Raw genomic sequence first — 57,671 nt, 5'->3', positions numbered from 1 at the left:
CAAGCGTTGCTGAGCAAGTTCGGCTTGGTAGAGATCCCGGTCAGCATTAAGCACCACTGAGGATGCTTTAAAATAACGTTCCGTTTGCACCGTTAAGGCCGCTTCATTCTTATCAAGCACATACAGCAAGGAAGATAAAGCGATGATAAACGTAACCGTGGTAACCAAAACAGGCAGCGAACTTTTCACTCTAATGGAATTGAACCGCATCATAAGCCCCTCTAAAAAACGACTCAGTGAGTAGATGAATTTTACCTTATCTCTTGTAAGATTATTCCTACATACTGATCGATGAGGGTCGACACTTCAATCACCCGAAACAATAAGACACATATCTACCTAGCACGACAACATTTACTCACTAAAGCACGCTATGAATCACGCTTTATCGATCTTTTTGGACATAAAAACGCTTGGTTAACTACTTGATATAAATGTCGTATGACCACCTAAGGGAACCGTTACACCGAAGTGGATCAGCGAGAGCGCTTAACGATGCCACTGGCAATAATGACACCAATACTGACCAGCACCAGACCAACGACGGAGTAGCCTTCTAGGTGTTCACCCAGCACAGGGATGGCAATCAGTGCCGCGAGGACAGGGGTAAAAGCGCCGATGGCCGCCATGTTTTCCGCCCCCAATTTATGGATGGCGTAACCATAGGTGAAGCCAGTTAATAACCCCACCAATAGACTTTGCACAACCAGTTGACCCGCCAACATATCCCACGACGCATCCGCCAAATGGCAGGAAACCAACCCTGTTCCCCATATAAAGAGCAGAATAACGGTTGAAGATAGCCCCATCAGAGCCGTAGACACTAGCGGTGGCAAGCCAGCAATACGCAGACTAACGGTATAAATGGCCCAAAAAACACTGGCGCCCAATAGAAGTAAATCCCCTTTCCACGTGCCCGCAGGGGCGGTTAATAACGACAAAACGAGCAAAAGAACCACACCCGTACACACAAAGCTCAAACCGATTTTTCGGGCTCGGCTCACGGTTTCTTGATAGAACAGCACCGCCAATAAGGTCACAAAAAAGGGATAAGCCCCCAAGATTAACAAGCCCGCATGGGAGGCGGGGGCATAGCGCAGACCGGTTGCACTTAAGTAGAAAAATGGCAGACCCGCACCGCAGATAATGCCCAAAAGCAAAATAGGCGGTACGGCTTTGACTTGTGCCCGAGCGCGCCAGAGAAAAGGGAACAATAATAATGCAGGCGGCGAGAAACGCAGAATGCCCAAATCAAATACTGTTAATGAATTGGTCATGCCTGCGCGCATACTGACAAGCCACGATGCCCAAATCATGATGCACACCAAGGCGGCGACCAACCCAAAGCGAAAACCCCACCCTGTGGCGTATTGTTTGTATTTGGGTGGCTCTTGAGCCACATTTGATGACGTGCTGTGTGTGACGACCTGAGACATATCCACCTCGCTAAACAATATTTAGCCTATTATCAAGCTAGATGGGGGAGCATGTCCTTGCTATTCACACTCCAAAAAGTAATATTTTTAGCATAAGATGCCTATATCTAATAGATAAAATACTAAGTGTGCCAAAATGGATAAAACTGACTTAGAAATACTCTCTCATCTGCAATCCGATGGACGGCTAACCAACGTGGCGTTGGCTGAGGAAATTCATCTTTCCCCCTCCCCTTGTTTGCGCCGTGTAAAGCAACTAGAAGACGCCGGTGTCATCAAGGGCTACCATGCTCGCATTGATCGGCAGAAAGCGGGCTTTTCCATGACGGTATTTGTCGAAGTACGCTTAAAAAGCCATGCGGACGACAAACACATTGCCTTTGAAAACGCGATTTTAGCAATGGACGACATTATCAGCGCACATTTAGTGTCTGGTATAGCAGATTATCGTTTGGAAGTGGTGGCGGTGGATTTACAAGATTACGAGCGCATTTTAAAAGCATTGCAATCGTTACCCCATGTAAAAGACATTCAAAGTCATTTTGCCATTCGCTCAGTAAAAACAGCCGCCCCTTTGCCTTTAGCAAAAGCATCAGGTAAAACAAAAGCCTAGGCGACTAGGGTTACTAATAGAACAACGCAGTAGGAGAGTGGAAAGTGAAGATCATCAACGCACGCTTAAGACAGCAAACAGCACTTTATACCATCACAGTTGAAAACGGTCTGTTTGCTTCAATTCAACAACAAGACCAGCCCGTCGTTTTAGACGCCTCCACTGCTGGCGATGATATTGATGCCCAAGGTAAGCTGTTTTGTGCGCCTTTTGTTGAGCCCCATATCCATCTCGATGCCGCTCTGACGGCGGGGGAACCAGAATGGAACCGCAGCGGCACCTTGTTCGAGGGCATCGAACGTTGGTCGCAACGTAAACCCATGCTAAGCCCTGACGACATCCGTCGCCGCGTGAAAGACACCTTAGCCATGCTGATTGACAATGGTGTGCAGCATATTCGCACTCATATCGACACCACGGATCCCTCTTTGGTTGCCATGGGCACCCTATGCGAACTGCGTGACGAGCTAAAAGACGTGCTCGATATTCAGGTGGTCGCGTTTCCGCAGGAAGGCATTCACTCCTACCCCAATGGTGAAGCCTTGATGACAGAAGCCATGGAAATCGGTGCGGATGTGGTTGGTGGCATTCCGCATTTTGAATACACCCGCGAACTGGGCGAAAAATCCGTAAAAACCCTGATTCAACTCGCGCTCAAATACGACCGCTTGGTGGATGTGCATTGTGATGAAATCGATGATCCAAACTCGCGTTTCCTAGAATTTTTAGCCCATGAAGCCATGCAAGCAGGCATAGGCGACCGCGTGACGGCCAGCCACACTACCGCCATGCATTCTTATGATAATGCCTACTGCTCCAAACTGTTCCGCTTGTTAAAACATTCCGGTATTCACTTTGTTTCCTGTCCAACGGAAAGCATCCACTTGCAAGGCCGCTTTGATTCCTACCCGAAACGCCGTGGTTTAACCCGTGTCAAAGAACTTACCGCCGCTGGCATGAATGTGGGCTTCGCACAGGATTCCATCTTCGACCCTTGGTATTCTCTGGGTAACGGCAAGTTATTACGCTCCTTGGATTTTGGACTGCATATCTGCCAAATGATGGGCTATGACGATTTCGTTCATGCATTAGATTTTATTACTGACAACAGTGCTAAACTGATGCAGTTGAAAAATTACGGTGTGAAAGAAGGTCATCCTGCCAACGGCATTTTACTCAGTGGGGAAGACGATTACAGCGTCCTACGCAATCAAGGAGAGGTATTATTCAATATGCGTCACGGTAAGATTTTGATGCAACGACAACCGTCAACTGTGATCCAACGAGTATCTTTGTAAATGGCTTTGTCTACACGTGGAAAACTGTCTATCGCGGCTTGGTTAGAAAGTCACACCGACTTTCGCTTACCCAGTCGTGCAGCCAATCTTGAGGGTGCCTTAAGCAAACTGGATGATCCGCAAACGAAAAGCGCTCGTCCCTTTGGCAAGAACGCACAAGCAGAGACGAAGCCGACCAAAAGCTACTTAGCACAATGCGAACAACTACAACGCTATTTCAAACTGGGTCTTTATTTCCTGTTCGCTGTGACGTTTCTTTTGGGATTATTGGCCGTCCCCCCAGCCTTCGCAGTGTCATCCTCTGGAAAGGTGAATATCTTTTGGTTATTGATCGTGATGCTGGGGTTTCATGGTCTTAACCTAATCATTTGGCTAATTGGTATGTTAGCGCTGGGCAATAACACCAGACAGTCAAAAGGTGTGTTACTGACCAGCTTAATCTTCATTAATAATAAGATCAGCAAGCACTCCAATATCAACACAGATGCCAGTTCGGCTTTTTGGCATTGGCAGTGCCCTGCTCATTCTAATAAATGGCTATTGAGTGCCATTTCACACACCGCTTGGTTCAGCTATTTACTGGCTGGTTTTTTAATGACCTTGCTGCTCCTGCTCACTAACCAAGTCAATTTTGTTTGGGAGACGACCTTATTAGGCGACCAGCAATTTCTCTGGATCACCCAGCAACTGAGTGCACTACCTCATTGGCTTGGCATTAGCGTTCCCAACCAACTGGACATACTGGCCAGCCGTGTGGACATGGTGTCGCAAACCGCCAGCACTCGTCAGCATTGGGCGACATTGTTGCTTGCCAGTATCATGCTTTATGGTGTTCTACCTCGCCTTTTATTGAGTATTTTAAGTGTTGTTATGTATCGAATAAAACGCTTAACGCTCCCTAAGAATACCCAAGAACAAGCCATTGAACGACGCTATAAAGAACAAAGCGAAGCACGTGTGGTCGATAAAGAGAGAGTGGTTCCATCTCCTGCTTCAGTAAACAAGGCAACCCACTCTGAAAATCCGGTCATTCAGCCATTAGACGCCCATGCCCTTGGGCAAATTTGGGGCCTTTTTGAATGGAGCCAAGCCATCCCAGAAAGCCTCTATGGGGCGGAAGAACAGATGGTATTGAACGATGCCACGCAGCAACAGGCCTTTTTACAGGCCACATACCACAAGCCGCTTTATCTTTTGGTTGATGGTACACACAGCCCAGACCGAGGCTCACGACGCTTTCTTTCTCAAGCGGTCAGTGCACACCCTAACGTGTCTCTGGTGATTCGCGAACACGCAGATGAAGGGGACGAAGGGAAAAGTACGTCACTGTTTGTCGACGCTTGGTTACGCACCGGATTAGAAGCGGGCATTCACCCTGACTCTATCTTTCGTTTCGCTGAGGAGGAATAGCCATGTCGATTTCACTGTTAGTCGTTGGTCATGCGAATACCGGCAAAACCTCGCTGATTCGAACCTTGTTACGCCAACAGAACTTTGGCGAAATCAGTAATCAAGCTGGCACCACTCGCCATGTGGAAAGCGTCGCCATTAAGGTGAATAACAAAACCTTATTGACCTTAATTGATACGCCCGGCTTTGAAGACTCGATTGGCTTATGGGACGCCCGCCAACACCCTCCCTTTGATCAATACCCAGGGAACCGTTGGATCGCCCCCTTCTGCCAAAGTCATTTAGCAGAAGACCACTTCGAACAAGAAGCTAAGATTCTTAAACAGCTCAACCAATGCGATATCATCCTCTACGTGATCGACATTCGCCAAGCACCGCTGGGGAAATATCTTGACGAACTCACCCTACTCGCCAGCGCCAGTAAACCCATTGTGCCCATTTTAAACTTTAGCGCCTCCGACAGTGTGCACTTAGCGTCATGGCGACAGGTATTAGCGGAGCGCCATCTTCATGCGGTCGTGCGTTACGATTCTGTCGCCTTTTATTTTGAAGACGAAAAACGCCTTTATCAGAGTTTGCAAAGCTTGATGCCAGACCACTATGATGACATAGAAACACTGCTCATCAGCCGAGAAGAGGCCGCACGTTCACGTAAAGCCTTCGCCATCGATAATCTTGCCGACTTACTGATTCAGGCCGCCAGTAGCCGCAGAATATGCGACCGATACCCGCCCGCGCCAGACGATGCAGCGGCCTTTGAACAACAGATTCGCCAACTAGAAAGTCAATTTATCCATTCATTATTAACTCTCTATGAGTTTCGTGAAGAGGATGTCATGCCAGCAGCATTTTCTGTACAAAGTGGGCAGTGGCAGCAGGATATCTTTGCGCTCGATACACTCAAAGCATGGGGCGTGAGCACGGGGGCTAGCGCCATGACAGGCGCCGCCATTGGCGCAGGGGTGGATGTGATGACTGGCGGATTATCTCTTGGTGCCGCCACTTCCTTAGGGGCGATCCTTGGTGCCTCATGGCAAACGGGACGACACTATAAAGACACACTGAAAAGCAAGTTTACCAAGCGCCATTATTTGTGTGCGGACAGTGCCACATTGAACCTATTGTGTTTACGCGGCCTAGCCTTGATTGCTCATTTAGACCAACGGGGCCATGCCTCACAGCACGCCTTTACGCTCAATAAACAAGACGATAACGACACCAACAAAACCATTATTAACACAATAAAACCGCTGTGGAAAAAAGCGCGTCAACATCCAGAATGGGCGACACAAAGCTTACCAGCGAATCACGCTCTCAAAGCCGCCATGACGGAACAGCTTCTAGAGATAGCAAAAAACCACTAACGCTTGGCGAGCTCCTCGTCCAATCGCGCTTTGGTTTCATGCATTTGTGACTCACATTGCTTCATGAGTTTCACCACGTCGGTTTCCTTTAACCCCGCCGTGCTGATAGGTGGCAGCATCTCAACAATCACTTTCCCATTATGCCAGCGGTTTAGTTTCACTTGCTCATGGGTATTACTGCACACCACGGGAATAATAGGAACCCCCGCTTGAACCGCCGCATGAAAAGCGCCGCGTTTAAAAGGCAACCAGCCTCGGCCTCGGCTACGGGAACCTTCCGGAAACATCCAGATAGACAGTCCAGTCGATTTCATACTGGCCACCACTTGATCAATTGTTTTGATGGCTTTTTTGCTGTTATTACGGTTGATAAGAATATTGCCACTCGCCCAATACAAGGCTCCAAAGAAAGGAATCCAACGCAGGCTAGTTTTCCCTACCGTTACCGTTCCTCTAGGAAAAACTACTGCGGCAGTAAACAGGTCGAAGTTATTCTGGTGATTAGCGACATACACAGCTTGTGGAACCACTTCAGCTTCTGGTGCCACTCGCCCTTCTACGGATAAGCCAAACAAGGCCGCCACTTTAGAGAATACCTTACCTAAACGGTACACCCTATCTTTTGACGTTAAGGTACACAGGCACATAATAATACCGCCCAGCGTCACCCCAATAATTAGCCAGCATAATAAAAATATCCGTATTAGAAACAACATAATAACGTTTACCTTACCCTAAAATAATAATGCACCTGATTTTATCCTGTAAGCGTTTGAAAGCAACCCAAGTCAATGGATAACTCGGACAGGTTTCTATCCGCTATGGACACCTTTCAGCCACAACAAAACCCCTTCCGCTATCATAAAACGGGTTATTTTTTATTCTTTTTGCTTGACCTAAAGAGAATAATTAACTTATGTTTATTTGTATAACATAAGTTATTGGTACCTCTATGACCGAAATAGAATCTCGTGTTTTTGATGCCGTAAAGCGCCACCCCATGGCGTCCCAGCAACAACTCGCTGATATGCTTGGCATGAGCCGAGAGTCCATTGCTGGCCACATTATGCGTCTGACTCGACAAGGACTCATTTTGGGGAAAGGCTACATAGTGCCTGAGCAAGACAACATCGTGGTTGTCGGCGGCAGTAATTTGGACATTCATGGCAAAAGCTCGGCAACACTCCTACCACACGACTCCAACCCAGGAAATGTGGCGCAAAGTCCTGGTGGTGTGGGTCGCAATATTGCAGAAAACTTGGCAAGGCTTGGACTCAATGCCTCCCTCGTGTCCATCGCTGGCTTAGATGCCTCTGGAGATTGGATGCTGGAACAAACACGGCTTGCTGGCGTCAATACTCAACATGTGATTCGTCACCCCGATTATCCCACCAGCACCTATTTGGCCGTGAATGATCACCAAGGACAATTGGTTGCCGCCATCGCCGATATGCATATTATCGATGCCCTCGACGAACCGTTACTCAGCAGCAAATCCCCGCTTTTTCACGCTTCCCAATACATTCTGATCGAAGCTAATTTAAGCTGTAATGCCATAGACTGGTTCAGTAAACAAGACTTTCAAGCCTTTTGGGTTGCCGATGCGGTATCCGCTACCAAAGCGCCACGGCTCCGATCTGTGCTACCAAAACTCGACTTGCTCAAGGTCAATCAAGACGAAGCCCGTGCCCTTTTGGGCAGCACAGAAGACAATCCTCAACGACTTGCGCAAGCGCTGCAAGCCAAAGGAGTCAGCGCGGTGTTACTGAGCTTAGGCAGCCAGGGACTGCTCTATCAAGATGACGAGCAGAGTCTTTTGGTACCTTGCTACAGCGCGTCACCTATTAGCGATACAGGCGCCGGTGATGCCTTGCTAGCGGGTTTTATGTACGCCCAAAGCCAGAGTTGGCCACGCCAACAGCAGCTGGAATTCAGCCTTGCCTGTGCGGGCATGACACTGGAATCCCAACACGCCAACCACCCCAACTTTACCCCACATAACATACAAGAATGGATTAAAGCACGATGAATACGTATTTAGACATCAGCCCTGAAGTGGCTCACGCACTCGCCAATAATCTGCCTGTCGTGGCTTTGGAAAGTACCATTATCTCCCATGGCATGCCATGGCCTGAGAACGCCCAAACGGCGAAACAAGTGGAGCAAATCATTCGCGACAACGGCGCCGTTCCCGCCACCATTGCGATTATTGATGGCCGTTTAAAGGCGGGGTTAAGCGAAGCAGAAATTGATGTATTAGGCCAAGCGGGGTTATCGGTGACCAAATGCTCGCGCCGCGATCTGCCTTATGTGGTCGCCACGAAACAACATGGCGCCACCACCGTCGCTGCCACCATGATTATCGCCGCCATGGCGGGCATTAAGGTGTTTGCAACGGGTGGCATTGGGGGGGTGCATCGCGGTGCCCAGCAAACTTTCGATATTTCCGCTGACTTGCAAGAACTGGCGCAAACCAATGTAGCTGTAGTATGCGCGGGCGCCAAATCCATTTTGGATCTGGCGTTAACGCGGGAATATTTGGAAACGCACGGGGTGCCCGTATTGGGTTATCAAACCAAGTCCTTACCTGCGTTTTACACGCGCGAAAGCGATCAAACCGTCGACTTTACGATGCCTACACCGGAAAGCATTGGGGAATTCCTACAGGCAAAATGGAGCATGAATCTACATGGTGGGGCGGTGATTGCCAACCCGATTCCAGAAGAATTCGCCATGGACAAAGCCACCATAGACAAGGCCGTTAATCAGGCTCTGAGCGAGCTCGACGAACAAGGGATTTCTGGCAAGGATTCCACACCTTTTTTATTAGCGCGGGTGGCGGAGTTAACCGGTGGCAACAGTTTAGCAAGTAATATTCGCCTTGTGTTTAATAACGCGCAACTGGCCACTCAGATTGCCAAACACCTTTGCGCTTGTCACTAAACACTCCCATTTATCGACTCGGCAAGACCATTAGCTTTTCCAGTAATTGTCTTGCCAATACGCCATTTGACTCCCATCCAAAAAGCTCCAGGCGACAAACCGACTGACTTTTTGACCCTGTGCCATTTTAATGGTGCGCACTTGGGTCGCGCCAACGTCTTTTAATACTCGATAAATTGACTCTAGATGACTCTGCCGTGCTACCAAGGAGGTAAACCAAAAACAGCGATCAGCGTATTGCACACTTTCTTTGACCATGCGCGAGACAAAACCCGCCTCACCGCCTTCACACCATAATTCAGCCGCCGTGCCACCAAAATTCAACACAGGCTTTTCTGTTTTGGGTGCTTCACCTTTCACACCACGCCATTTGCGTTTAGTTTCCCCAGCCATAGCCGACTCGCTGGTATGAAATGGCGGATTACAAAGCACAAGATCAAAGCGCTCTTCGTCGTGCCAAATACCATCAAATAATTTACTTGGCTGGGATTGCTGACGGATGCTGACCACGCCTTTTAGACAAGAGTTGGATTTTACGATGGTTTCCGAGGTGGCAACGGCCACAGGGTTCACATCGGAGCCGACAAATTGCCAGCCGTATTCTTGGTGACCAATAATGGGGTACACACAATTGGCGCCCACCCCCACATCCAATACCTTAACGCCTTTGCCTCGTGGTACCACACCGTTATTGCTTGCTGCCAGTAAATCCGCCAGATAATGAATATAATCTGCCCGCCCGGGAATTGGCGGACAAAGATACCCTGGTGGGATATCCCAGAACGACACTCCATAAAAGTGATTCAACAAGGCGCGATTAAGCATTTTTACTGCTTCGGGATTGGCAAAATCGATGGACTCATTGCCGTATTGATTCAGTCGAACAAAGGGAGCTAACTCAGGGCACGAGTCAGCAAGTAACGCAAAGTTATAACGCGCCTGATGAGGATTGCGAGGGTGCAGTTCTAACTTATTCGAACGTTTACCCGATAAAGATTTGTTTTTCGAAAACGCCATAATACCGTCAATACTGGAACAAAGAATCAGTATACCCGAAATTGCCCCGTACAGGGAAAGGCGGCCTTAAATCCCTCTCACCTCTTACAATTCAGGGTAAGGAATCAAGCTGGTTGCCACCTCCCTCACCAGCTGGCGAAACCAAGTGGCCGCAGGATCTTGAGAGACAAATTTTGACCAACCAATAAAATAGCGAATATCGGGAAACGCAACGGGCAAAGGCTTCATAACCAAGCCAAACTGTTCTCGAAAACGCTCGGGCAACAGACCACTGGTACTCATCAGAAGCTGCGTCCTACCAACGGCTTCTAATGCGGCAAGAAAATAAGGCGTACGCAAAGCAAAACGTCGTTCTTGAGCACGCTCCCCTAACACACTGTCACTGATTACCCATCCAGAACCTCCCATGGTGACCAGTACATGTGAATAGGCCAAATAATCGTCCATGCTAATGCAGTCCTGTATCGCCAATGGATGATCTTTCGCCATCAAACAACGAAACGTTTCATAACCCAGTAGCTTGGTTTCAAAGTAAGTCGGCACTTGCACATATTCACTGCACAACACCACGTCCACGCGAGTTTGTGCTTGGCTTAATAAACTCGCCTCTGTGAGAGTGCTGGTTTCTAATATGGCATGAGGCGCAGCTTGATAAAAGCGCTCAGCAATCGCGGGAACATAAGCTTGCGCTTGATAATGGGTGGTTTGCAGACGAAACACTCGTTCACTAGTATGGGGGGAAAACGCACCGCTTTCGTCTAAGCTGGCTATTTTTTGTAGCATTTGCCTGATCGGCGCTTCCAAGGTCATCGCTTTAGCGGTGGGCACCATGGCTTGAGCGGTACGAATAAACAAAGGATCATCAAACGCCTCCCGTAAACGGTTCAATAAGCGACTCATCGCCGATTGACTCAAATTAAGTCGTGTGGCGGCTCGACCAACATGCCGCTCCTCCAACAAATACAACAGCCCTGTCAGTGTTTTTAAGTCCAGTTGTTGTAAGGCGTTCGAGAGCATTGAGTAAAACCCGATTTATGCATAATAGTTAGCCCAATTATGCATTGGATTTCATCGATAAACAAAGCCATGATGGCGATAAAAGAACATTGCTGACACTTCGCCAACCAGGAATCCCCAATGCAAACGCCAAAACAGCTTTTTTTATATGGACTTTTTTTCAGCGTTATTACCGTTCTATTTTGGGGCATGCTGGCGATTGCACTTAAGCTCACCTCGGGATTTGCTGATCCCATTACCTTGACTTGGCTACGTTTTTGCGTGGCGGGCGTTGTTCTTGGCTTGTGGCAATGGCAACGAGGTAAACTGTCTGAGTTTCGCCACTTAACACGCCGCGATTACGGCAGACTCATCGCCACTGGCAGTTTTTTGATTGTCAATTACACCAGCTTTGCTTGGAGCTTACGGTATTTACTGCCAGGTTCGGCACAATTGAGTTTTCAGTTTGCTCCCTTGTTTCTCGCACTGGGCGGTCTTTTCTTTCTCAAAGAAAAAGTCAGTGGGTTACAGTGGTTGTGTTTTCTTACCTTGGGCATCGGCATGCTGACCTTCTTCCATCCTGTTTTTGGTACACAGCAGGCCGATACCATTTGGATAGGCTTTGCCATCATACAGGTCTCCGCCATGGCTTGGTCCATCTACGCCTTGCTCCAAAAATCGTTATTTAACCGCTTATCGCCTTCCAATATTCTATTGGGGGTCTATGTCTATGCTGCCATTGTGATGTTGCCCTTTACTTCCCCAAGCCAGTTCTCTGGCATTTCGCTAAGCGATTGGCTGGTAACAGGATTTTGCTGTCTCAACACCTTGATTGCCTATGGCGCATTCGCCCAGGCATTACGCTACTGGCAAACGGTACAGGTAAGCGCCGCCATCGCCCTCACCCCTGTTACGGCGTTTGTATTAACCGAATTGTGTGTGTTATTCGGCTGGTGGCCTTCACTTATCACCTCATCTCATGCAGATGCACTGAGCTTATTTGGGATGTTGATGGTCGTGGCCAGCGCCATCAGTGTACAGTTTTTAAGCGTGTCCATGGCACGACGCAAACGCACACTCATCACCAGTTAACAAAGACAACAAAATGTTAAAGAAAAACAACAATTTTTATCACGATGAACAGAGCGGGATAAAGCATTCACCACTAGACTGAAAGGAGCAACAAAATCGTTTTGTGCTGAGTCGCAAGGAGAATCGTATGAAGGAGAAAACGCTGCTAGTCAAAGATGTGATGTCGCGAGGTGCGTTTTTTGTGCATCCAGAAACCAGCATCACGCAGTGTGTATTAGGATTGGCTCAACATAAGTTATCTGGGGCTCCTGTGGCCGATAACTATGGGCAATTGATCGGTTTCGTCTCGGAGCAGGACATGCTTCCTTCCCTAGTGCAAAGCGCCTACTATTGCGACGAACCAAGGCGAGTGGGCGATGTCATGCAAAGTGAGGTACTGACGGTCAACCCGAACGATCATGTATTACAAGTGGCAAAATTGATGGTTGAAGCCAAACCAAAAATTTACCCAGTAATAGAAGATAATCGCTTAATCGGCATCATAACCCGTCGACAAGTCACCAAAGCACTGATACACAGTCAGGAAAAATGTGTGCCTGTCTAAATGGCTCAGATAAGTCGCACACTCACAACACATGAAAGGGCGATAAAGGCTCTTAAACGATTATTTGAGTAACGCCCAAAAAGGTAAGATCGTCAACGCAAGCACCAAAATCACACTAATAAAGGTAAAGATACTTTCCGCAGGGTTTTGTCGAGCATGCTGACAATAACCCAGAATCCAATCCCACATAGTTGGTGGTGGTCGATTACTCATGCGCTTGATCTGATCTTCTCGTATCAGCACCAAGGCTTTCTGTGCTTGTTCCTTATCTCTCACCCATATTCCTGCTAAAGAGATCTGCCAGCGTCCTGCAGAGGTTTCATAAAATGGAATGTCGTGCTCTGCTAGCAGTTGACGGATATCATCCGCCTCCTCTTCAGGCACAAATTTAAGTCGAAACACAAGAGTGGCCATTACACGCCTTTCATCAGAAAAAAGAGAAACATAGGATACAACGCAGCAAGGATAAGAGAAGGCGGAGGCAAATACAATTTTAAGCAGTAGCGTGCCAATAAAAAGCCACCTAAAGGGAGTAATACTTTCTTTAAGAGAGCATTATAACCCTAGAGGTGGCCTTTTATTATACATTGCAAGGCTTTCCAATAACTAACGTCAAAACAAACCATCGTGCCACTTTGTTTTGACGACATCCATTTTCTTAGATTGTGCGAATGAAGCTGAATGCAAAATTAGCTATCATCAAACCGCCAGTGATAATTGTTGGTAATCACTTACACTCTTCCTTGAGTGCTAAGTTAACTATAGCGCCCGCACAATAAAAGAAAAAATAGATTAATATTATAAAACCAATAGTAAATTTTTAATAAATCAGTTATTCACTCTAGGATTCCGGTGACGCTCTTTTCTCAATCACTAGGGTAAGATAACCAACATCAAAGCCAAACTTACTCAACACGGATTCGTTGATCACCACGTTTGGATTCACCATATACATGCGATCATCCACATTGACATTGATCACATCACCATCATAGGGCACTTGCAGAACGTATTTCATAAAGAGCGCATTGCCAGCCATGTTTAACGACCCTTTCCCAACAACATCACCGGCCGACGATTCATATTTACCATTTTTTGTGGGAGTGAGCGTCCAAGTGCGTTGCTGTTTTTCCCCATCATTAAAAAGGAAATGCTCCTTTAACGTCCCCACGCCATTGTTCCATGAGCCAACAAGATCCGCATTAAAGTAACGGATCACCTCACCACTGCGATTTTTTACAATGCCATGGGCCGTTAAGGGCCCATTAAAGAACTGTTGTAATTTGAATTCTGGTTTATTTTTCGCATAAAGCGCTACATTTGGGCTTGAGCAAGCATTCAACATCCCTAAAGCCAATAGCCAAAAGCAAACTCGCCATTTTTTGTTTATTAACGTTCTGGCAATAACTTGCACCATGTCTCTCTCCTTGCTGGGTAAGTTGAATGTTCACCTTCGACTCCTACTTCGACTCCTACCTAATAGGTGACGTTTTGATCACTGTCTTTAACAGGGGTTTTTAGGTACTGATATTGGATATCCACATCTGGGTAGTCACCATTTCTGTTTGCCACGTTGCCACGCCCTGTGTAACGCAATAAACGTTTATCGCTGGGGTCATAGGCAACGACAATGGGGTCGACTAACAGTTTTACCCACCAAGCCCGAGGCGTCATAGAAAAGCACTCGGCGCCTTTTTGCGTCCCAGGTTTACACTGGCTGCGAGCAATGACGAAGCCAATTTCCGTCTGCCGGCTTGGCACAACGAATTTCACATCCATCTTGGTGCCGTTATTTAGTGCCTGCCAGTATTCTTTGATGAAATTATTAAAGCCAGCGTCGACTAGCACACCCTGTTCAAATTGTAAGGTAGCCACTTCAGGTTGTGACTCACGGTTCTTTTTATATGAAATGGTGATCGTTTGTGGAGTAGAGACCACTTTTACAACCTCGCCATTACGCTCATTCACTTGAGTATAACTAGGCGCCGTTTTCGACTGACTATAGTCAATCTTTTTATGGCCGAATACTTGACCATCCGGCTCGGAATATTCCACATTCTGAATTTCATTGTTCAGGGTATGGGTTTCACGATACAACAATGCTCCTGTTTTGAGGTCATAGGCTTTACCTACCACTCGATCCACAGATGCATCCGCCAATACCCACTGACTACCTGCCAACCCTAACAAAAGGGCAATAACAAACCGAAAACGACCAGCGTATAACCTAATCATGAATACGACCTTCATTAGAATATAATCCCCATTGATCACACAAAAAGACACCCAACGGCAAAATAAGCGACCACACAGCACCTATGCTGACCAGCGTTATCCACAAAGGCTTTGCTAATTCAATATCAGACATATTCGATCCTGTTAGGTAGCTCAATACCGGCCCAACAAAGCCCAAGCCAGCGCTCAACCAATATCGCCCCTGTAAAAAAGACAAGCTATGAGCAAACAAGGTCGCCACACAAATCCACAAACATAATAGCCATAGCGGTGGAAGCACCGCTAACTCGGTCTCTTTATGAGCGGATAAAAAGACATGGAAGTGGAAAAACAAGCCGTCGACAATGACACCCAGGGTGAAAAACAATAGCATCAATTGCCATTCTTTACGTTTCTTTAAAAAGTAATGATCATGTAAAAATAAATACAATAAAGTCGCTAATCCCCCATAAACACTGCCACCAAGCACACAAGCGAACCAAGTCGCTTGAAACAAAATGGCTTGCAATAGGGTTTTCATCATGCCCTCTATTGGCCGGTATTTGCCAACGCAAAACGGTAGTTTGGTTTGGCAAAAACAAACTGCCCCGTACTAATGGCCCTTTCTTTAAACCCGCCTTCACAATAGGCAAAGTAAAAGTCCCACATACGGAAAAAAACGTCATCAAACCCCATATCCATTACCTCTCTTCGAGCGGCGTGGAAGCGCTCACGCCAATCGGCCAAGGTTTTCGCGTAATGCTCTGTAATGTCCTCTAGAGCGATAATTTGCATATCGGTCTTTTGCGCAATTTTATGAGCAATAACTTGATTAGAAGGCAAACAACCACCGGGGAAAATATACCGCTGAATGAAATCCACAGAACGGCGCGCGTAGTCATAGCGCTGATCAGCAATAGTAATTGCCTGAATCACCATCACACCGTTCGGCTTTAATAAATCACTGCACTTGGTGAAATAGCTGTCGTAATATTCGTGACCAACGGCTTCAATCATTTCAATGGAAACCAGCTTATCGTATTGACCAGTGAGTTCACGGTAGTCTTTTAGCAATAAGGTAATCTGACCGCTTAAACCTTCCGCTTCGACTCGTGCTTTAGCAAAATCATACTGTTCTTGGGAAATAGTTGTGGTGGTCACGTTACAGCCATAATATTTGGCAGCATGAATCGCCATGCCTCCCCAGCCAGTACCAATTTCTAACAGATGGTCTTGCTCACTCAAATGCAGTTTCTGACAAATCCGATCCAGCTTGTGCGTGGCAGCGTCCTCCAACGAGGCGTTACGATCTGGATAAACAGCAGCCGAATACATCATGGTAGGATCTAAAAATAAGGAGAAAAAATCATTGCCAAGGTCATAATGGGCAGAAATATTTTTCTTCGAGCCGCGTCGGGTATTGGCATTAAGTTTATGGGCGATTTTAGCGGCAAGTCGGCTCCAAATAGGTCTCTTAGCGTCCATTTTATTGATCAAGCTTAAGTTCGCGACCATCAAGCGAATCACGCTCACAATATCAGGGCTGCTCCACCAGCCTTTCATATAGGCTTCACCTGAGCCAATGCTACTGTTTAAGCAAATATCACGATATGCACCGTTATCATGTACTTTTATATGGGCAATGTAATCGGCGTTGTCCTTTGTTTGCCCAAATTCATACACCTCGCCTTCATCTTCAAGCGTTAAATGGCCGACCTCCAATTTATTTAACATGGCAAACACCATGCGTTTTGCAATACCGTCAAACCAAGTAGGACGACGCTTTACTTTTTGGTTACTCATACTCACTGTACTCATTCACCATGCCTCTTGTTAAATGCCATTTCTTTGCTGGGCGTTTCTATTTCGGAGCCTTCTCCGACGGAGCGTCTGGATGGGAGTAAAAAGGCACCCGTTTCCACCATAGTTTAGCGGCTTGCCAATAAATGCCCGCCGCAACCTTCATCGTCATCATGGGGTAGTGAAACAACACTCGAGCCAATGATGAGCTTGTCACAGGGATGCGTTTTAACGATAAAGTCGCATCAAACACACAGCGCTGATTTTCGTTTTGTTCTTTATTTTGCATGTGGATCGCCAATTTTTTATCGGGGGTCGAGCTACGCCAATCATAGAAATGATTCATCGGATGAAATGGCGACACATGCATCTGCTTGTTAAATTGGATACGTTGCGTATTGCGACTCGGATCACAAGATAAGACATACGCGATACGTTCTCCCCAAGGCGTATTCGTCACTTCTACCAACATGGCATTTAATTGCTCATATTCATCAAAGCAGTAGTAGATAGTGATGGGGTTAATAATGAACCCGAAATAGCGGCAGTTGGTGAGCATGCGCACCGCGCCCTGTAAGCTCGTCCCTAGCGTCTCATTCACTTTCTCTAACACACAGGTTTTCAGTGGTCTTTGCGCATCACCAAAATAATCGGCACGGTTAAAACGCGCCAAATGCCAAGGTTTCGCAGACCACCAAGGGCTTAATGACAGCACACTGTCTAACTCATCCAGATCTAGGTACATCATGAACACTTGATAACGAAATTCATGATGGCGGGGAGCGAAGCGACGATGACGCACCATCCCTTGATAAATGCCACTGTGTTGAATAAGTGAGGTTACGTCCATTCAACCCCCAAGCCTTGCGCAACGCGAACCCCACTCCAACATCCGTCTTCGTGGAAACCATTGCGCCAATAGGCACCACAAAACCAAGTGCGATTGACACCGTTGATTTCTTGCCAGCGGTTTTGAGCTTTAATACCTTCTAAGGTGAAAGTGGGATGCGCGTAATGAAAGCGTCCTAAAATTTTACTGGCATCGATCAGGTCGGTTTGATTTAAACTCACAATGTAAGTGGTATCACTGGTAAAGCGCTGCAATATATTCATGTTGTAGCTTAATGTTGCAGGTTTGCCTTGCTCGTGACCTAAGTAGTAGTTCCAACTGGACCATGCCAGCTTTTTCTTAGGCAATAACGTCGTATCAGAGTGCAATATCACTTCATTATTTCGATATGGGATGGCCGATAAGATGGCCGCTTCATCTTGGCTTGGGTCCACCAATAAAGCCAAGGCCTCATCACTGTGACAAGCGAAAATCATTTGATCAAAGGTTTGCGCCTCGCCCTGTTCAAAGTGCACAACCACTCTGTCTGCAAAGCGTTCAACTTGGCGAACCCCAGCATTGAGAACAATCTTATCGTTAAAGGCCGCCACTAAGGGGGTTAGATAAGCCGAAGAGCCCCCCTTGATCACTCGCCATTGAGGGCGATGATTGACACTCAATAATCCATGATTTTTAAAAAAACGAACAAAGAATAACAGCGGGAAATCCATCATTTCCTCTAAGGTAGACGACCAAATCGCACTCCCCATGGGAATCAAATAATGGCTGGCAAACAGGTCGCCATAGCCCTTTTCCTTCAGATACTCCCCTAACGTCACACTTTCTGCTAAACGATGACTTTCCAGATCGGCAATGGCTTCCTTATTAAAACGCATGATGTCTTTTAGCATCCCCAAATAGGGCAAATTAAAAAGATTACGACGCTGAGCAAACAGAGTATTGAGGTTATTTCCGCCGTATTCCAATCCGGTTCTTTGACAACTCACGCTAAAGCTCATTTCAGTGGGAATGGACTCGACCCCTAACTCATCCATCAAACGAATAAAATTTGGATAGGTCCAGTCATTAAAGACGATAAAGCCCGTGTCGATATTCCGTGTTGTATTGCCCTCTTTCACCTGAACGGTTGCGGTATGGCCACCAATACGCTCTGCCGACTCAAATACGGTCACCTCGTGCTCTTGCTGTAGTAAGTAAGCACTGGTTAAACCCGATATCCCCGAACCAATTATGGCAATTTTCACTCATTCACTCCTCATACACTTTCCCGTCAGTGGAAATGCAATCAATCATTATTCTTTTGGGGCCGTTAACGCCGACCAAAGTTTGGGGAAGTGTCGTGCAAGCCAAAGCATGACACTTAAACGTTTAGGAAACGCATATTCGTATGGACGTCGTTCTATGGCACGTTCAATGCGAGCGGCCGCTTGCTCTGCTGGCATCAAAAACGGCATTGGAAAGGTGTTTTTTTGCGTTAAAGGGGTATCGACGAAGCCGGGTAAAATGCAAGTTACGTCGATATTTTCTTTTTTCAAATCGATACGTAACGACGATAAAAAATAGCGAATAGCCGCTTTGCTGGCACCATAGGCCTGAGTTTTAGTAAACGCCGCTTGTACCGCTTGGGAACTGACTCCCACAAGATGAGGCTTTGCTGCCTTGCGTAATAATGGCAAACAGGCTTCAACACAATGCACCAAACCCAGATAGTTCACTGACATAATCCGCTGCATCATGTCCCAGTCTGGCGAATCAATTTCAAAATATTCGCAGGTGCCTGCGTTAAGAATGGCACAATCTAGGTGATCAGTATGAGACAACAGTGTTTCACGAACAGACTCGATCTGTGTGTTATCAGACACATCAAACGGGACAAAAATTAACGCATCATTTTGTTCAATTAAGGGGGCAAGCTCGCCTTGATGGCGAGCGCTAACAATCACTCGAAAGCCATTATAGAGATAGCGCTTTGCCAAGGATAAACCAATACCGGAACTCGCCCCGGTAATCCAAACCACACCTTTGCTACTCATCCTATCCTCCTTATTCTCCGAGTTAACGTTTAGGATGGCATCGCTAAGCGTTTTTTAAGTCCTTTTACCGCACGCCCTAATAAGGGAATGTGCTCGTACAACATAGAGCCTAGGTCATAAACGTCTTCATGGTAATAAATACGGTCATTGAACTCGATCTGACTCATACCTCGTACCGTGAGCGTCTGATTCCCAAGTTTAGGATGCTTAAAGTGCATATTCCATTTTATGTAGGCCTTATTTTCACTAACTTGTTGATCTAGATACTCAAAACGACCACTTTTAACACTCAAGCATAAATCAGACATGTAGGCATACAACTTCTCGATACCACGAACCTCTTGTACCGGATCTTTAAAAATCACATCATTGGCGTACAACTCGCCGATATCCGCCAAAGGAACCTGTTTAATATCCACATAAAATGCCTTAAATCGATTCATTAACGCCTGTTGAGATTCCATTGGAGCATCCGCCCTTGTTTGTTAATCGGTCTGTACAGTTAGCCGTATCATTACGGTGTTCTCTATAAACGTAGCGGATAAAAGGCTGGATCACTTTATTTAGATGGGACAACACAGAGAAAAAGTCTCAACAATGTGATCCCTTTTTAAAAGGAGTGCGTACAATGATAATAAGAGGTTCGATGCATGGTCTGCCATCGGCATCAACCGGAATTTCAATAGAGTGGGAGTAATAAATGAACACTGTCAAGCAGATTGACTCTGATGACCACTTGGTTCAAGACATGCTCGCTATTGCGCAAAGTCGCGATCAAGACGCGCTGAATCGACTGTTCGATCATTATGTTCCCAAAATCAGGGCATTTTGTTTAGCCGCTCAACCCGGTGCCAACCTGATGGCTGATGACATAGCACAGGAAGTGATGATTCGGATTTGGCGAAAAGCACATACTTATAAGTCAGAAACGGCATCACTCAATACATGGGTTTTCACTTTGGCACGTAATGCCCGTATTGACTATTTACGTAAAAACAGCCGCCACCAATCGGATATTGACCCGGAATATCTGTGGCGCGATGTAGTCGATGAGAATGCAGACCCATTCAAAGACGCCCAACAAAAACGCGATCAAGAACGCATCCAGGTTGGACTAGCAAAATTGCCACAGGATCAACAACAGGTACTCGCTAAAGTGTATTTAGAAGGTAAAACGCACAAAGAAGCGGCGGAAGAACTTTCCCTGCCTCTAGGCACCATTAAATCTCGTGTACGCTTAGCGCTTCACAAACTGACGATTTATATTAAGAGGTAGTTATGACGATTCACTACCACCCAAGCATTGAAATGCTGACGGATTATGCCGCTGGCTCGTTGAGCCTGACACACTCTATGTCCATTGCAACGCATATCGAGCAATGCCAAGAGTGCCAACAACAAATACGCAAGCTGACCACGCTTGGTGCGCAATTATTTACTCAAACGGCCACAGAAGACGCCAATATCGTCGATCTGAAAGCGTCATTTTTTGACAAACTGCGTGAACTAGACCGTTCTGAGGGCATAAGCTCACCAGTAAAAGAGCAAGGGGCGACAGACCAAACGCCGAGCGAAGCAACACTCCCCTCATGGGAGCAAGATTATCAAGTCCCGAAAAGCCTTCGCCAGTTTGTTCCCTTTGGCTATGACAAACTCAAGTGGATGTCGTTATCTCCTTCGGTCAAAATCGCTACCTTATGCCAAGAAGAAGGTGGTGCACAGGTCGCGTTAACTCGAATCAAAGCTGGCGCTAGCATTCCAACTCATACTCACACTGGTGATGAAATCACGCTGGTATTGGAAGGAGCCTTTTCTGATAAAAGTGGCATCTATCGTCGGGGGGACTTTATTACCCGAGATGCCAGTCACAAACACAAACCCATGGTCACTAAAGATGCCGAATGCATTTGTCTCACGGTATTGGATTCTCCCATTGAGTTTACTGGCTGGCTGACACGCTTATTCAATCCGATTATGCGGCGCTATCATCCTCATTCAAACCACTGACTGAAGTAGGCAAAAACCGAAGCCATAAAATGACGACACGTTTTCCGACGTTAGACCATAGCAAGATTTCGTTTTTTAAATATGGTATACTCTTTGCTCAACTCATATAAGGATTAGCACTATGGCGACGAAAAAGAAGCAACCCGCTGCATCGGAAACCTCGGAATCCATTGAAAAGCAAATGCAAGAATTTCTTGCTCGTGGTGGACAAATTAACAAAATTGACTCTGGTGTCAGTGGTCAATCTCAACTAACGGGCCCTCGCCATATCTCCCTTGGTAACAGCAAAGCGAAAAGCCAATAAGCTTTTCGTTTTTCTTTGTTTTACCAGCGTTTTTTCAAGATTATCTTCCCATGTTGTTTCTCCCTAGAATCGGCTACTATTCGTTGCTAGGCACGACTGTCCTTTCATCTACAGTCCGTTGAAATAAACGCCTTTCTGTGTCGATAGATAAAGGAGTCTCGATAGTGAACACATCTGAATACAATTTTATGCGCCCACTATGGCGCCGTATCGCAGCAACCCTAGTAGCTCTGGGCTGGACATACATGGAATGGTCTAGCGGCAATTCATTTTGGGGCGTGATCGCGTTAGGCTTTACTGGCTACTGTCTATGGAACTATTTCTACCGTTTCAAGCCGGATACAACGCCAGAGTAGCCCTTCGTTAACGGGCTAATAGCTCTTCTTCCATCACCTTTTTAGCCTCGCGACACCCTTTGGTTCAGCCACAGGCTTCCCCTTTCTAGACTGATACCTTAAAAGAACGACTCAATACTCGTTAACGATCTGTCGATAGCGGCCTATCGATTGTTTTGTCATATTACTGTCACCTGACTAATCTATGCTCAATAGTATCCTCCAAAAATCCTGTTTGAACGGAGCAACACTGTGATAGAAGTCGAGCAATTGATTGCCAATAAATCGCCACAATTTTTTGATAAAAGCCCACTAATCACTCGTCCTACTTTGAGCTTTTTAAAACGCTTATTCCATGAAAATGAAGTGAATCAGTTTTTAGAAAAAAATAAAGACTCTGTTGGTTTCGAATTTATTGATCGCGTCTTGGATCACTTCAATTTTAGCTATCAAGTCAGCCAGGTGGATCGTCGTAATATTCCCGCTATTGGGCGCGTCATGATCATCGCCAATCACCCTCTTGGCGCCTTGGATGGTCTGGCTTTATTACGTTTGATTGGGGAAATTCGCCCTGATGTGAAAATCGTCGCCAATGATTTATTGATGAGTCTAGACGGTTTAAAAAGTTTAGTGTTACCGGTGGATAATATGGGCGGTAAAACAGGACGTCAGCAACTAAAAGCCATCATGAACAGTCTACATAATGATGAAGCTGTGATTATTTTTCCAGCAGGTGAAGTCTCTCGTATCTCCCCCAGTGGCGTAAAAGACCAGCGCTGGAATGAGAACTACTTAAAACTCGCGAAAAAGACCAACAGCCCAATTTTACCCGTGCACATTGGCGGCCGTAATTCCATGATGTTTTACACCAGCTCTATTTTGTATCGTCCCCTGTCTACGATTCAATTACCCAATGAAATGTTTCGTCAACGCAATCGTAAGATTCCAATGCAAGTGGGTCAGGCAATCCCTATTCAAGAGTTATCCAAGCTGCCACTGAGTGATAAAGAGAAGAATAAACTGGTCAAACGCCATTTGTACCGTATTGCCAAAGGCAAAAAGCCCCTATTAAAAACAGAAAAGACGGTTGAACATCCACAAAATCGCCAGTTAATCAAAACCGAATTGAAAAAAGCGGAACATTTGGGTTCAACCAAGGACAATAAACAAATCTTCTTAGTGGATTACGACCCGATGTCCGTCACCATGAAAGAAATCGGCCGCTTACGTGAAATCGCGTTTCGCAAGGTCGGAGAAGGCACCGGTGAACGTTCAGATTTGGATAAGTATGATCAATACTACCGCCACCTTGTTTTATGGGATGAGGAAGCACTCGAAATTGTTGGGGCCTATCGTATTGGCGAAGTGGCTCGCTACATGAAAGAAGACAATCAAAACCGTATTTACAGTGCCGAACTCTTCTCTTACTCCTGTGATATGGAACCCTATTTTGAACAGGGAATTGAACTGGGCAGAAGCTTTGTGCAACCTAAATACTGGGGCATGCGCAGCCTAGATTACTTATGGTATGGCATTGGGGCCTACTTAAAGCGTCATCCAGAAATTCGTTATATGTTTGGCCCAGTAAGCTTAAGCAACAGCTATCCGCAAATCGCGAAAGATTTGATTGTCAGTTTTTATAAAAAGTATTTTCCTGACACAGAATACTTGGCCCGCTCTTTTAACCCCTATCAAGTTTCCCAAGAGCACCAAGACATCATCTCAGGCCTATTAAAAGGCGAGCGTTATGAAGAAGATTTTCGCACACTAAAAGAGCAATTGGGTCATTTGGGTGCCAGCGTTCCAACTTTGTTCAAGCAATATTCGGAACTGTGTGAACCCGGTGGCGTTCGCTTCTTAGACTTTGGCGTAGATGCCGACTTCGGTTATTGCATTGATGGTTTGGTGTTAGTCGATCTTACTCTAGTCAAAGAAACCAAGCGTAACCGCTACTTAGGCGATTAAGACACAATTGCTTAACCCCTAGACATCAATGATGATGACCATGAGGGTGGTGATGTCGACCATGACCGTGTTTATCATCTTCATGATGACGTTTGACCACAAGCTTATAGGTGATTTTGACCAACAACATTAAGACCAATACAATGAGGACAACGGCTTCAGGGCTCATGATATGACTCCTCTTATACTTTTTGTTTTTTACTTTTCAATAGTAAGTGTAGTCGAAAAAACGCCCTAATTTGTTTATTTTTTAAACTACCATGCACTAAGTCATGGCAAAAGCGTTATTTGTTTATAAACTATAGGGAACCTTTGCAGGAGATCGCACGCATAGCAGCTGAGCAAAGGTCTCTTAGGGATGTGACGCATAATGGTGAGGCTCAAGGCATGATTCTCACTTCTTGATTTCTTAACTTGGCAGTAAACACTATCTGGCGCAGGTCTTGCTAGATTCTGTTCGATACCTTAGCTGTCACTTCAAAAATGGACACAGGAGCTGGAAATGATTGAGAAAACCTATTTAAAAACAAAACCAGAATGTAAAGTAAAATTTGCGCTTCCCGCAGACAAAGTAGGTGAGGCGAAGTCCGTCTCAGTAGTCGGTGACTTCAATAATTGGGATAGCAAAGCGAACCCGATGCGCAAACAAAAATCAGGCCTATTTGCCTCTACCCTGAACTTACAAGTCAATAATGCCTATCAGTTTCGCTATGTCATCGACGATGAAAAATGGCTTAACGATGACATGGCTGACGATTATGTGCCTAGCCCTGTCAGTCTAGAGAGCAATTGCGTGCTTAGCCTGTAGGCCGACAAAATAAATATTTTTTATGCCTTTCCTATTTCCGAAAATAAGAAAGGCGTAAAACACTATCTTACTGTTTAAAAAGATGTTTCTTCATCTTTTGTGGCTATTTTTGTGCCTTTTATCTTCTTCTCCCCCTCTCTTAATTGATGGTCTCTCACAAAGACGGGCTGCAATTTATAGCTAAAATGTGTACAATTGTTTTTATTAAACGCGCGTTTAATAAAAACATGACGTGCGGTTATTTGCGTAAAAAACAAAGAACTTAATATGAAAAGAGAGCGACGTGTTCAGCCACAAATACGAGAAAATACGCTTAATTTTTAAGACCTTTCTCGGCGTAGCCAACACATCCGTAGACATTCGTCTCTCCGATAAACCAAACGAAAAGAGAGGTTTACCATGGCACATCAGCAGCAATACATTCACGGCCGCTACTATGCATCCACCAGTGGAGAACACTTTGACACCCTGAACCCTTCAACGGGTGAAGTGATCGCCACCATAGAGCATGCAGGCCAAGCAGAGCTTGATGCTGCCATTGCATCAGCAAAAGAAGGCCAGAAAGTATGGGCTGCAATGAGCCCAGTTGAACGCGGCCGTATTTTGAAAAGAGCGGCAGAGCTACTACGTGAGCACAATGAAGAACTGGCTCGTTTAGAAGTGCTAGACACAGGTAAACCACTGCAAGAAGCTATTTGTGTTGATATCGAAACCGGAGCGGATGTCATCGAATATTACGCCGGACTAACCGATAAAATCCAAGGTGAATATCAAGATCTAGGAAACGGCAGCTTCTACTACACACGTAAAGAACCATTGGGCATCTGTGCAGGGATTGGCGCATGGAACTACCCTATTCAAATTGCCTGTTGGAAATCTGGCCCGGCCTTGGCGGCAGGCAATGCAATGATCTTTAAACCATCAGAAGAAACCCCATTAACCGCCCTGAAACTGGCCGAAATCTATACGAAAGCGGGTTTGCCCGATGGCGTATTCAATGTTATCCAAGGGGATGCCCGTACCGGTCAGCTGATCACCAATCACCCTGAAATCGACAAAGTGTCTTTTACAGGGGAAGTCGGCACGGGTAAAAAAGTCATGGCAGCATCGGCCCAATCTCTAAAAGACGTTACCATGGAATTGGGCGGCAAATCGCCGATGATCATCTTCCCAGACATGCCGATCGACCAAGCCGTTTCAGCTGCCATGTTAGCTAATTTTTATACACAAGGCGAAGTCTGCACCAACGGTACTCGAGTGTTTGTCCATGCTGACATCTTAGACGCCTTTACCAAAGAATTGAAAGCCCGTACTGAAGCCATGATCATTGGCAATCCAATGGATATGGAAACCCAAGTGGGTGCGTTGATCTCTAAAGATCACATGAAAAAAGTCCTTGGTTATATCGATGCGGCTAAAGAAGCCGGAGCCACCTTACTGTGCGGCGGCTACCAAGTTACCGAAAATGGCTTAGAAAACGGGGCATTTGTTGCACCAACCGTCTTCACGGATTGTACCGACGACATGCCACAAGTACGTGACGAAATTTTTGGCCCTGTGATGTCCGTGCTGAGCTTCACCGATGAAGATGAGGTCATCGCTCGTGCCAATGACACCGAATATGGCTTAGCAGCAGGCGTTTTCACCAAAGACATTGCTCGTGCCCATCGTGTTATTGCACAAATACAAGCCGGTATCTGCTGGATTAACTCATGGGGTGCCTCTCCCGCTGAAATGCCAGTTGGCGGCTACAAAAGCTCAGGGGTAGGACGTGAAAATGGTATTCAAACCCTATACCACTACACCCAAACCAAGAGTGTCTTTGTGGATTTGAACGACATTCCCAACCCATACTAACCTGGAGGAAAAATGGCAAACGAAATGTATGACTACATCATCGTCGGCGCAGGCTCCGCAGGCTGTGTACTGGCGGATCGTTTAACCGAAAGCGGCGGTAACAAGGTGTTGCTATTGGAAATGGGCGGCTCTGATAAGAGCGTTTTCATCCAAATGCCAACCGCCTTATCGTACCCAATGAACACCGAAAAATACGCTTGGCAATTTCATACTGACAAAGAGCCTGGCTTAGACAACCGTGAGATGCATTGTCCTCGCGGTAAAGTCTTAGGCGGCTCATCATCCATCAACGGCATGGTCTACGTACGAGGCCACGCCTGTGACTTTGATCAATGGGAAGAAAATGGTGCAACTGGTTGGAATTACCAAGCCTGTCTGCCCTATTTTAAAAAAGCCGAGTCCTGGTCAGGTGGGGAAGATTTGTACCGAGGTGGAAACGGTCCATTAGCGACCAACAATGGTAACAACATGACCTACAACCCGCTTTATCAGGCCTTTATTGACGCTGGTGTAGAAGCAGGTTATGGCAAAACCGATGACTATAATGGTTATCGTCAGGAAGGGTTCGGCCCCATGCACATGACCGTCAAAAACGGTGTACGTGCCTCCACCTCAAATGTGTATCTGCGTCGCGCTCTGCAACGCCCTAACCTCACGCTAAAAACGGGCGTGTTGAGCCATAAAGTGATCTTTGAAGGCAAACGAGCGGTTGGCATCGAGTTCAGTCAAAACGGCAACACCCAACAGGTTCACGCCAATAAAGAAGTCATCTTGTCAGCGGGTTCCGTTGGTTCTCCGCAATTGTTGCAGCTGTCTGGGGTGGGCCCAAAAGACGTGCTTGAAAAAGCGGGCGTACCATTGGTTCATGAGCTGCCCGGCGTCGGTGAAAACCTGCAAGATCACCTAGAGGTTTACTTCCAGTACTACTGCAAAAAACCGGTCACGCTAAACAGTAAGCTGGGCTTGATCAGTAAAGGTTTAATTGGTACACGCTGGATGCTGTTTAAAACAGGCCTTGGTGCAACCAACCACTTTGAATCCTGTGGCTTTATTCGCTCTCGCGAAGGCTTGAAATGGCCCAACATCCAATACCATTTTCTACCGGCGGCCATGCGTTACGACGGCCAAGCAGCAGTAGAAGGTCATGGCTTCCAGGTTCATGTTGGTCCTAATAAACCGGAAAGCCGTGGAAAATTGTGGATAGAGTCCGCTGACCCAACGGCCAAGCCACGTATTTTATTCAACTACATCACTACCGAGCAGGACAAACAAGATTGGCGCGATACAATCCGTCTAACCCGTGAAATTCTGCAACAATCTGCCTTGGATGAATACCGTGGCGATGAAATTCAGCCAGGCATGCATATTCAGAGCGATGCAGACATCGACCAATGGGTGAAAGAGAACGTGGAAAGCGCCTACCATCCTTCTTGTACCTGTAAAATGGGCACCGCAGATGACCCTATGGCAGTACTGGACGAAGCTTGTCGAGTGCGTGGCTTAGAAAACTTGCGAGTGGTGGATTCTTCTATTTTCCCAACCATCACCAACGGTAACCTAAACGCTCCAACGATTATGGTCGCGGAAAAAGCCGCGGATATGATTCTGGGCAAAGAGGCCTTACCCAGTTTGGATGCGCCCGTTTGGATTCATCCAGAGTTTGAAAGCAAACAGCGCTAAGTCTACTTGGATATCACCCTTCCTACTTCAACATTAACTAAGGGAAGCCTCTTCCCTTAGTTCCCATTTGCTCTCTTTATAACGTCTAGGTTCTCACTATCATCAACACCCTATAAAACGAGCCATCTCAACACAAAGAAGAAGCACTAGAACGACTTATCAGATGTTATCAACACAAAATACGCTACAGATGATGGACTGCATAACGGATTAATCAATTCTAATGTAACCGTTGCTAGGTCGTTACTTGCCATCATGAACCAGTCACAAATTATTAATAGTGAAAGCACATTATGTTCTTTATACTCAAAAGGCATAATCAATATTTTGTACACATTTCCTTTAATATTTTTTGGAGATCGTCTTCATGACATTGCAACGCAAGTTTTCGCTAGTAGTCTTTGCATCGGCCATTATCGTTGCCTTAATTGTTGGCGGTTTCGGCTATTTTCAACTTAAAAAGACCCTTACTGAAGGACTAAACACACAAGTTTCGTCTATCGCACAAGGAGAATCCCGGACGATTGCAGAATGGGTTCACGCGAAAACGTCCTCAGTCGAAGCATTAACGAATTATCTTAGAACACATGACGTAACCACCGACGCACTGTTGCAAGCTCAGAAGTCGGGTGATTTCGATTTGGCTTATATGGGAACCATTGATGGGAAAATGATTCAAAGTTGGGATGCTCCCTTGCCTGCCGGTTATGATCCTCGTAAACGCCCTTGGTATAAAGACGCATTGAGCTCTGATCAAGTTGAATACACAGACCCTTATGTGGACGCATCGACTCAAAAAATGATCATTAGTGCCGCACAAAAAGTAACCGATGGCACAAGTGTGAAGGGGGTTGTCGGTGCAGACATTAATTTGAAGAGCATTACCAAGGGCATTCTAGACATTAAAATGATGGCCAATAGCCGAGTCTTTTTAGCCACTAATAAAGGTTTGATTATCGCCCACCCCAATCCCCAGTTTGTTAACAAGCAAATGAAATCCGTTTTAGGCTATGGTGTGAATGTCGATTTGCAGTCTCAAGGAACCTTAATGGAGACACAATCAACCCAGGGAGATGTGTTAGTGACAGGTGTGGCTATCCCAAATACCAACTGGGTAATCTGCTTTCAATTAGATAAAGCGACAGCAATGGCACCTTTAACACACCTATTGATAGCCCTTGTCATTGCCATGATGATTGCCGCGCTGTTGGTGAGTTTGCTGATGAGTTTATTGAGCCGCAAACTGCTTAAAGGCGTTAGTCAGGTTAATGCCGTTCTAGCGGAAATGAACAATGGTCAGGGAGACCTTAGAACCCGTATTCCTGAAACCAGCAATGACGAAATAGGCGATTTGGCACGTCACTTCAACGGATTTATGCAAACCTTAGCGGGCATTATTTCAGAGATTAAATCTCTTTCGACCAACTTAAACTCATTGGCTCAGGACTCACATCGTCTAGCGACCCAATCCTCCCGTGATTTGAAGGTTCAATTGGATGAAGTAACATCAGTTGCCACCGCCGTTAGCCAAATGTCGACGGCAACAAACGATATTGCCAGCAACGCAGAAAATACCGCAAATGTGTCGAAAGAAGCTTTCCAAAATAGCCAAGCGGGTAACGATCAGGTTCTTAAAAGCAAGCAGTCGATCAGTCGCCTTGCTGAGCAGGTCAATGAAGCGTCTGGCATTATTGGTAATTTAGACGATCAAGTGCAGAGTATTAGTGGTATTTTGGTAACCATTCAAAATATTGCGGAGCAAACCAACTTACTTGCACTAAACGCTGCCATTGAGGCGGCGCGCGCAGGTGATCAAGGTCGAGGGTTTGCCGTGGTCGCGGACGAAGTTCGCGTTTTGTCCCAAAGAACCCACAACTCGACAGAAGAAATCAAAGAAATGATTGATGGATTGAATAGCACAACGCGCAAAGCCGTTGACATTATGCTGTCTGGTCAATCGATTGCTAATGATTCTGTGCAAGAAGCGGTATCTGCCGCCGAAAGTTTGGTAGCGATCCAAGAGTCCGTGCAACGCATTAGTGACATGTCGTTGCAAATTGCCAGTGCTGCGGAAGAGCAGAACATCGTGACAACGGATATCTCGAACAACAGCCACTCGATTAAAGAAATAGCTAATAATTTGGCCGTTGAGTCACAAGAAAGCGCGAAAGGTGCTGAATCGTTAGCAAAATTAGCGAATAGATTAGAAGAGCAAATCGCTCGATTTACCATCTAGCGGGATTTACATCTAATGGTATTCATCTCCCTTTTTCTTTGTATTCATTCAAGGAAAAAGGGAGATCGATTTTCTACACTGAGACTTATCTAGAGAAATGCTTATTCCATTACAACAGTCGACCAGAGCAACGTCCAGCCATCAAGACTTCAATTTAAAACGCATCACCAAATCATTCAGCTCCGTCGATAACTGAGCAATTTGCTCACTGGACTTAGATATTTCAAGAACCGCTTGTTCATTCTGTGACGAGGCTTCATTGACGACTTCAAGATTTTGGCTGATGTCATTCGCCACCTGACTTTGCTGTTGGGAACTACTAGCTACTTGAATCGTCATTTCATCCACTTGGTCCACAAAGGATTCGGCCTGCTGCAATGTCTCTACGGTTTGCGTTGCTTGCCTCGAAACCACCTCCGCTTGCTTAACATTATTATTAAGTACCGTTTGAGATTCACGGGCTCCTTGCTGTAAAGCGGCAATAATAGTAGCGATATGTTCGGTTTGTTCTTGGGTATTTTGAGCCAACGTACGCACTTCATCTGCCACAACGGCAAAACCTCGACCAGACTCCCCCGCTCTGGCAGCTTCAATCGCCGCATTAAGCGCCAGTAAATTGGTTTGATCTGAAATACCTTGAATACTGGTGATCACGGCAGAAATATCATCCGTACGAAGATTTAAGTCATCCATACTTTTTTGTGACACGCGCAACCCTGCCGCCACATCACTCATTTGTTTTGATGCTTGTCGCACAGCATCCACACTCTCGTTAACATACTGCTTCGCTTGGCGAGTGTTTTGTGCCGCCTCTTGGATTGTCTTATCAACTTGAGTAACGGAAACAGACATTTCACTCATTGCTGTTGCCACTTGTGCCATATTCGAGTGTTGGTTTTGGATATTTGCACTCGCTTGCTCAGAAATGGCGGCCAGTTCTTGCGAGGTGGCCGCTTGAGAGTCTACCCCATTACGAATTCCCAATACCAACTGATGAAGGTTATGGGACATACTACGCATGGCACCATACACACTCTGTGCTTTCACCTTTTCTTGAAACTCTAGAGTTAAATCCCCATTCGCGATGCGTTCAGCAATCCTTTGCATCTCTTTGGGTTCTGCCCCCAGCGGATCTAACACCATTCGTACTACTCTAATGGCAATCAATACCACCACAATAATGAGCGCCCCAATCACCAGAAATACGACTTTCATCAGCTTATTCACATTCGCTAATGCTTCGGATTTGTCCATTTCCGCTATCAACACCCATTTCAGTCCGTCTATAGTCAAAGGCGTAAAAGCAGATAACACCAAGCCACCGGTATAGTCTTTCATCATGGCTATCGCTGTTTCACCCTGTAAGCCACGCTTTACAGCATCCGTCTCCACCAAGCCTTTGTCACCATTTTTAAATGACGCCTCAATGGAGTGATTAACAGGGTCTAAAAAAGAATCAGAGCGCATGCGCCCGTCACTGCCCACTAAATAGGTTTCCCCTGTTTTCCCCAGTCCAGATCGTTGTTTCATTAAGGCATTTAGCTGACTAATCGGAAACTGAGCCGCCAACACGCCCAAACGTTGACCATTGTCGCCAATAATAGGCGTCGCAATAAATCCTGCGGGGGCATCATAGGAAGGCAGATACAAGGTGAAATCACTAAACACTCGTGCCCCTTGCGGCGCATTTAGAGCGGCCTTAAACGCAGCCGCCAAGCCGCTTTTTTTATAAGGACCTTTGGTTAACGAGGTTGCAAAATCCACTTCCTTATAAACTGTATAAACAATATCCCCTTGTGGATTGATCAAAAATAAATCATAAAAACCGAACAGCTTTTGTATATAGGAGTAATAAGGTTGTATTTGCGCATGCAACTTATCATAAGGTAAATTCGTATCCGGCATGGTCATATTATCTTTTTTACCCACTCCATTTGGATTGTTCACGATATAGCTGTATTGCATTAACACGCTGTTATCAGACAATTGCCCCACAATAGATGACATCGTTGGTATGCTTTTTTTATTGGGAGCATTTTTCTCGAGGGGCGGCAGAAGGTTCTGTTGATAGAAGGTTAAAAGCGCCTGGCGAGCCTCACTAATCGTCGGTAAATGTCCTGCAGCAGAGGCTTGATAAGACTCAAACGCCTGATTCAGACTCACCATGTATTGTTGGGTTGCAGGAGTACGAGCCAAAGCAGACACTTCATTTTCTAAGCCATTCAGATAGTCCTGAACCGCTTCTTTTTTCGTATCCCTTACAGTAGATAGTTGGTTATAGGCCATATTAAGCATGGAGGAAGACGAAATATAAAACGCAATGCCAGTCACGATTAACGCAGGAATCAGTCCAACTAACATCAAAATAATCAGAACTTGTTTCTTAAATGTCATATTTGACATCCCTATTATTATAAACTGAAATAACTTTTACCGACCTAATCAGACAAGAACAATTCATAACGCATTATGCTTTAAACTTAGACCATTTTTTCGTTTTGTAACGCTAAAATGTCGACTTGAAAAGCCTTTGCTACGATTATTAACCAAGCGACACATATTGTTGCATGGTCGGCTTTGACCCACCGCTTAGTCATCACCTACACTGCTAGTATTTGCATGAAAGTGATTTAGCATGAGAAATCCCTTAATAGGCCCAATACTCAGTATATTGCGAGATCATCCTCAAGGGGTTGGCGAGTTTTATATTCTGAAGAACCTTAGAGAGCAGGTGCCGGAATTACATCACTTAGCTGACGACCCCAATCTACAATTGTTTCGTCAACATTTTTTGATCATGAATGCTTTGTATCAGTTACAAAGCAACCTATGGCAAGAAGAGTCCCTGACACTCTCGATCAACGCCATGCACATTCGCCTGATACCGAATCAGGATATGGCCACTTCCTCAAGCCAAGACGTGAGTGATAGTGTCGATGCCAAACTTGCTGCTTATTACCTTGATTGGAGTGAGTACGAAAAAACCAGTGAAGACGATGTTATACGACTATTGGATAGTTTTTATAAAGGCATCAATAATTTAGACAACAAAACGGCGGCGTTAGAAATACTGCATATTGACTCTAAAAATCCAACAAAAGAAGAAATTAAAAAACAATATCGCAAGCTCGCCCATCAAGCCCACCCTGACCGAGGCGGTGATACGGAACAGTTTATTTCGTTAAGGCAGGCCTATGAGTGTCTTATGTACTGACAAAGTAGCGTTAACTCTCTCTAGCATTCAAAGTGTGTGCGAGAAAAGTGTAAACCCTATTGTTTAGATGACTAACAAGCATCAAGATGAACCCTTACTGGTAGCGATCATAAGGAAGCTACGTTTTACTCAAAAATCATAAGATATTGGTTATGCTGTCAATTTTTCCATCCTATTTTTCGTTTTACTCACACGTTTTAAGAACGGCCTGCAAAACACTCGGCGTATTTTCCGTCATCACTCTGGTGGGTTGTAGTCAATTTGAAATCGATCAATCCAATGCCTTTGATAATAATGGCCGCGATAAAAATGGTTTAAAACGCGATACGCTCTATTTAAAAGAAAGCTTACCACCTGGCTTACCTTATCCCGACGCTATTTTTGAAACGGGGCTCAAACAACAAGAAACCTACTTAGCTAGGCTGCCAGAGAAGACCACCTATCACTTAGATAACACCACGGTGAGTGTGGATCAGCTAAAGACCGTCACCCAAGAAATCCAACACTGGCTCACCAACCCGAAATACTTTCCCAAATTAGAAGCCTTACAACTGGCAGGGCAGGATCAGCGAGGCAATGTTCAGATAACAGGCTATTATGTGCCCATTATTGAGGTACGCCGCCATCCAGACAGTCTGTACCGTTATCCCTTATATCGTAAACCACCCAAGACCGATGCCAATGGCCAATTACCCACTCGCGAGCAAATTGATTTTGAAGGGGCTTTAAAAGGTCAAGGTCTAGAAATTGCCTACAGCAAAAGTTTAGTGGATAACTTTTTCCTTCAAGTTCAAGGCTCTGGTGTAGTGGAATTTAAAAATGGCAAACGAGAACTGCTCTCTTGGGGTGGCGTCAACGGACGCGCCTATCGAAGCCTTGGCAAGGAGTTAATCGAGCGTGGAGAAATTGATAAAGCCAAAATCTCCGCACAAAGCATTCGCCAGTGGCTAAAAGCTCACCCAGATCAGGTCCGCGAACTGCTCTCTACTAATGAAAGCTACTTGTTTTTTTCTGAAGGACAACCTGATCCAATTGGTGCCGCCAATGTTCCGTTAACACCACTTTATTCTGTTGCCGTTGACCCTGCTGTGATTCCACTGGGTTCGATTCTATTGGGAGAGCTGCCTAAATTGGATCAGCAGGGCAACCTTATCGGCCACGAGTATCATTTACTGTTAGCGCAAGACAAAGGTGGAGCCATCAAGGGCCCAGGTCATATCGACTGGTATCAAGGCATCGGCAAAGAAGCCCAAATTCACGCAGGGCAACTCAAGCACTTTGGCAAAATATGGCTGTTACTGCCAAGAGAGAAAGAAATAATCGAAAAAGCAGCGACAGAATCGCCTATCGCCCCACCTGATACACCCGCGACAAACACACCAGTGACAAGCCAGGTCACCACCAATAGCAATACGCCGCACAATACAGCCAATCAAGCTACGCCAGTAGTGAAAAAATAGTGTGCAAAAGGGGCGATATCATAGGCCCCTTATTCCTCACATCCGTTCATCCCTTATTTGCGGAAAAAGGTTTGCCGCAATGGTTGAAGGGCAGCCCCTAATGTTGCGGAATCGCCTTTTAATTCACTGACGATCATCTGGGGCCAAACAGAAATATCTTGTGATGAGGTCATCCCACGCCGCTCCAAAGAATCCAATAACATATGGGCAAGCGACTTGGGAATTTCTCCACCCAATACAATTGCATCTGGGTCAATCACACCACGTAACGCATTGATAGCACGTAAAAAATACGGCGTGGTTTGCTCGACCCACTCAGCAACGCCAGGCCATGTGGGGTCAAACAGCGTCTTCAATTTCGCCACAGACGGCACATCAATACCCTGCCGAGCCAGCGCTTTTATCAACATAGACAATGCTGGGCGCTGCGGGGCCTCTTCCGTCGTAAAAATACGGCCAATCTCCCCAGCATTACCATAGGCACCAAAGAACGGCTCTCCATCAATCACAATACCGCCACCAAAACCAAAGTTAAACGATAAATAGCCAAAGGTCTGATAGGTCAACCCCGCACCGTGAAATGCCTCTCCAATCGCACCAGTCGTCGCATTATTGATCAAAATAACGGGCCACCCCAATAGTGCTTCCAGCTCCGTTTGAAGGTCGACCCCAGACCAATCAAATAGTGGATCAGGTGGACGAATGTGCCCTTTTTCTTTGATAAAATACCCCGTCATGGCAAAACCAACCCCAACAATACGACTCTCAATAGAAGGGTTCTGTTGACACCACCGCTCAAGCAAGGTTTTTAACCATGCTTGTGTCTCAAGACGCTTAACTGGAGCAAAAGGAATGTTTTCCTCCAACAGGGTTTCGCCACAGAAATTCACCAAACTCACCGACATATCATCAGTGTTGAGCGACACACCGATACTAAAAAATGCCTCAGGGTTAAGGCTCACGTGTGGACTTGGCTGGCCCCGTCCCTGAATAATAGGTTCACCAAGCTGTAAAAATTCAAGCTTAACTAAATGATCAATGATGCGGTGAACCGACTGCTGCGTGAGGTTGGTTTGTCCTGCGATGGCGGAGCGTGCAAGGCCTTTCGAGCGACGCACTATGTCTAAAATCATGCGTTCGTTGGCTGATACTGTCTGCTCTTTTTCTATTTCATTCATCTAATAGCGTTTTTCCCTTAGTCATTGTCCTTTTCATAATTTACCGACTTAGTATCGAGAAAACAAATATTAAACTTAGTTTGTAATAATATTGTTATATTAGTACTCTATAAGTGTATTAATAAGGCTTGGTTGAAAATCAACCTGAGCTAAACCAACAAGAAACAATACGAGAATGTCATGACTAGCGTACTAATTGACTCAGTGAACGTCAGGTTTGGTGACTTTGAGGCCCTTCGCAACATTTCTTTAAACATTGATAGCGGTACATTTGTCACCTTGCTTGGACCATCGGGCTGTGGCAAAACCACCTTGCTCAAAACCATTGCAGGCTTTACCCCGTTGTCTTCAGGAAAAATGCTCATCGGGGGCAAAGAAACCCATAACCTGCCACCGGAGAAAAGAGACACAGCCATGTGTTTTCAATCTTACGCCCTCTTTCCCCACCTCTCTGTCGCCAATAACCTACTCTTTGGACCCAAACAGAAAAAACTCTCAAAGCAAGACCAAGCCACACGACTACAAGACATTGCCTCACAGGTCTCGCTCACCTCACAACTGGATAAGTTCCCTCCGGAATTGTCTGGAGGTCAGCAGCAGCGGGTTGCCTTAGGGCGGGCGCTCGCCATTCAGCCTGGCATCATGCTATTCGACGAACCGTTATCAAACCTTGATGCAAAATTACGAGATTCGGTGCGTTTTGAGATCCGCCAATTACAAAAACAACAAGGTTTTACTGCGATCTATGTCACCCATGACCAAGCCGAAGCGTTGGCCATGTCGGACATTGTTGTCGTCATGAACAAGGGAGCCATAGAGCAAATAGGCTCACCAAACGACATTTATCATCGTCCGATTAATCGCTTTGTGGCCGACTTTGTTGGTGCCGCGAACATTCTCCCAGCCCAAGTACTAGAACAACATGGCAACCTTTACCGGGTACAAACAGCACTTGGCCAGTTACAGGTTCAATCGGATCAAGCCCCTATTGCCAAACAAACGTATATCTTCTGGCGACCAGAGGATATGTGCTTTGACGGTGCAAACGCCAGTCCTAATGGGCAAGACAATATCTTTGAGTCACGCATTATTGCCAAAACGTTTCTCGGCAATATTACCGAGTGCCTTCTTGACCCGCTTCCCCACTCTCACGATGATGCCAACACCACCCTAGCCTGTGATAAAAAACCCAGTATTAGAATTCAAAACCTGGGTTTTCAACGTGCCGAGGAAGGTGAGCAAGTTCTTATCAGAGTTCCTTCGTCGAACATTCGATTTCTGGCGGAGGCATTTTAAACATGAATAAGCAAACCTTACTGGCTTATTGTCTGCTACTGCCAGGGCTTGGGCTCATCATCGTTTTTATCTTTGTCATTATTTCGATGGCTCTGGCCCAATCTGTTGGTTATTTTAATTTTTCTGGTAGCAGTACCTTTACCTGGCAGTTCTGGCAGCAAATATTGGCAGATCATCAACTCTCACGGGCTTTTTTCTATTCCTTAAAAATCGCCACCATCAGCGCCATCCTATCCGTCAGTTTTGCTTATCCATTGGCCCTATGGCTTCGCGATCCTTTTCGGGGATCGCAATTCGTCAGCAGCTTACTCAAAGCCCCGTTACTGGTACATGGCCTTGTAGCAGCCTTTCTGTACGTGAACTTCATTTCTTTCAATGGCTTCTTAAATCAAATATTCGTACACCTAGGCTTGGTCTCCCGCCCTATACGGATGCAAAACGATTCCTATGGTATAGGGGTCATTATTCTACAAGTCTGGAAACAAATGCCCTTTGCTCTATTACTATTAACCGGGGCAGTGCAATCCATCGGCCATGACATAACCGATGCGGCAAAAGATCTAGGGGCTGGCGCTTGGACTCGTTTTGTCAAAATCATTTTACCGCTCACTCTGAAAGCGTTACAGGCGGCCCTCATTATCATTTTTATCGGGGCAGCAGGCGATTACTCCTTTCAGATTGTCGCAGGCCCTATCGACGTCAGTTCACTTGCCCAGCTCATGTTGAGAATACAAGCTAACGATGCAAACGGCTGGAACCTCTCTGCCACGGTCGCCATTCTCCTTATGCTAACGGCATTAATTGGCTCAGCCTTACTGGCTCTCATCACCCAACAAGTCATCAAATGGGGAGCGAAACGATGAATAAGCCTTGTACGAACCGCCTCATCACCCTCTTAGTGATAGGCTTTTGTTGCATCAGCCTCGTGCTTCCTTTTTCTCTAGCCATGCTCTGGTCCTTGGTAGACCCAGGCCATCCTTGGTCTTATCCACATATTTTACCGCCCGTTTTATCCTTGCAGCGTTGGGTAGACATTTGGACCACAACGTCATTGCCTCAAGCCTTGTTACACAGTTACCTACTAGCGCCTTGTGTCGCTTTATGCTCGGTATTACTGGCGCTACCCACCGCTTATGCTTTTGGACGTTTAGAATTTCCCGGCAAACAGGCTGCTCAATTAATCTCCCTGTTACCACTGATTGTGCCCAGTTTTGTTGTGGCACTATTCTTCTCTTCTCTGTTAAACGTCTTAGGTATTTACTCTCGCTTTCTGGGCATATTAATAGGTCAAACCGTCTTATTTATTCCCTATGCGATTCGTATCCTCAGCGTGTCGTTTTCATTGATTCGTCAGGAGATTATTGATGCCACCAGAGATCTAGGGGGTGGCCCTATCACGGTTTTCAAAACCGCCTATTTACCTGTTCTCAAACCCGGTTTATTAGCCAGCATCATCATGATTTTTATTCTCAGCATTGAAGAGTTTGCCATTGCGTTTGTGGTGGGATCACCCGATTTTGTCACCGTACCGACCATTTTGTATTCCTACCTGGGTTATAACTTTATTCGCTCAAACGCTGCGGTCGTCTCACTAATCCTCGTGGTACCCAATATCTTTTTGATGTTGTTAATGGAGCGTTTCCTAAAAGCAAGAAACACAGCGGTCATCACTGGCAAGGGATGATGTTGTATCCGTTACTTTATTCACTCACTCAAGAGGGCTTTATTATGAAATCGTTACTTTTGTCTTTGACTGTCGCGACATTAACCTTTGCTACCACAGCACAGGCCAGCGATGATTTATCTAACATGACGTGGCCACAGGTTGTTGCCCAAGCCAAAAAAGAAGGAACCGTCGTTTGGTATAACTGGTTTTATCAAGACCGTTTTCGAGGGGAAGTAAAAAGCTTTGAAAACCACTACGGCATCAAGGTTATCATTCCTGACGGCAGTCACGATGCCAATATGAACAAGTTTCTCGCCCAATCATCCCGTCCAACAGGCGACATAGACGTGCTCTCTCTAGGAGGCAGTGATCTTGCCAAGTTCAAGCCAGAGAAAATGCTCATTGGCCCCTTATCTAACCTACTGCCACAAAACAATACACTAAAATATAAAATGGAAGGTGTTGACTCAAAAGGTTATGCTGTCGCCTATTGGGGAAACCAAACCGGCATCGCCTATAACCCAAGCCTAATAAGCCAAAAAGACCTGCCTCAAACCCTGTCTGATTTTTCTGCTTATTTTGCCAAACATCCTGGCATGTTTGGCTTCAACTATGAAAAAGGCGGTTCAGGCCCCGCTTTTTTCCAATCTATTGTCCGCAATGTGGTGCCTGATATTGATTATCAAACGGCACAACCCACAGCCAATACCATGGCAAAACTGACACCTGCTTGGAAATGGTTTAACCAGCGCAGAGGTCAATACATTATCACCGCCTCTAACTCAGACAGTATGACACGTTTAAATGGCGGCGAGTTCGCCATGGTAGCAAGCTGGGAAGACCTCACCGCCTCTTTACAAAAAGAGGGAGATATTTCCAAAGCCATAAAATTCTACATCCCTAAAATGACCATGCCAGGAGGCGGTAATGTTGTGATGATTCCAAAGAATGCGCCACACCCAGCGGCCGCCTTGCTATTTATTCACTGGTTAACCAGCGCGAAAACACAAGTAACCTTCAATAAAGACTTCGGCTCTGTACCACAAAACACCGAGTCCAACAGCCACTATGCCTTAGTCAATAAGGCAGAACGTAAAAACAGCAGCCTCTGGCCTGATAAGCCATTATCGGATGCCATAAATAAAGCGTTTATCAATCACGTTATTTTCCATTAGAGACCTTTGAACGATGTCACGAGCGACGCCAAGACGCGGCAAAAACAGACGAGAAAGCGGAGTTTATAGCGATAAATGAGCATTTTGAGTCTGTGTTTAACAAAGTATTGGCAAGCGCAGTAGTCGTGCAAAAGTCTCATTAATTTATTTTTATGTTGCTCATGATCGTTCATGAGCGACATTTATTACTCTTAATAGGAACCATTATGACAACCCATTCTGAGCTGTTTGCTATTTCACGTACCAACCCAAAAATCATGACCATCGCCCATCGAGGCGCTTGGAAAAACGCCCCTGAAAACTCATTGCTGGCCGTAGAGCATGCCATCATGGCAGGTGCTGATATGGTCGAGATTGACACGCAAAAGTGTTTAACAGGTGAATTTGTGGTCATTCATGATGACACCTTGGACAGGACCACAAATGGTAAAGGGCTCGTGTCTGAAACCACACTTGAGCAGTTACAAACACTGCACCTTCGCCAAGGCGCTGGCGGTGAAGGCAGTGAAGTAACGACTCAGCCCCTGCCACTATTGTCTGACTTACTGGCCTATGCAAAAGGCAAAATTCTGGTCAACATTGATGCCAAGCACCCAGAAGACTTACCGGATATTATTACCGAAGTTGAACGTCTTAATATGCAAGACATCGCCGTCGTTAAATCAACGTATAATCCCGAGGAGGCCGAATGGACAACACTGACGGATACCGTCAAACACATGCCCATGATGCATGCCCGACGGGGACATTTCCTCGATGATTTACAAACACTCGCCCCAAAACGCCCTATTATGATTGAATTGTCTTTTGATGATTTGCATGAGTTACAACAGGCTAAGCCCTTACTGGAAAGCATGGACTGTCGTATTTGGATCAATACCTTAGACCCCGTCCATCCTCTCGATATGATGGATTCAAACGCGCTCATTAATCCTGAAAAAGTATGGGGAACGCTTATTAATGCAGGCGTGGGCGCCATTCAAACCGATCTCCCAGAGTATCTGGCACAATGGCTCAAACAACGTGATGCTTTCACAGAGTAAAGAGTCAATCAGACAAGACCATCTGCGATAGATGGCTTGTCTGCCCGCTTTTGTACCTGCTAGCCTTTTGCTTAGAGCCATCCGCTTCTCTTTTAAAGATAAAGAGCCATCAGCCCCTCTCTTACATCAATAATCACTCAACTTAAAAGACACAGGCAGTGTGATCGTTAATGATGATTTATGCATGTCTGATGAGAACTTAGGCAAAGGGCTCGCCCGTTTTAACATGTCTAACACGGCATCGTCTAAACGACGATAACCTGAGCTCTTAAGGATATTCGTATTCGTCACCTGACCATCTGCATGAACAACAAAGGAAACCGTTACCACACCTTCTTCATGACGACGTCGCGCCGCTCGAGGATAGCGCTTATGCTGTGCCAATACGGCGGCTAATTTGCTGTAATAGGAGGTTATCGCACCTTTATGTCCTCCCGAAGAAGCGGCATTGCCCACGCCTGTTGTGGCTTTTTGACTAGCTTGCGATCTAGCGCCTGAATTTTTCACACTTTGTGACGTCGTCTGTTGCGATATCGCCTTTGAGACAGAGGGCGATGTCGCTTGTTCTAAGCTATTTTGAGGCTCTATTTTTTTAGGCTCAGCCTTATGAAGCTTTGGTTTCGGCACGACTTTTTTCGGCTCAACCTTTTTAGCCACGTCTTTTTTGGGCTCTTTTTTAGGTGTTTTTTTAGGCTCTTTCTTAGGGACGACAATAGGCGACTTTTGCTTCTCTTTCACCACAGGTTTCGGTTTGATAACAGGCTTTTCTTTCACCACTTTTTTGGGCGTGGGTTTGGGCTCTGGCTTAGGCTCTGTCTTAGGTAATGGGGCTTTTTCAGGCTTAGGAATCGGCTTTTCTTCCACGACCGGTTTGGGCTTTTTCTCTACCTTTTCTGGCTCTGGTTTAACCACCTCTTTTTGCGCTTTTTCTACTTTCGCAACCTGCTTTTTCTCTTTGTTATCGGAATCACTCTCCACACTGTTTACCTTGGAGGCTCCCATGTCGCCCATCATACCAAGATCGAACTCAACGCCTTGCTGACCCGGTGCTTTACTGCCTTCGGAAGAGGGATAAAAAAAACCATAAAAAGCCGCCGCATGAAGAGAAACCGCTATCCCCCCAGCCACTAACCAATGACGTTTGGAAATCATCATGACCCTTTTGCTAGTTGTGTCGCTAAACTGACTTTTGTTAACCCAGATAAACGAATCTGGCTAAACACAGGACGCAATGCATCCACTGGAATAGAACCGTCCGCTTTGATTTGCACCCAGAACGCTTCTTTATTAGAAGATTGTGCGAACTTCTTCTCTAAATACGGTTTAATCGCATCGACCTTTACCAAGTTGTCATCCAAATAAATACGCTTATCCGCACCAACAACAATCAACACGTTGGGATCCGATTTGGGACGATTCTCATTAATGGAAGTTGGTGGAACAATGGGGATCGGATCAGCCTTACGAATTTGTCCCGCCACCATAAAAAATACCAACATCAAGAAAACAACATTGATCAAAGGCACCAAACTGTCATCATCCGACTTGGTTTTTAATGCAAACGCTTGATCTATCTTCATGGCGTGGTCTGACCCGAAAAAGCATTGGCAATGGACACGGTTTTCGCGCCACTGGCTTTTAAGCGATCGGCCAAATTCATTAAACTTTGCAAGTTCACCTCATTATCAGCCTTAATTGCGAACACGCCCTTTTTGTGCGCTTTAATCACCGAACTTAACCAAGCCGTATCCGCTAAAGAATGGGCAACACCATTCAGCCAAACTCGCCCATCATTTTGCTTGAGCGTCAGCACTAAAAAGTCGTCTTTATCTGGCGTGGAGGTATCATGAGCAGGCACAGAAAGCGGCGTATCCACACTACGCCATGGCACAAAGCTGGATGTCAGCATAAAAAACAACAATAAAATGAACACCACATCAATGAGTGGCGTTAGACTAATCGCCTGCTTACGCTTTGGCTGACTCAGGTTAAGCGGCATGCAAAACCTCTTTGGCGGCTTTCGCTACCAAACGCTCCGCTTCCTTACTGGTGAATACCTGAGTTACCGCATCGTTGATATTATGAGCAATCCGCTCAATTTTACGCTCTAACCAACTGTGCAGTGTGACAACCGGAATCGCCACCGCCAAGCCAACCGCTGTCGTCAACAAGGCCTGCCAGATACCACCAGACAACACCGAGGGATCGACCTGGTTACCCGCCCCTTGCATTTGCTGGAAAGCCGTAATCATCCCCAGAACCGTACCGAGCAAGCCTAATAAAGGACTCAAGCTGGCGATAATTTCTAAGGGACGAAGATAAGAACGTAACTGATTCAATTGATTCATCGCCAAACGCTCAACTTCCTCCCGAATCAAACTCACATCCATATTACCAGCTTGCAAAGAGCGCATGGAGAAGCCCACTAGAAAATCAATTGGACGTTTTTCATCAAGCAATTCAAGGGCTTGCTCGCCCTCTTTTTTACGCCAAGCGACCAAGGCTTGATCGACGGTTTTCCGACTTTCTGCTCGTAATGACGACAGCTGCCATAATTTCAACAGCACAATGGTCAAAGCAATAACGGAAAACCCGATTAGAATCCAAACAACAGGCCCGCCGACCTGTAAAAAATCGATTACTTTCTGCTGTACTGAACTTTCCACGACTGGCTCCGGAGTGATAACAAAACATAACAAATGATATTCATTATCAATATCGTTTTCAATATTTAATTCTGTAAATACTGAGACGCTCATGGTAAGCACTGGTTTGAGCGGTATTTCTCTCTTTGATAGAAAAGATTTACCTACAGGAGAGACTCTTCACATCCGATAAAATCGCGTAATACACCAACTCAGATGCGTTAGCCTCTTCTTCAAAAGAGCCTGCACCTGAAGGGGGCTTCACATTCAAGTATCCCTGCGATGTTGCGATGCAACGAAGGTGGCGGTATTTAGATCAACATTACCCTTTCTCAATTTACATCCACCCAGATGGTGCAGCCACCAATAAAAAAGCACCAATATAATGCAAATATGGAACGAAAATTGCTTAAAACAGTGCTTCCGGGTAAATACTTAGCTATTTATCGTTAATTTAGTTCTAAAAAAGAGCAAAAATAAAAATTCTTAGCACCTATTCGGTGCAATTAACTTAGGGGCGCTTCGTGACAGTCACAAACAGTGCAGTAGAAATGCTGATTTCCAATTCAAATACACTTTTTATTCTTCTCGGTGCCATCATGGTGTTTACCATGCATGCGGGCTTTGCATTTTTAGAAGTGGGCACCGTACGCCACAAAAACCAAGTCAATGCGCTCGTCAAAATCATGACAGATTTTGCCGTTTCCGCACTGGTCTATTTTTTCATTGGTTATCACATAGCCTATGGTATAAGTTTTTTCCAAAGCGCCGCCACGCTGTCACAAAACAGTGGTTACGCCTTGGTGAAATTTTTCTTTCTCATGACATTCGCGGCGGCCATCCCCGCCATTATTTCCGGTGGCGTAGCAGAACGCGCGAAGTTTTACCCTATGCTTATCTCCGCAGCCATCATCGTTGGAATTGCTTATCCTTTCTTAGAAGGTTTGGTATGGAACGGAAACTATGGTTTTCAAAGCTGGTTAGCTCATCGATATGGTGCGCCATTCCATGATTTCGCTGGGTCTATTGTCGTGCATGGATTTGGTGGCTGGGTCGCGCTGGTTGCCATCGTATTACTAGGTACTCGTAATGGCCGTTTTAGACATGGCAAATTAGTTGCGTTTGCGCCCTCCAATATTCCTTTTCTAGCATTAGGCGCGTGGATTCTCTGTATTGGATGGTTTGGCTTTAATGTGATGTCAGCACAAACAATGAATGGCATCAGTGGGTTAGTGGCCGTCAATACTCTAATGGCGATGGTCGGCGGAATTATCGCGGCCATGGTTCTAGGCAACAAAGACCCTGGTTTTATTCACAATGGCCCTCTCGCGGGTCTCGTTGCCGTCTGCGCAGGATCAGACATCATGCATCCCATTGGCGCATTGGCCACTGGCCTGATCGCTGGCGCCCTATTTACCAAGCTATTCACACTCATCCAACAAAAATACCAACACATAGACGACGTGCTTGGTGTATGGCCTTTACATGGTATTTGCGGAACCTGGGGCGGGCTGGCAGCGGGTATCTTTGGCCTAAAATCATTAGGCGGGTTGGGTAATGTTAGCTTTATGTCTCAACTTATCGGCTCTTTGACTGGCATAGGAATCGCCGTCGTCAGTGGTTTGGTGGTGTATGGCACGGTTAAAGCCGTTAGTGGGTTACGCTTAAGCGAGGAGGAAGAATACAATGGTGCTGACCTTTCCATCCATAAAATAGGCGCTGACAGTAAAGATTAACCCCCTTTGCGTCGTGACGACAAACCAAAGAATTCACCTTCCCTAAGCGCTTGTTATTCATGACAAGCGCTTAGGGTCTCATCCATACAGGTGGTTCCAACAAGCCGTGCTTATTTACGCTTGTCACGTAGGTTTATTGTTGATAACGAACTTAATTCCTTCATCAAGGTAAAGACATTCCCTTTGGCGACTTCTGCCTCGAAGCTGTCTTGCATGATGCCAAGATCTTTACGTAAATCATAGGGTAACGCACTGAGCTTTTTTCGTGTGCTGTAGCGTTCAAAACAATGAGCAAAATGATGCAGTAACGCAATGATGATCATATCAACCTCGCTTGCCAAATGAGATGAGTGAATGAACAATACTAAGTGCATTCACACCAGCCCAACAGACGCAGACAACCCCTTTCAAAAGCACACAGATGCCATACAGAACATCTGTATTGTGATTATCAGTGTGCTCTGTGTGTTTTATAGATTCATAATAAAGCGATAAGCCACATAGAAGAGTAAACAAGCCATCACACGATTAATCCAAGCCATCACCTTGGGGTTCATTGCCGCTTTTTTAAGACGCGCCCCCGCCAACAAATAGACACTCGGTGCGCCACAAGCCATGATGGAAAGCCCCACTGACCAAAGTGCTATCTGCCCGCCTTCAATGTGCACTCGCGGGAACTGTACAGTCACAATAGGCACGATGGCGACCAGCGATTTGGGGTTACAAAGCTGTAATACCAATCCCGTTTTAAAACTCACCGACGTCTCTTTGGCTGTAGACGACACTTTTTGGAAGCTCGCTTTAAGGATTTTTACGCCAAGATAGGCAATATACATTCCGCCTACAACAGCAATAACCGATTGATATTCTTTAGGAATAATCTCACTACCAAGATAGCCGATCAGTAAAAATAAGATCAACATGGCAAGCCCCACACCAACACAATACAGAAAAGCACGCCAGCCTTGACCATTGATCCCTGCAAAAAGTGCGAGCATATTGGCCGGACCAGGACTGTACATAACCCCAAAGGCGTAGATGATGATTGCGAGCATAGGAATCCCTCAAACAGACATTTGATAAAAATAACGAATAGAAAAAAGAATAAGAGCTAAAGCGAGTATGGCTGCTAGCTACGCAGCAAAGTTCGCCTGAATTGATAAGGTGTGAGCCCAAACATGGGCTTAAAACGTCGATTAAAGTAACTCAAATCGGTAAAACCAAAAGCAAAGGCCACATCAGCCAGTGGCATCCCCAGTTCCAATGCTTCTCTGGCACGGTTAATTCGATAGTTTTGCCAATACTGATGGGGCGTCATCCCAAAATAATCCCGAAAGCAACGCAACAAATGGTATTTCGACATATGCGCCACTTGGCTTAATTCATCTAGGGAGAACTCCTCACTAACATGGGCATGCAAATAGTCTCGGACTCGCTCAAAAACAGGGTCTTTCACCCGTCGTTTCGCTTCCATCACCACTCCTTTTCGGCGCGCTAAATATTCGGCAAATTCAAACAGCACAGACGAATATTCGAGCGCAGATGACATGTCACTTTCAACCAAAGCGGCCAAACGCAGGATATGATGTTTTAATACAGGGTCATTTTGCACAGGATGCTCGATACGAACACCCTTAGCTCTACGCACGCCAGCGCTTTCCAGCATGGGATTTAACTGATCAGGATGAATGTACAACATTTTGTAGTGAAGCGGATCGTCAGCCCCAGAACGACCATCGTGGGCGTCCTCTGGATTAAACACAATCACATTGCCAGAATAACTTTTATGATGTTCGCCTAAAGCAAAAAAGTCCTGTCGACCCGATAATGTCACCCCAAAAGAAAACTCCTCATGGGCATGAGTACCATAGGAAAAATCGCTCATAGAGGCTTCCAGCAACATCACCTCATCGAGGGCCGCACTTTTAGCAAACTGAAACCGATTTTCTGCCGACATCACAAGCCTCTTTGAATAACCCGAAACAACAGTGACAGATTACCCAATTATCATAGGAAAAGATTGGACAATATTGCGAAATACACTTTCTTAGCTCACTTTTTGTTTAGCCACGACCAGCGCACCATGACGTTCAGAAAACGCCAAAATGACAACCGATGCCATTAAAATAGTGACACCAAACACCGCAATAGGCGTCAGTGTCTCGCCCAAAAATAGCACGGCAATCAACGCAGCAGTGACAGGCTCAATAAGAACCATCACCGATGCCGTTGTAGCTCGGACAGAAGAAAGACCTGCATTGAATAGTATATAGGCGGCAGCGGTCGGCACCACACCTAGATAACTGAGAAAAACCACACTCTGAAAAATAGTGCCTGAGCGAGAAGTTAGCCCCTCAAATAAGGCAAATGGCAGCAGACAAAGGGTTCCGATAACGATGCCAAAAAAAGTCACATTAAACCGATCAATATAAGCATGCCTCCCCATCGCTCTGGTAATAAGTGTCACACAGGCGTAACAAATAGAAGATAAGACAGCAAAAGCCAATCCTAATAGTGAATGAGATCCAATCTCTCCGCCCCACGTTAACAAACCGAGGCCAAGAATTGCAAAGGCCATGATCAGTGCCCCCGTCCTGCTAATTCGTTCATTCATTGTTAGGTAAGAGCCAATAGCCATCAAAACTGGCCCCAGCCCTAACGTCACTATGGTGGCCACCGCTAAACCACTGTATTGTACTGCGGCAAAATAAGCAGTCTGGTAAATCGCTAAGCCCATACCAATAACCATCATCCGCCTCCAGCGTTCACGAATGAAAGCGCCCATGGCACGTCTTTTCTCTTTCGAGTTCATAATAAGTGCCACAAGAGCAAGAACCAACATACCGATGGCGAAACGCCAAAACGACACAGCAACTGGCCCAAGCCCATTGCTATAGAGAATAGCCGCGACAGCTCCGCCCGTACCCCACGCAATGGCGGCAAAGCACACATAGAACAAGCCACGACTCACTGATAAAGTGGAAGAAATCGCTTTTACACCTGCCGCTTCAGAAACCATGTTACCCCCTTCGTTTGTTTATCCCTTTTGTCTTGCAGCAAGCGTCGCTCAGTTATATAAAAGAGTAAAACGCATAATGTACTAATCAATCATTCGAAAAACGAATAGGTGGTATCGATGAATTACCCTGACTTACAAATAAGTTGGTTACGAACCTTTGTGGCGGTGGTCGATACAGGGTCTTTATCCGCTGCCGCGCCTTTAGTGCATCGTTCTCAATCCGCCGTCAGCATGCATATCAAAAAGTTAGAAGATATTATTGGTACGGCTATTTTATCCAGGGGGCCTCGTCATTTAGAGGTCACATCCAAAGGCATTGAATTACTCACTTACTCACGACGCATGATCGAATTACAATCTGAGGCCTATGATGCCCTGTTTGGCAAGCAATTGACGGGGCTAATTCGCATCGGAGTTCCAGATGACTATGCCATGTACCTAGCCCCCATATTACGACACTTTACTAACCGTTATATGGGCGTAGAAATCGAATTAACCTGTGAGCAATCCACCACTCTTATTCCACGTATCAAGAGCAACGAACTGGATATCGCACTGGTCTCTCGCGACAAACCAGAGCATGGAGAACGGCTTTTTCACGAGCCGCTCGTTTGGGTGGGGGCTTCAAAATACGAAGTGTGGCGGCGCAACCCTCTACCTATTGCGGTCTACGAAGCAGGCAGCATGGCGCAAATTGAAACATTGTCGGCCTTAAATAAGGCTAACAAAGCGTACCGCATCGTCTATAAAAGCTCAGGGCTTGCAGGCCAGCTGGCCGCCGTGGAAAGTGGATTAGCCGTAGCCGCCTTGACTCGATGCAGTGTGCCAGCCGAGTTGCAAGTCTTACAAAACTTACCCGCTGAATATGACTTACCCAAATTGACTGCAATGGACGTGGCTGTCTTTCGTAGCAAGCGGTCACACAAATCGGCTGCGGTGGATGTGATGTACGAGCAAATAGTTCAGGCTTTGAAAGTAGACATTTAGCCTTTCTCAAAGTATTGCAATCAAATCAAAAGACTAGAGGTTTTAGAGTTCCTTACATCACACATTAGCGGTCGAAAACATTTCTTGCGGAAACCATGAATAAGGCATTTTTGACCTGTCTCCACACACTAAACTCGACTCACGTACGTTCAAATATTTTTCGCAATTCGGTTTCAAGTTTCTCAGCATTAAAGGGCTTAATAATATAACCATTTGCACCGGCATTAACCGCATGGATTATTGTTTCCCTGTAAAACCCTTTCTCTAGGACAATTAATATCAAGATGTCCTCTAAATTAGGGTCGGCTTTTATTGCTTTAATCATATCCATGCCATCCATATCTGGCATAGGCAAACTCATCATCAGGAAATCGACATTACCTTCTTCCACCATTGTTAAGGCCGTCTCCCCGTTATCTGCTTCCTGCACTTTACTGTAACCAATGTCTCTCAGTAAATGCTTTGTCATTCGGCGCATTGTTGGATTATCATCAACAACAAGAAACGTCATATTTTTATTCAAAATAACCTCCAGTTTGAGCTTTTAAAACTCGTCTAAATCACAGTCAGTGTTGGAGTCAGCTCAAGAATTTTGATCTAACTCGAAAACTATCGATTTTGATCAGTCCCTATTAGTCTGGCTATGATAGAAACTAGTGTAATGGGATGAACACATTAAATTTCTAACAGCAACGATACAACATCATAAGCAAAGGTGTGCATGGCCAGATTACCCAGAGGTCATTAAAATATAAGGCTTAATCCATTCAAATTATTACTATTTAGCAATTGATAAGAATACAATTTACCTACGACTTCCTTGTCTGTTTTTTAAAATCAGAAAAATAACCAAAGCAAATAAGCGCCCATTTTAGATGATGCTCAAATACGATCAAGCAATCTATCCTGAGAAAATAGGCACATCAATTACACGGAATAACACCAAATTGATGGTTTAGATTATCGAAGGGAATACTCTAATATTAGGAAAAGATGAGACGTCATCCATGACGACCTCGAGTCAACGCAGAGACAATAGAAAGGCCTGTATTAAACTCTATTCTCAACTTGAACCAGTGCTCTTTGATACATAAACCAAGCACAAATACCCGCAAGAATGTTGCCAATCAGGACACCGAAGAAGAGACCTTTTAATCCAGCGATTTGTGAGCCAATCCATAAGCAGGGTAAGAAGAAGGCAAACAGGCGTAGGGCTGAAATGGTAAGCGCGGTGTAGGATTTACCCAAGGCATTGGAAATAGAGACCATCAGCATACAAACGCCCAATGCTCCTAAACTCAATGGAATGATCATGAGATGCCAATGTAAAATCCCTGATACCTCTTTATCACTGGTCATTAAACCGGCTAGCAACCCCGAAATAAAGAAGGTCACCACCGCAATAAACAATTGAAACGCCAATACAAAGCGACATGCTAGGCGCACGATATAACGCACATCACCTAAACGTCCTTCCCCTAATAATCGCCCAACCATTGGCGGCATGGACATCGTCAGCGCTAGCACTGAGACAATGGAGAAAAACTCAAACCTTGAGCCCAACGCCCAAGATGCCACGGCCGCGGTACCAAAGCCCGCAATCAATTTCGTCGCCAGCATGGACGATACGGGAGGCAGTAGTTGACTCACCATGGCTGGCCCCATGATATGACCGATATCAGCCAAGCTTTTGCTGACTTTAAGGTCTTTCCAGTCAAAGGTAATCCAACGCTTACGAGCCACTTGGGGAGCAACAATCAATACCCCAACACCAAAGGCAACAGTGGTCGCGATGGCGGCACCATTAATTCCAAAATGCAATGTAAAGATAAAAATAGGATCCAATGCCAAGTTCAATAGACTGGTCACAATCATCATGATGCCAGGCAAGAGTGTATTGCCATTGGATCGACAAATGCTGTAGTAAAAATAAATCAAGGCGCCAACCCAAGCACTGAGTAACCAATGGGGCCAGTAAGAATCAATCACTGGGTAGACAGAATCGGGGGCACTTAATAAGGCTAAAATGGGATGGCGTAATAGCCAAATCAGCACCGTAAAGAAAGCAATACCTAGGCTCCCCATCATCAGTACCAATCCCCCTAATTGCTTAGCATAGCGAGTATTTTTCGCGCCTAATGCGCGGGAGATAATCGCCGTGGTTGCGATCCCCAACCCCACTTGCAAGCCAATCACAATCATTTGGATAGGCAAGGTAAAGCCTTGAGCCGCTAAGGGTAATACCCCCAACTGACCAATAAAGGCACTGTCCACCAACTGAAAACTCATTAATGACAACACTCCAAAAAGCATTGGCCAAGTCATGTGGAAGAGTTCGCGGGCAAGGGGAGAAAAATGAGGACGCATATTGAGAGAGCTACCAGATTCGAAATAAATGAGTAAGACCCATCATTATACGCGAAAAAAATGACTATTTCGCTTTATCTCGATATATCTCTTCTAACCAATAAACGCCACTAATGGATACGGTGGAGCCGTGTTTGGCAACTTTAAGAAACAACAAGGCTAAACTGGTAAAAAGGACGAATCCTCCGGCTAACGGCGTGACACTAAAGTGATAAAACTGACCAACAAAGGCCGCTGCAACAATCGCCGTGAAACTGGATAACGACGAAATCATTGACGCTCCGAGACCCGCTATTTTACCTAATGGCTCCATTGCCATGGCATTCACATTACCGAACACCATACCAAGACAAGAAAACATCACGGAACCTAACCCCATAAACAACCAAAACGGAGGTATACCGGAGTAGTACCAGGTCGCGACAAACAATAAAAAAGACGCACATAACAACACAGATAAAGCACCAACAACGCATTTCATCATGCCAATTTTCTGTACAATGCGTCCGTTGAAGAAATTACTCACCCCAGAAAACCCAGCAAGCAAGGCAAAATACCAAGTAAACTTGTTGCCCACTTGATACACATCCTGAAAGAGTGACTGAGCGATGCTCAGATATAAAAATAACCCACCCAGAATACAGCCTGAAACCAAAGTGTAAGCAATCACATCGCGGCGCGATAAAATAAAGCGTGCATCTTTTATCAAACGAGCCCTATCCAGAGGAACCCGACACTCACAAGGTAAGGTTTCCATCTGACGGTAAAACAACCAAACTGAAGCCATCAAGGCTTGTACGATCAACACCACAAACATCCCCCGCCAACTCGACAGCGACATAATGAACTGCCCAAAAACAGGTGCCAGCATAGGTACTAGGATAAACACCATCATCACATAGGATAAAATGCGCGCCATGGCAGCACCGCAATATAAATCGCGAATCAAAGCTCGGGAAACAATTTTTGGCCCCGACAAGCCAATCCCTTGAATCGCTCGACCAATCAATAACATGGATAAACTGGTCGAAAACACCACGATAATGGAGCCACTAATAAAAATGCCGACGCCAAGAAAAATACTGTTTTTACGACCAATGGCATCGGACAGCGGCCCAAACAGAATATCCCCAAACGACATTCCTAAAATCAGAACCGTGATGATCCATTGTGTGTGTTGGTAGTTTTGAATGTACAGATCGGAAGAAATAGAAGAAAAAGCAGGAAGAATGGCGTCCATGCTCAATGCCGTCAGTGACATGATTAAAGCAAACAAGGCGACAAACTCTTGTTCTGGCAAACGTCTTATTAACACAAACTCAACCCCTTCCTTGGTTAACGTTTATAAAACCAACCGATTTAAAAAAACAGCAATCTAGATAACGTTTTTAATCCTTGAAAACTTTATCTTAGTCAATTACCTCAAGTTATGACAAATATCATGATCATTTAAAGAAACCTTGAAAAACATATTTAACATCATATTTAGCGAAAGCCAATAATATTAGAGTGAGACTCGCGATCAATACAAAAGCCACAGCTAATGGTGTCACTGAAAAATGGTAAAACTGTCCCATAAAGACCGAAAAGACAATCGCAACCAAGCTAGAAATAGACGAAATCATCGATGCACCAAGGCCTGCCATATGCCCTAGTGGCTCCATTGCCATGGCATTCACATTACCAAAGATCATGCCAAAGCAGGAAAACATCACCATAGCAATGAGCATAAATAAAATAAAAGGCGGCTTGCCAGAATAACTCAAGGCGATCATGAGCAGCAAAAACGATGAAAAAAGTAACACGCTTAACGCCGCCACTAAACAGCGCATCATGCCAACACGCTGTACGATTTTGCCATTAAAAAAATTGGTTAAGACAGAGCCTGCAGCAAGCAAAGCAAAATACAAAGGAAAATGTGTGCCGACCTGATAAATATCCTGAAAAATCGACTGAGCAATACTCAAATACAACATCAAACAGCCAAAGATACCACCCGCGATACAGGTATACGCCATCACCTCTCGTTGCGAGAGAAAAAATCGTGCATCTTTTCTTAAACGCCCCCACTGGAATGGATGACGCACGGCTGGTGGCAAGGTTTCCGGTTGTCGAATGGCCAACCAAATCACAGCAATCAAAGCTTGAAGAATCAAGACCCCAAACACCCAACGCCAGCTTCCTAGCAACATCACCAACTGCCCAAACGCTGGCGCTAACATAGGCACTAAAATAATAATCATCATGGTGTAAGACATAATGCGCGCCATGGCCGTGCCTTTATACAAATCACGAATCAAGGCGCGCGAAGCGATTTTCGGCCCCGCCAAACCAAACCCTTGAATACAGCGGCCTATTAATAAGCCTGTCAGTGACGTTGCGCATAAAGCCACGACAGAGCCGATAATAAAAATACCGATGCCGAAACTAATGCTTTTCTTTCGACCAATCACATCGGATAAAGGGCCAAATGTGATTTCACCAAATGCCATGCCAAAAATCATCGCCGAGATTATCCATTGCGTTTTTTGGTAATCAATAATCCCTAAGGCATGGGCTATTTGCGAGAAAGCTGGTAAGACGGCATCAGTACTTAATGCGGTTAACGACATCATCAAAGCACATAAAATAATAAATTCTTTTTCAGGCAAGTGTTTTTGTGTTGTTTTTATTTCCCCTTGCGATAACGCCATATAAACTTTCCCTACAGTAAAGCCATCTAAAACAAGTAATATACGATATCGATAAAATAACAAAATACCAGAACAATAATAATGGAGCTCGTTACATGGACATTGGTCTAGCCAAGCACTTAAAGCTCAACCAACTGCGTTTGATTTCGGTGATCGCCGAGCATGGACAAATTAGTCTGGCAGCGGATGAAATGGCCATGACGCAACCTGCAGCCTCCCGTATGTTAAGCGATATTGAGAACACCCTGGGGGCGCGACTCTTTACCCGTCACGCCAAGGGCATGGAACCCACCCTCGTAGGCCAATCGGTTGCACGACGTGCCCACAATTTATTAGTCGAACTAAGAGACCTCTCCCGTGAAGTGGAAGAACTCAAAGAAGGCGGCGGCGGTACCACTGCCATCGGTGCGGTAACGGGAGCGGCCGTGGGCTTTGTTATTCCTGCCATGCATCAACTCAGAGCCATTGCCCCTAAAGCCGAAATCAATATCAACGTCGACACCAGCGACGCCCTGGTAAAAGACCTCATCGCAGGGAACAACGACTTTGTCCTCGCTCGCATTCCCAAACAATACGATGCCAACATTTTTCACGTCTACCCTGCGCGAACTGAATCCGTCACCTTGGTGGCTCGCAAAGATCACCCGTTAGCGGGTCAAGAACGTATCAGTGTCCACGATCTCGCCCATTTCGAATGGGTCATGCAGTCACATCGAGCCCCCATACGCGAAGCCGTTGAAGCGGCTTTTATGGAAGAAAGTGCAGAATTACCCGTTAGCATCATCAACAGCACCTCCCTACTGGCCCTCATGGCCATACTGGTGTCCTCCAACGCCATTGCCCCCATGGCGCGAGAAGTCATCGACCTACTCACCAGCGACCTAGTCGATGCCAATTTAAAAGCTCTGAAGCTGGATCGGCAGATCATTATGAGTCCATACTATTTATTGCAAATGCGAGATCGCCAGCTTTCTCCACTTGCTAATCAGCTTAAGCGCTTGGTGCTAGCGGAATTAGAACAGAAACCAACCAAGGCCTAACTCGCCTTGGTTGACGTATGACAGACGACAATGAAGCGCTGTCTCACCACATGAAGACACTTCTACACTGCCAAATTAAGACAATTGATTAGGCAATACGGCCAAAAAACAGAGAGGCAAGGACATTTGGCCTAAATGAATAATAATATGGCCGAATTTCACCATTACCTTTATAGCGTTTCATTATTAAATAAAGCATCTAAATGCAAATGAGTATTATTAATGTTTTATTTAACAACTAAAGGAAAATTTCGTTGCTCTGTTGATAGGGGCGTAGAGCCCGCCGTCTACCCTCATCTGGATGGGTTGTATAAAGGATCCATCAGAATTGCGCCTCGCACCGTGCTCAGCTCAGCCGTTGCGGCAGCAATTCTCATCAGTGCGCAAAGTGCCTTCGCCGCCGAATCAGGACAGGTTCAAGCTAACTCAGGACAGGTCCAAGCCAAGTCAGAGCAGGCCAAAGACGAATCAGAAAAAAACTCTCAAGCGGAAACCGACTTGCCGACCCTCACCGTAACAGGCCGCTCGGATATGGCGACCACCGAAGGTACGGGCTCCTACACGACTGGCGAGACATCGGCGGCAACAGGTCTGTCGCTGTCACCGAAGGAAACACCGCAGTCTGTGACAGTAGTTACGCGTCAACGCATGGACGATCAGCAATTGGATTCCGTGCAGCAGGTGTTAGAGAACACTACAGGCATCTCGGCAAGCCAAGCGGATACCGAGAGGACGAGCTTCTATTCACGAGGTTTCTTAATCAACAACATTCAATACGACGGCATCCCTACCATTGTCGGCAACATTGTCAATGGAAGCGGTATTGGTTCTATCGATACCGCATTCTATGATCGTATCGAGGTTGTGGGTGGGGGCTCCGGCTTGCTGACTGGTACAGGTAACCCCTCGGCCGCCATCAACCTAGTACGCAAACGACCAACCCGCAACTTCTCTGCGGCCGCCTCACTCGGCACAGGGAGCTGGGATACCCATCGAGGCATGGCCGACATCTCGACGCCGTTAACCAAAGATGGCCGTGTTCGCGCCCGTATAGTGGGAACATACCAAGACGGACATTCGTACCTCGACGGCTACAAGCCGAAGAGAAAAGGCTTCTACGGAATCATCGAGGCGGATCTGACCGAGGACACAACTCTAAGCCTAGGTTATGACTATCAGGACATCACACCGAAAGGTTCAACTTGGGGCGGCTTACCACTATGGTTCAGCGACGGCACACAGGCTGATTATTCACGCTCCAAGAACTACGCGCAGGACTGGAGCCACTGGAACAACACCCTTAAGACAACGTTTGCCGAAATCGAGCATCATTTTGACAACGGCTGGAAG

The 57,671-nt window shown here is 45.7% G+C and carries 57 protein-coding genes (2 of these 57 cut by a window edge); 28 read left to right on the top strand and 29 right to left on the bottom strand.

Translation table 11 applies throughout. The features are described from left to right. Positions 1–213 carry the beginning of a methyl-accepting chemotaxis protein gene (locus JHD45_RS09740; RefSeq protein ID WP_233407740.1) on the bottom strand. The gene continues 1,401 nt to the left of window position 1, outside the view, so the window shows 213 of its 1,614 coding nt (coding positions 1–213); its start codon is at positions 211–213; its stop codon lies beyond the left edge, outside the window. A 263-nt stretch (positions 214–476) separates the two neighbouring features. Then, positions 477–1,436: a DMT family transporter gene (locus tag JHD45_RS09735; RefSeq protein WP_199476321.1), complete on the bottom strand. Its 960-nt coding sequence runs from the start codon at positions 1,434–1,436 to the stop codon at positions 477–479. A 136-nt stretch (positions 1,437–1,572) separates the two neighbouring features. On the opposite strand from JHD45_RS09735, the gene JHD45_RS09730 reads away from it, so the two are divergent. The 4 genes from JHD45_RS09730 to JHD45_RS09715 are packed head-to-tail and all read left to right on the top strand — an operon-like array spanning position 1,573 to position 6,121. Next, the gene (locus JHD45_RS09730; RefSeq protein ID WP_067018787.1) at positions 1,573–2,049 is read left to right on the top strand and encodes an Lrp/AsnC family transcriptional regulator; all 477 of its coding nucleotides are present in this window, start codon (positions 1,573–1,575) and stop codon (positions 2,047–2,049) included. A gap of 44 nt (positions 2,050–2,093) precedes the next feature. Further along, on the top strand, positions 2,094–3,347 hold the full coding sequence (gene codA / locus JHD45_RS09725) for a cytosine deaminase (protein WP_199476320.1): 1,254 nt from the start codon (positions 2,094–2,096) through the stop codon (positions 3,345–3,347). Beyond that, positions 3,348–4,757 carry a DUF2868 domain-containing protein gene (locus tag JHD45_RS09720; protein WP_199476319.1) on the top strand — a complete coding sequence of 470 codons (1,410 nt, stop codon included), beginning with the start codon at positions 3,348–3,350 and terminating at the stop codon, positions 4,755–4,757. Positions 4,758–4,759: 2 nt separating this feature from the next. Next, entirely contained in the window at positions 4,760–6,121 is a 1,362-nt protein-coding gene (locus JHD45_RS09715) for a DUF3482 domain-containing protein (protein ID WP_199476318.1), read from the top strand. Here the strand turns inward: JHD45_RS09715 and JHD45_RS09710 are convergent. Then, positions 6,118–6,837 (bottom strand): 1-acylglycerol-3-phosphate O-acyltransferase, encoded by a 720-nt coding sequence (locus JHD45_RS09710; protein WP_199476317.1) that lies wholly within the window; start codon positions 6,835–6,837, stop codon positions 6,118–6,120. The two genes, JHD45_RS09715 and JHD45_RS09710, sit on opposite strands and share 4 nt — an antisense overlap. 236 nt (positions 6,838–7,073) lie before the next feature. On the opposite strand from JHD45_RS09710, the gene JHD45_RS09705 reads away from it, so the two are divergent. Together JHD45_RS09705 and JHD45_RS09700 are read left to right on the top strand one after the other, a co-directional pair. Continuing rightward, positions 7,074–8,150 carry a PfkB family carbohydrate kinase gene (locus JHD45_RS09705; RefSeq protein ID WP_199476316.1) on the top strand — a complete coding sequence of 359 codons (1,077 nt, stop codon included), beginning with the start codon at positions 7,074–7,076 and terminating at the stop codon, positions 8,148–8,150. After that, positions 8,147–9,064 carry a pseudouridine-5'-phosphate glycosidase gene (locus JHD45_RS09700; protein WP_199476315.1) on the top strand — a complete coding sequence of 306 codons (918 nt, stop codon included), beginning with the start codon at positions 8,147–8,149 and terminating at the stop codon, positions 9,062–9,064. Before JHD45_RS09705 ends, JHD45_RS09700 begins: the two co-directional genes overlap by 4 nt. 30 nt (positions 9,065–9,094) lie before the next feature. Here the strand turns inward: JHD45_RS09700 and rlmF are convergent, their stop codons facing one another. Both rlmF and JHD45_RS09690 read right to left on the bottom strand, forming a co-directional pair. After that, on the bottom strand, positions 9,095–10,081 hold the full coding sequence (gene rlmF, locus JHD45_RS09695) for a 23S rRNA (adenine(1618)-N(6))-methyltransferase RlmF (RefSeq protein ID WP_199476314.1): 987 nt from the start codon (positions 10,079–10,081) through the stop codon (positions 9,095–9,097). An 84-nt stretch (positions 10,082–10,165) separates the two neighbouring features. Further along, on the bottom strand, positions 10,166–11,098 hold the full coding sequence (locus JHD45_RS09690; RefSeq protein ID WP_199476313.1) for a LysR family transcriptional regulator: 933 nt from the start codon (positions 11,096–11,098) through the stop codon (positions 10,166–10,168). Between the two features lie 120 nt (positions 11,099–11,218). Here JHD45_RS09690 and JHD45_RS09685 point away from each other — a divergent pair, with 120 nt between their 5' ends. Continuing rightward, positions 11,219–12,169, top strand: a complete 951-nt coding sequence (locus JHD45_RS09685; protein ID WP_199476312.1) for a DMT family transporter — start codon at positions 11,219–11,221, stop codon at positions 12,167–12,169. Positions 12,170–12,296: 127 nt separating this feature from the next. Then, positions 12,297–12,713 (top strand): CBS domain-containing protein, encoded by a 417-nt coding sequence (locus JHD45_RS09680; RefSeq protein WP_199476311.1) that lies wholly within the window; start codon positions 12,297–12,299, stop codon positions 12,711–12,713. A gap of 60 nt (positions 12,714–12,773) precedes the next feature. Here the strand turns inward: JHD45_RS09680 and JHD45_RS09675 are convergent, their stop codons facing one another. From JHD45_RS09675 to JHD45_RS09635, 9 genes are all read right to left on the bottom strand, one after another. After that, the gene (locus JHD45_RS09675; RefSeq protein ID WP_325097282.1) at positions 12,774–13,115 is read right to left on the bottom strand and encodes a DUF6164 family protein; all 342 of its coding nucleotides are present in this window, start codon (positions 13,113–13,115) and stop codon (positions 12,774–12,776) included. Between the two features lie 439 nt (positions 13,116–13,554). Beyond that, complete coding sequence (locus JHD45_RS09670) at positions 13,555–14,130, bottom strand: DUF3833 domain-containing protein (RefSeq protein WP_199476309.1); 576 nt, start codon at positions 14,128–14,130, stop codon at positions 13,555–13,557. 59 nt (positions 14,131–14,189) lie between these two features. Beyond that, complete coding sequence (locus JHD45_RS09665; protein WP_199476308.1) at positions 14,190–14,948, bottom strand: hypothetical protein; 759 nt, start codon at positions 14,946–14,948, stop codon at positions 14,190–14,192. Then, a complete protein-coding gene (locus JHD45_RS09660; protein ID WP_233407739.1) occupies positions 14,941–15,471 on the bottom strand; it encodes a DUF2878 domain-containing protein in 531 nt (176 codons plus the stop codon). The genes JHD45_RS09665 and JHD45_RS09660 overlap by 8 nt, the downstream gene beginning before the upstream one ends. Positions 15,472–15,476: 5 nt before the next feature. Next, positions 15,477–16,745: an SAM-dependent methyltransferase gene (locus JHD45_RS09655; RefSeq protein ID WP_199476307.1), complete on the bottom strand. Its 1,269-nt coding sequence runs from the start codon at positions 16,743–16,745 to the stop codon at positions 15,477–15,479. Positions 16,746–16,788: 43 nt separating this feature from the next. Next, positions 16,789–17,577, bottom strand: a complete 789-nt coding sequence (locus JHD45_RS09650; RefSeq protein WP_199476306.1) for a DUF1365 domain-containing protein — start codon at positions 17,575–17,577, stop codon at positions 16,789–16,791. After that, complete coding sequence (locus tag JHD45_RS09645; RefSeq protein WP_199476305.1) at positions 17,568–18,821, bottom strand: NAD(P)/FAD-dependent oxidoreductase; 1,254 nt, start codon at positions 18,819–18,821, stop codon at positions 17,568–17,570. The genes JHD45_RS09650 and JHD45_RS09645 overlap by 10 nt, the downstream gene beginning before the upstream one ends. Positions 18,822–18,869: 48 nt before the next feature. After that, positions 18,870–19,610, bottom strand: a complete 741-nt coding sequence (locus JHD45_RS09640) for an SDR family NAD(P)-dependent oxidoreductase (protein ID WP_199476304.1) — start codon at positions 19,608–19,610, stop codon at positions 18,870–18,872. Between the two features lie 29 nt (positions 19,611–19,639). Beyond that, entirely contained in the window at positions 19,640–20,074 is a 435-nt protein-coding gene (locus tag JHD45_RS09635) for a nuclear transport factor 2 family protein (RefSeq protein ID WP_199476303.1), read from the bottom strand. Positions 20,075–20,310: 236 nt separating this feature from the next. Here JHD45_RS09635 and JHD45_RS09630 point away from each other — a divergent pair, with 236 nt between their 5' ends. From JHD45_RS09630 to JHD45_RS09610, 5 genes are all read left to right on the top strand, one after another. Beyond that, the gene (locus JHD45_RS09630) at positions 20,311–20,886 is read left to right on the top strand and encodes a sigma-70 family RNA polymerase sigma factor (protein ID WP_199476302.1); all 576 of its coding nucleotides are present in this window, start codon (positions 20,311–20,313) and stop codon (positions 20,884–20,886) included. A 2-nt stretch (positions 20,887–20,888) separates the two neighbouring features. Then, positions 20,889–21,617 carry a ChrR family anti-sigma-E factor gene (locus JHD45_RS09625; RefSeq protein ID WP_199476301.1) on the top strand — a complete coding sequence of 243 codons (729 nt, stop codon included), beginning with the start codon at positions 20,889–20,891 and terminating at the stop codon, positions 21,615–21,617. A gap of 121 nt (positions 21,618–21,738) precedes the next feature. Continuing rightward, complete coding sequence (locus JHD45_RS09620; protein ID WP_067018828.1) at positions 21,739–21,921, top strand: hypothetical protein; 183 nt, start codon at positions 21,739–21,741, stop codon at positions 21,919–21,921. Between the two features lie 164 nt (positions 21,922–22,085). After that, positions 22,086–22,277: a hypothetical protein gene (locus JHD45_RS09615; protein WP_199476300.1), complete on the top strand. Its 192-nt coding sequence runs from the start codon at positions 22,086–22,088 to the stop codon at positions 22,275–22,277. Between the two features lie 231 nt (positions 22,278–22,508). Then, entirely contained in the window at positions 22,509–24,221 is a 1,713-nt protein-coding gene (locus JHD45_RS09610) for a GNAT family N-acyltransferase (protein WP_199476299.1), read from the top strand. Positions 24,222–24,246: 25 nt separating this feature from the next. On the opposite strand, the gene JHD45_RS09605 is transcribed toward JHD45_RS09610, so the two are convergent. Then, positions 24,247–24,390 (bottom strand): hypothetical protein, encoded by a 144-nt coding sequence (locus JHD45_RS09605; protein WP_199476298.1) that lies wholly within the window; start codon positions 24,388–24,390, stop codon positions 24,247–24,249. Between the two features lie 333 nt (positions 24,391–24,723). Here JHD45_RS09605 and JHD45_RS09600 point away from each other — a divergent pair, with 333 nt between their 5' ends. From JHD45_RS09600 to JHD45_RS09585, 4 genes are all read left to right on the top strand, one after another. After that, positions 24,724–25,029: an isoamylase early set domain-containing protein gene (locus tag JHD45_RS09600; RefSeq protein WP_199476297.1), complete on the top strand. Its 306-nt coding sequence runs from the start codon at positions 24,724–24,726 to the stop codon at positions 25,027–25,029. Between the two features lie 399 nt (positions 25,030–25,428). Beyond that, the gene (gene betB / locus JHD45_RS09595; RefSeq protein ID WP_199476296.1) at positions 25,429–26,886 is read left to right on the top strand and encodes a betaine-aldehyde dehydrogenase; all 1,458 of its coding nucleotides are present in this window, start codon (positions 25,429–25,431) and stop codon (positions 26,884–26,886) included. A gap of 12 nt (positions 26,887–26,898) precedes the next feature. After that, positions 26,899–28,566 carry a choline dehydrogenase gene (betA, locus tag JHD45_RS09590; protein WP_199476295.1) on the top strand — a complete coding sequence of 556 codons (1,668 nt, stop codon included), beginning with the start codon at positions 26,899–26,901 and terminating at the stop codon, positions 28,564–28,566. A 367-nt stretch (positions 28,567–28,933) separates the two neighbouring features. Then, positions 28,934–30,802: a methyl-accepting chemotaxis protein gene (locus JHD45_RS09585; RefSeq protein ID WP_199476294.1), complete on the top strand. Its 1,869-nt coding sequence runs from the start codon at positions 28,934–28,936 to the stop codon at positions 30,800–30,802. Positions 30,803–30,943: 141 nt separating this feature from the next. Here JHD45_RS09585 and JHD45_RS09580 read toward each other — a convergent pair whose 3' ends face one another. Then, the gene (locus JHD45_RS09580) at positions 30,944–33,196 is read right to left on the bottom strand and encodes a methyl-accepting chemotaxis protein (RefSeq protein WP_199476293.1); all 2,253 of its coding nucleotides are present in this window, start codon (positions 33,194–33,196) and stop codon (positions 30,944–30,946) included. Positions 33,197–33,437: 241 nt separating this feature from the next. Here JHD45_RS09580 and JHD45_RS09575 point away from each other — a divergent pair, with 241 nt between their 5' ends. Both JHD45_RS09575 and mltA read left to right on the top strand, forming a co-directional pair. Continuing rightward, a complete protein-coding gene (locus JHD45_RS09575) occupies positions 33,438–34,016 on the top strand; it encodes a DNA-J related domain-containing protein (protein WP_199476292.1) in 579 nt (192 codons plus the stop codon). A 152-nt stretch (positions 34,017–34,168) separates the two neighbouring features. After that, positions 34,169–35,476, top strand: a complete 1,308-nt coding sequence (gene mltA, locus JHD45_RS09570; protein WP_199476291.1) for a murein transglycosylase A — start codon at positions 34,169–34,171, stop codon at positions 35,474–35,476. Positions 35,477–35,529: 53 nt separating this feature from the next. Here the strand turns inward: mltA and JHD45_RS09565 are convergent, their stop codons facing one another. Then, entirely contained in the window at positions 35,530–36,654 is a 1,125-nt protein-coding gene (locus JHD45_RS09565; RefSeq protein WP_199476290.1) for an ROK family transcriptional regulator, read from the bottom strand. A 180-nt stretch (positions 36,655–36,834) separates the two neighbouring features. Here JHD45_RS09565 and JHD45_RS09560 point away from each other — a divergent pair, with 180 nt between their 5' ends. The 5 genes from JHD45_RS09560 to JHD45_RS09540 all read left to right on the top strand — a co-directional run bounded on the left by JHD45_RS09560 (position 36,835) and on the right by JHD45_RS09540 (position 41,834). Beyond that, on the top strand, positions 36,835–37,950 hold the full coding sequence (locus tag JHD45_RS09560) for an ABC transporter ATP-binding protein (RefSeq protein ID WP_199476289.1): 1,116 nt from the start codon (positions 36,835–36,837) through the stop codon (positions 37,948–37,950). Positions 37,951–37,952: 2 nt separating this feature from the next. Beyond that, positions 37,953–38,813: an ABC transporter permease gene (locus JHD45_RS09555; protein WP_199476288.1), complete on the top strand. Its 861-nt coding sequence runs from the start codon at positions 37,953–37,955 to the stop codon at positions 38,811–38,813. Beyond that, positions 38,810–39,634, top strand: coding sequence for an ABC transporter permease (locus tag JHD45_RS09550; RefSeq protein ID WP_199476287.1), 825 nt, complete (start codon positions 38,810–38,812; stop codon positions 39,632–39,634). The genes JHD45_RS09555 and JHD45_RS09550 overlap by 4 nt, the downstream gene beginning before the upstream one ends. 44 nt (positions 39,635–39,678) lie before the next feature. Then, a complete protein-coding gene (locus JHD45_RS09545) occupies positions 39,679–40,791 on the top strand; it encodes an extracellular solute-binding protein (RefSeq protein WP_199476286.1) in 1,113 nt (370 codons plus the stop codon). 206 nt (positions 40,792–40,997) lie between these two features. Next, positions 40,998–41,834: a glycerophosphodiester phosphodiesterase family protein gene (locus tag JHD45_RS09540; RefSeq protein WP_199476285.1), complete on the top strand. Its 837-nt coding sequence runs from the start codon at positions 40,998–41,000 to the stop codon at positions 41,832–41,834. Positions 41,835–41,960: 126 nt separating this feature from the next. Here JHD45_RS09540 and JHD45_RS09535 read toward each other — a convergent pair whose 3' ends face one another. Genes JHD45_RS09535 through JHD45_RS09520 form a run of 4 tightly spaced genes read right to left on the bottom strand, consistent with a single transcriptional unit; the run spans position 41,961 to position 44,593 of the window. After that, positions 41,961–42,989: an energy transducer TonB gene (locus JHD45_RS09535; RefSeq protein WP_233407738.1), complete on the bottom strand. Its 1,029-nt coding sequence runs from the start codon at positions 42,987–42,989 to the stop codon at positions 41,961–41,963. Continuing rightward, positions 42,986–43,414: an ExbD/TolR family protein gene (locus JHD45_RS09530; RefSeq protein WP_199476284.1), complete on the bottom strand. Its 429-nt coding sequence runs from the start codon at positions 43,412–43,414 to the stop codon at positions 42,986–42,988. Before JHD45_RS09530 ends, JHD45_RS09535 begins: the two co-directional genes overlap by 4 nt. Continuing rightward, complete coding sequence (locus tag JHD45_RS09525; RefSeq protein WP_199476283.1) at positions 43,411–43,833, bottom strand: ExbD/TolR family protein; 423 nt, start codon at positions 43,831–43,833, stop codon at positions 43,411–43,413. Before JHD45_RS09525 ends, JHD45_RS09530 begins: the two co-directional genes overlap by 4 nt. Then, positions 43,823–44,593 (bottom strand): MotA/TolQ/ExbB proton channel family protein, encoded by a 771-nt coding sequence (locus tag JHD45_RS09520; RefSeq protein WP_233407737.1) that lies wholly within the window; start codon positions 44,591–44,593, stop codon positions 43,823–43,825. Before JHD45_RS09520 ends, JHD45_RS09525 begins: the two co-directional genes overlap by 11 nt. A 410-nt stretch (positions 44,594–45,003) precedes the next feature. On the opposite strand from JHD45_RS09520, the gene JHD45_RS09515 reads away from it, so the two are divergent. Next, on the top strand, positions 45,004–46,215 hold the full coding sequence (locus JHD45_RS09515; RefSeq protein ID WP_199476282.1) for an ammonium transporter: 1,212 nt from the start codon (positions 45,004–45,006) through the stop codon (positions 46,213–46,215). Positions 46,216–46,325: 110 nt separating this feature from the next. Here the strand turns inward: JHD45_RS09515 and JHD45_RS09510 are convergent, their stop codons facing one another. The 4 genes from JHD45_RS09510 to JHD45_RS09495 all read right to left on the bottom strand — a co-directional run bounded on the left by JHD45_RS09510 (position 46,326) and on the right by JHD45_RS09495 (position 49,234). Further along, a complete protein-coding gene (locus JHD45_RS09510) occupies positions 46,326–46,589 on the bottom strand; it encodes a hypothetical protein (RefSeq protein WP_199476281.1) in 264 nt (87 codons plus the stop codon). Positions 46,590–46,685: 96 nt separating this feature from the next. Continuing rightward, the gene (locus JHD45_RS09505; protein ID WP_199476280.1) at positions 46,686–47,270 is read right to left on the bottom strand and encodes a LysE family translocator; all 585 of its coding nucleotides are present in this window, start codon (positions 47,268–47,270) and stop codon (positions 46,686–46,688) included. Between the two features lie 74 nt (positions 47,271–47,344). Next, positions 47,345–48,172 carry an AraC family transcriptional regulator gene (locus JHD45_RS09500; protein ID WP_199476279.1) on the bottom strand — a complete coding sequence of 276 codons (828 nt, stop codon included), beginning with the start codon at positions 48,170–48,172 and terminating at the stop codon, positions 47,345–47,347. A 90-nt stretch (positions 48,173–48,262) separates the two neighbouring features. Further along, a complete protein-coding gene (locus tag JHD45_RS09495) occupies positions 48,263–49,234 on the bottom strand; it encodes a DMT family transporter (RefSeq protein WP_199476278.1) in 972 nt (323 codons plus the stop codon). A 117-nt stretch (positions 49,235–49,351) separates the two neighbouring features. Between JHD45_RS09495 and JHD45_RS09490 the strand changes: the two genes are divergently transcribed. Continuing rightward, positions 49,352–50,221 (top strand): LysR family transcriptional regulator, encoded by an 870-nt coding sequence (locus JHD45_RS09490; RefSeq protein WP_199476277.1) that lies wholly within the window; start codon positions 49,352–49,354, stop codon positions 50,219–50,221. A 139-nt stretch (positions 50,222–50,360) separates the two neighbouring features. On the opposite strand, the gene JHD45_RS09485 is transcribed toward JHD45_RS09490, so the two are convergent. The 4 genes from JHD45_RS09485 to JHD45_RS09470 form a co-directional block, all read right to left on the bottom strand. Continuing rightward, complete coding sequence (locus JHD45_RS09485) at positions 50,361–50,744, bottom strand: response regulator (protein ID WP_199476276.1); 384 nt, start codon at positions 50,742–50,744, stop codon at positions 50,361–50,363. A gap of 527 nt (positions 50,745–51,271) precedes the next feature. After that, positions 51,272–52,510, bottom strand: a complete 1,239-nt coding sequence (locus tag JHD45_RS09480) for an MATE family efflux transporter (protein ID WP_233407736.1) — start codon at positions 52,508–52,510, stop codon at positions 51,272–51,274. A 142-nt stretch (positions 52,511–52,652) separates the two neighbouring features. After that, a complete protein-coding gene (locus JHD45_RS09475; RefSeq protein WP_325097281.1) occupies positions 52,653–53,903 on the bottom strand; it encodes a multidrug effflux MFS transporter in 1,251 nt (416 codons plus the stop codon). 130 nt (positions 53,904–54,033) lie between these two features. Beyond that, positions 54,034–55,281, bottom strand: a complete 1,248-nt coding sequence (locus JHD45_RS09470; RefSeq protein WP_199476274.1) for a multidrug effflux MFS transporter — start codon at positions 55,279–55,281, stop codon at positions 54,034–54,036. A gap of 95 nt (positions 55,282–55,376) precedes the next feature. Between JHD45_RS09470 and JHD45_RS09465 the strand changes: the two genes are divergently transcribed. Both JHD45_RS09465 and JHD45_RS09460 read left to right on the top strand, forming a co-directional pair. Further along, the gene (locus JHD45_RS09465) at positions 55,377–56,321 is read left to right on the top strand and encodes a LysR family transcriptional regulator (RefSeq protein ID WP_199476273.1); all 945 of its coding nucleotides are present in this window, start codon (positions 55,377–55,379) and stop codon (positions 56,319–56,321) included. Positions 56,322–56,543: 222 nt separating this feature from the next. Beyond that, on the top strand, positions 56,544–57,671 hold the 5' end (the start) of the coding sequence (locus tag JHD45_RS09460; protein WP_199476272.1) for a TonB-dependent siderophore receptor. It continues 1,227 nt past the right edge of the window; 1,128 of the gene's 2,355 nt are visible here — the first part of the coding sequence; its start codon is at positions 56,544–56,546; its stop codon lies off the right edge, out of view.

It is taken from the genome of Marinomonas spartinae (assembly GCF_016461715.1).
In the GTDB taxonomy this organism is placed as follows: Bacteria; Pseudomonadota; Gammaproteobacteria; order Pseudomonadales; family Marinomonadaceae; genus Marinomonas; species Marinomonas spartinae_A.
Note: the sequence above shows the minus strand (reverse complement) of the source record. Positions and strands in the feature narration are given on the sequence as shown.

What these genes read in the sequence shown, in the direction of transcription:
- rlmF (WP_199476314.1), bottom strand. Translation starts at nt 10,081, where the DNA reads ATGGCGTTTTCGAAAAACAAATCTTTATCGGGTAAACGTTCGAATAAG.
- JHD45_RS09660 (WP_233407739.1), bottom strand. Translation starts at nt 15,471, where the DNA reads ATGATGAAAACCCTATTGCAAGCCATTTTGTTTCAAGCGACTTGGTTC.
- JHD45_RS09630 (WP_199476302.1), top strand. Translation starts at nt 20,311, where the DNA reads ATGAACACTGTCAAGCAGATTGACTCTGATGACCACTTGGTTCAAGAC.
- JHD45_RS09490 (WP_199476277.1), top strand. Translation starts at nt 49,352, where the DNA reads ATGAATTACCCTGACTTACAAATAAGTTGGTTACGAACCTTTGTGGCG.
- JHD45_RS09620 (WP_067018828.1), top strand. Translation starts at nt 21,739, where the DNA reads ATGGCGACGAAAAAGAAGCAACCCGCTGCATCGGAAACCTCGGAATCC.
- JHD45_RS09665 (WP_199476308.1), bottom strand. Translation starts at nt 14,948, where the DNA reads ATGATTAGGTTATACGCTGGTCGTTTTCGGTTTGTTATTGCCCTTTTG.
- JHD45_RS09635 (WP_199476303.1), bottom strand. Translation starts at nt 20,074, where the DNA reads ATGGAATCTCAACAGGCGTTAATGAATCGATTTAAGGCATTTTATGTG.
- JHD45_RS09580 (WP_199476293.1), bottom strand. Translation starts at nt 33,196, where the DNA reads ATGACATTTAAGAAACAAGTTCTGATTATTTTGATGTTAGTTGGACTG.
- JHD45_RS09540 (WP_199476285.1), top strand. Translation starts at nt 40,998, where the DNA reads ATGACAACCCATTCTGAGCTGTTTGCTATTTCACGTACCAACCCAAAA.
- JHD45_RS09715 (WP_199476318.1), top strand. Translation starts at nt 4,760, where the DNA reads ATGTCGATTTCACTGTTAGTCGTTGGTCATGCGAATACCGGCAAAACC.
- JHD45_RS09730 (WP_067018787.1), top strand. Translation starts at nt 1,573, where the DNA reads ATGGATAAAACTGACTTAGAAATACTCTCTCATCTGCAATCCGATGGA.
- JHD45_RS09650 (WP_199476306.1), bottom strand. Translation starts at nt 17,577, where the DNA reads ATGGACGTAACCTCACTTATTCAACACAGTGGCATTTATCAAGGGATG.
- mltA (WP_199476291.1), top strand. Translation starts at nt 34,169, where the DNA reads ATGCTGTCAATTTTTCCATCCTATTTTTCGTTTTACTCACACGTTTTA.
- JHD45_RS09470 (WP_199476274.1), bottom strand. Translation starts at nt 55,281, where the DNA reads ATGGCGTTATCGCAAGGGGAAATAAAAACAACACAAAAACACTTGCCT.
- JHD45_RS09510 (WP_199476281.1), bottom strand. Translation starts at nt 46,589, where the DNA reads ATGCACTTAGTATTGTTCATTCACTCATCTCATTTGGCAAGCGAGGTT.
- JHD45_RS09525 (WP_199476283.1), bottom strand. Translation starts at nt 43,833, where the DNA reads ATGCCGCTTAACCTGAGTCAGCCAAAGCGTAAGCAGGCGATTAGTCTA.
- JHD45_RS09600 (WP_199476297.1), top strand. Translation starts at nt 24,724, where the DNA reads ATGATTGAGAAAACCTATTTAAAAACAAAACCAGAATGTAAAGTAAAA.
- JHD45_RS09720 (WP_199476319.1), top strand. Translation starts at nt 3,348, where the DNA reads ATGGCTTTGTCTACACGTGGAAAACTGTCTATCGCGGCTTGGTTAGAA.
- JHD45_RS09505 (WP_199476280.1), bottom strand. Translation starts at nt 47,270, where the DNA reads ATGCTCGCAATCATCATCTACGCCTTTGGGGTTATGTACAGTCCTGGT.
- JHD45_RS09555 (WP_199476288.1), top strand. Translation starts at nt 37,953, where the DNA reads ATGAATAAGCAAACCTTACTGGCTTATTGTCTGCTACTGCCAGGGCTT.
- JHD45_RS09670 (WP_199476309.1), bottom strand. Translation starts at nt 14,130, where the DNA reads ATGGTGCAAGTTATTGCCAGAACGTTAATAAACAAAAAATGGCGAGTT.
- JHD45_RS09480 (WP_233407736.1), bottom strand. Translation starts at nt 52,510, where the DNA reads ATGAGTTTTCAGTTGGTGGACAGTGCCTTTATTGGTCAGTTGGGGGTA.
- JHD45_RS09545 (WP_199476286.1), top strand. Translation starts at nt 39,679, where the DNA reads ATGAAATCGTTACTTTTGTCTTTGACTGTCGCGACATTAACCTTTGCT.
- JHD45_RS09690 (WP_199476313.1), bottom strand. Translation starts at nt 11,098, where the DNA reads ATGCTCTCGAACGCCTTACAACAACTGGACTTAAAAACACTGACAGGG.
- JHD45_RS09705 (WP_199476316.1), top strand. Translation starts at nt 7,074, where the DNA reads ATGACCGAAATAGAATCTCGTGTTTTTGATGCCGTAAAGCGCCACCCC.
- JHD45_RS09680 (WP_199476311.1), top strand. Translation starts at nt 12,297, where the DNA reads ATGAAGGAGAAAACGCTGCTAGTCAAAGATGTGATGTCGCGAGGTGCG.
- JHD45_RS09575 (WP_199476292.1), top strand. Translation starts at nt 33,438, where the DNA reads ATGAGAAATCCCTTAATAGGCCCAATACTCAGTATATTGCGAGATCAT.
- JHD45_RS09495 (WP_199476278.1), bottom strand. Translation starts at nt 49,234, where the DNA reads ATGGTTTCTGAAGCGGCAGGTGTAAAAGCGATTTCTTCCACTTTATCA.
- JHD45_RS09640 (WP_199476304.1), bottom strand. Translation starts at nt 19,610, where the DNA reads ATGAGTAGCAAAGGTGTGGTTTGGATTACCGGGGCGAGTTCCGGTATT.
- JHD45_RS09700 (WP_199476315.1), top strand. Translation starts at nt 8,147, where the DNA reads ATGAATACGTATTTAGACATCAGCCCTGAAGTGGCTCACGCACTCGCC.
- JHD45_RS09735 (WP_199476321.1), bottom strand. Translation starts at nt 1,436, where the DNA reads ATGTCTCAGGTCGTCACACACAGCACGTCATCAAATGTGGCTCAAGAG.
- JHD45_RS09530 (WP_199476284.1), bottom strand. Translation starts at nt 43,414, where the DNA reads ATGAAGATAGATCAAGCGTTTGCATTAAAAACCAAGTCGGATGATGAC.
- JHD45_RS09535 (WP_233407738.1), bottom strand. Translation starts at nt 42,989, where the DNA reads ATGATGATTTCCAAACGTCATTGGTTAGTGGCTGGGGGGATAGCGGTT.
- JHD45_RS09465 (WP_199476273.1), top strand. Translation starts at nt 55,377, where the DNA reads ATGGACATTGGTCTAGCCAAGCACTTAAAGCTCAACCAACTGCGTTTG.
- JHD45_RS09520 (WP_233407737.1), bottom strand. Translation starts at nt 44,593, where the DNA reads ATGAGCGTCTCAGTATTTACAGAATTAAATATTGAAAACGATATTGAT.
- JHD45_RS09710 (WP_199476317.1), bottom strand. Translation starts at nt 6,837, where the DNA reads ATGTTGTTTCTAATACGGATATTTTTATTATGCTGGCTAATTATTGGG.
- betA (WP_199476295.1), top strand. Translation starts at nt 26,899, where the DNA reads ATGGCAAACGAAATGTATGACTACATCATCGTCGGCGCAGGCTCCGCA.
- JHD45_RS09565 (WP_199476290.1), bottom strand. Translation starts at nt 36,654, where the DNA reads ATGAATGAAATAGAAAAAGAGCAGACAGTATCAGCCAACGAACGCATG.
- JHD45_RS09560 (WP_199476289.1), top strand. Translation starts at nt 36,835, where the DNA reads ATGACTAGCGTACTAATTGACTCAGTGAACGTCAGGTTTGGTGACTTT.
- JHD45_RS09655 (WP_199476307.1), bottom strand. Translation starts at nt 16,745, where the DNA reads ATGAGTACAGTGAGTATGAGTAACCAAAAAGTAAAGCGTCGTCCTACT.
- JHD45_RS09605 (WP_199476298.1), bottom strand. Translation starts at nt 24,390, where the DNA reads ATGAGCCCTGAAGCCGTTGTCCTCATTGTATTGGTCTTAATGTTGTTG.
- JHD45_RS09685 (WP_199476312.1), top strand. Translation starts at nt 11,219, where the DNA reads ATGCAAACGCCAAAACAGCTTTTTTTATATGGACTTTTTTTCAGCGTT.
- JHD45_RS09500 (WP_199476279.1), bottom strand. Translation starts at nt 48,172, where the DNA reads ATGTCGGCAGAAAATCGGTTTCAGTTTGCTAAAAGTGCGGCCCTCGAT.
- JHD45_RS09585 (WP_199476294.1), top strand. Translation starts at nt 28,934, where the DNA reads ATGACATTGCAACGCAAGTTTTCGCTAGTAGTCTTTGCATCGGCCATT.
- betB (WP_199476296.1), top strand. Translation starts at nt 25,429, where the DNA reads ATGGCACATCAGCAGCAATACATTCACGGCCGCTACTATGCATCCACC.
- JHD45_RS09625 (WP_199476301.1), top strand. Translation starts at nt 20,889, where the DNA reads ATGACGATTCACTACCACCCAAGCATTGAAATGCTGACGGATTATGCC.
- JHD45_RS09550 (WP_199476287.1), top strand. Translation starts at nt 38,810, where the DNA reads ATGAATAAGCCTTGTACGAACCGCCTCATCACCCTCTTAGTGATAGGC.